This window comes from Pseudogracilibacillus sp. SO30301A, assembly GCF_037072025.1.
In the GTDB taxonomy this organism is placed as follows: Bacteria; Bacillota; Bacilli; order Bacillales; family Amphibacillaceae; genus Pseudogracilibacillus.
Genome location: NZ_JAXHDD010000010.1, coordinates 1 through 57671, shown reverse-complemented (window position 1 = coordinate 57671; position 57671 = coordinate 1). Strand labels below are relative to the sequence as shown.

General features: G+C 35.0%; 54 protein-coding genes, 4 pseudogenes and 1 riboswitch (1 of these 59 running past the window's edge). Of the genes and pseudogenes, 40 read left to right on the top strand and 18 right to left on the bottom strand.

The annotated features are described in order from the left end of the window. Nucleotides 1–798: the 3' portion of an alpha/beta fold hydrolase gene (locus SPD89_RS07435; protein WP_336261326.1), read on the top strand. The gene continues 174 nt to the left of window position 1, outside the view; only the last 798 of its 972 coding nucleotides appear in the window; its start codon lies off the left edge, out of view; it ends in the stop codon at nucleotides 796–798. A gap of 202 nt (nucleotides 799–1000) precedes the next feature. On the opposite strand, the gene SPD89_RS07430 is transcribed toward SPD89_RS07435, so the two are convergent. The 5 genes and pseudogenes from SPD89_RS07430 to SPD89_RS07410 form a co-directional block, all read right to left on the bottom strand. Continuing rightward, entirely contained in the window at nucleotides 1001–2569 is a 1569-nt protein-coding gene (locus tag SPD89_RS07430; RefSeq protein WP_336261325.1) for a Vga family ABC-F type ribosomal protection protein, read from the bottom strand. 735 nt (nucleotides 2570–3304) lie between these two features. Continuing rightward, nucleotides 3305–4336 carry a hypothetical protein gene (locus SPD89_RS07425; protein WP_336261324.1) on the bottom strand — a complete coding sequence of 344 codons (1032 nt, stop codon included), beginning with the start codon at nucleotides 4334–4336 and terminating at the stop codon, nucleotides 3305–3307. Then, on the bottom strand, nucleotides 4333–5223 hold the full coding sequence (locus tag SPD89_RS07420; protein ID WP_336261323.1) for a permease prefix domain 1-containing protein: 891 nt from the start codon (nucleotides 5221–5223) through the stop codon (nucleotides 4333–4335). Before SPD89_RS07420 ends, SPD89_RS07425 begins: the two co-directional genes overlap by 4 nt. Further along, entirely contained in the window at nucleotides 5220–5543 is a 324-nt protein-coding gene (locus SPD89_RS07415) for a PadR family transcriptional regulator (protein WP_336261322.1), read from the bottom strand. Before SPD89_RS07415 ends, SPD89_RS07420 begins: the two co-directional genes overlap by 4 nt. Before the next feature lie 173 nt (nucleotides 5544–5716). After that, nucleotides 5717–6211: pseudogene (locus SPD89_RS07410) on the bottom strand (chromate transporter); the annotation flags it as partial. Nucleotides 6212–6736: 525 nt separating this feature from the next. On the opposite strand from SPD89_RS07410, the gene SPD89_RS07405 reads away from it, so the two are divergent. The 3 genes and pseudogenes from SPD89_RS07405 to SPD89_RS07395 all read left to right on the top strand — a co-directional run bounded on the left by SPD89_RS07405 (nucleotide 6737) and on the right by SPD89_RS07395 (nucleotide 9466). After that, nucleotides 6737–7849 carry a serine hydrolase gene (locus tag SPD89_RS07405; protein ID WP_336261321.1) on the top strand — a complete coding sequence of 371 codons (1113 nt, stop codon included), beginning with the start codon at nucleotides 6737–6739 and terminating at the stop codon, nucleotides 7847–7849. 444 nt (nucleotides 7850–8293) lie between these two features. After that, nucleotides 8294–8782, top strand: a pseudogene (locus SPD89_RS07400) (catalase); the annotation flags it as partial. A 141-nt stretch (nucleotides 8783–8923) separates the two neighbouring features. Then, nucleotides 8924–9466 carry a D-glycero-alpha-D-manno-heptose-1,7-bisphosphate 7-phosphatase gene (locus SPD89_RS07395; RefSeq protein ID WP_336261320.1) on the top strand — a complete coding sequence of 181 codons (543 nt, stop codon included), beginning with the start codon at nucleotides 8924–8926 and terminating at the stop codon, nucleotides 9464–9466. Between the two features lie 85 nt (nucleotides 9467–9551). Here SPD89_RS07395 and SPD89_RS07390 read toward each other — a convergent pair whose 3' ends face one another. Further along, the gene (locus SPD89_RS07390; protein ID WP_336261319.1) at nucleotides 9552–10433 is read right to left on the bottom strand and encodes a LysR family transcriptional regulator; all 882 of its coding nucleotides are present in this window, start codon (nucleotides 10431–10433) and stop codon (nucleotides 9552–9554) included. Nucleotides 10434–10709: 276 nt separating this feature from the next. Here SPD89_RS07390 and hpaB point away from each other — a divergent pair, with 276 nt between their 5' ends. The 7 genes from hpaB to SPD89_RS07355 all read left to right on the top strand — a co-directional run bounded on the left by hpaB (nucleotide 10710) and on the right by SPD89_RS07355 (nucleotide 17065). After that, a complete protein-coding gene (hpaB, locus tag SPD89_RS07385; RefSeq protein WP_336261318.1) occupies nucleotides 10710–12173 on the top strand; it encodes a 4-hydroxyphenylacetate 3-monooxygenase, oxygenase component in 1464 nt (487 codons plus the stop codon). A 32-nt stretch (nucleotides 12174–12205) separates the two neighbouring features. Then, a complete protein-coding gene (hpaD, locus tag SPD89_RS07380; protein ID WP_336261317.1) occupies nucleotides 12206–13189 on the top strand; it encodes a 3,4-dihydroxyphenylacetate 2,3-dioxygenase in 984 nt (327 codons plus the stop codon). A gap of 28 nt (nucleotides 13190–13217) precedes the next feature. Continuing rightward, on the top strand, nucleotides 13218–14045 hold the full coding sequence (locus SPD89_RS07375; protein WP_336261316.1) for an FAD synthetase family protein: 828 nt from the start codon (nucleotides 13218–13220) through the stop codon (nucleotides 14043–14045). A 111-nt stretch (nucleotides 14046–14156) separates the two neighbouring features. After that, nucleotides 14157–14624: a flavin reductase family protein gene (locus SPD89_RS07370; RefSeq protein WP_336261315.1), complete on the top strand. Its 468-nt coding sequence runs from the start codon at nucleotides 14157–14159 to the stop codon at nucleotides 14622–14624. 499 nt (nucleotides 14625–15123) lie between these two features. After that, nucleotides 15124–15912, top strand: coding sequence for a fumarylacetoacetate hydrolase family protein (locus SPD89_RS07365; RefSeq protein WP_336261314.1), 789 nt, complete (start codon nucleotides 15124–15126; stop codon nucleotides 15910–15912). Then, nucleotides 15909–16655: a fumarylacetoacetate hydrolase family protein gene (locus SPD89_RS07360; RefSeq protein ID WP_336261313.1), complete on the top strand. Its 747-nt coding sequence runs from the start codon at nucleotides 15909–15911 to the stop codon at nucleotides 16653–16655. Before SPD89_RS07365 ends, SPD89_RS07360 begins: the two co-directional genes overlap by 4 nt. A gap of 29 nt (nucleotides 16656–16684) precedes the next feature. After that, nucleotides 16685–17065 (top strand): 5-carboxymethyl-2-hydroxymuconate Delta-isomerase, encoded by a 381-nt coding sequence (locus tag SPD89_RS07355; RefSeq protein ID WP_336261312.1) that lies wholly within the window; start codon nucleotides 16685–16687, stop codon nucleotides 17063–17065. A gap of 262 nt (nucleotides 17066–17327) precedes the next feature. Here the strand turns inward: SPD89_RS07355 and SPD89_RS07350 are convergent, their stop codons facing one another. Next, entirely contained in the window at nucleotides 17328–17963 is a 636-nt protein-coding gene (locus SPD89_RS07350; RefSeq protein ID WP_336261311.1) for a GntR family transcriptional regulator, read from the bottom strand. A 276-nt stretch (nucleotides 17964–18239) separates the two neighbouring features. On the opposite strand from SPD89_RS07350, the gene SPD89_RS07345 reads away from it, so the two are divergent. The 5 genes from SPD89_RS07345 to hpaE all read left to right on the top strand — a co-directional run bounded on the left by SPD89_RS07345 (nucleotide 18240) and on the right by hpaE (nucleotide 24008). Next, nucleotides 18240–19313, top strand: a complete 1074-nt coding sequence (locus tag SPD89_RS07345) for a TRAP transporter substrate-binding protein (RefSeq protein ID WP_336261310.1) — start codon at nucleotides 18240–18242, stop codon at nucleotides 19311–19313. Nucleotides 19314–19331: 18 nt separating this feature from the next. Beyond that, nucleotides 19332–19835: a TRAP transporter small permease gene (locus SPD89_RS07340; RefSeq protein ID WP_336261309.1), complete on the top strand. Its 504-nt coding sequence runs from the start codon at nucleotides 19332–19334 to the stop codon at nucleotides 19833–19835. After that, complete coding sequence (locus tag SPD89_RS07335; protein WP_336261308.1) at nucleotides 19832–21133, top strand: TRAP transporter large permease; 1302 nt, start codon at nucleotides 19832–19834, stop codon at nucleotides 21131–21133. The genes SPD89_RS07340 and SPD89_RS07335 overlap by 4 nt, the downstream gene beginning before the upstream one ends. A 417-nt stretch (nucleotides 21134–21550) precedes the next feature. After that, the gene (hpaI, locus tag SPD89_RS07330; protein WP_336261307.1) at nucleotides 21551–22471 is read left to right on the top strand and encodes a 2,4-dihydroxyhept-2-ene-1,7-dioic acid aldolase; all 921 of its coding nucleotides are present in this window, start codon (nucleotides 21551–21553) and stop codon (nucleotides 22469–22471) included. A 43-nt stretch (nucleotides 22472–22514) separates the two neighbouring features. Further along, nucleotides 22515–24008 (top strand): 5-carboxymethyl-2-hydroxymuconate semialdehyde dehydrogenase, encoded by a 1494-nt coding sequence (gene hpaE, locus SPD89_RS07325; RefSeq protein ID WP_336261306.1) that lies wholly within the window; start codon nucleotides 22515–22517, stop codon nucleotides 24006–24008. Nucleotides 24009–24245: 237 nt separating this feature from the next. Here the strand turns inward: hpaE and SPD89_RS07320 are convergent, their stop codons facing one another. After that, the gene (locus SPD89_RS07320; RefSeq protein WP_336261305.1) at nucleotides 24246–25643 is read right to left on the bottom strand and encodes an NAD-dependent succinate-semialdehyde dehydrogenase; all 1398 of its coding nucleotides are present in this window, start codon (nucleotides 25641–25643) and stop codon (nucleotides 24246–24248) included. A gap of 316 nt (nucleotides 25644–25959) precedes the next feature. Between SPD89_RS07320 and SPD89_RS07315 the strand changes: the two genes are divergently transcribed. The 3 genes from SPD89_RS07315 (at nucleotide 25960) to SPD89_RS07305 (ending at nucleotide 27393) form a co-directional block, all read left to right on the top strand. Further along, nucleotides 25960–26175 (top strand): hypothetical protein, encoded by a 216-nt coding sequence (locus SPD89_RS07315; RefSeq protein WP_336261304.1) that lies wholly within the window; start codon nucleotides 25960–25962, stop codon nucleotides 26173–26175. Further along, complete coding sequence (locus SPD89_RS07310) at nucleotides 26159–26389, top strand: hypothetical protein (protein ID WP_336261303.1); 231 nt, start codon at nucleotides 26159–26161, stop codon at nucleotides 26387–26389. Before SPD89_RS07315 ends, SPD89_RS07310 begins: the two co-directional genes overlap by 17 nt. Before the next feature lie 155 nt (nucleotides 26390–26544). Further along, on the top strand, nucleotides 26545–27393 hold the full coding sequence (locus tag SPD89_RS07305; RefSeq protein ID WP_336261302.1) for an MBL fold metallo-hydrolase: 849 nt from the start codon (nucleotides 26545–26547) through the stop codon (nucleotides 27391–27393). 114 nt (nucleotides 27394–27507) lie between these two features. Here SPD89_RS07305 and SPD89_RS07300 read toward each other — a convergent pair whose 3' ends face one another. Next, nucleotides 27508–28131, bottom strand: a complete 624-nt coding sequence (locus SPD89_RS07300; protein WP_336261301.1) for a DUF3298 and DUF4163 domain-containing protein — start codon at nucleotides 28129–28131, stop codon at nucleotides 27508–27510. Between the two features lie 125 nt (nucleotides 28132–28256). Between SPD89_RS07300 and SPD89_RS07295 the strand changes: the two genes are divergently transcribed. The 10 genes from SPD89_RS07295 (at nucleotide 28257) to SPD89_RS07250 (ending at nucleotide 36045) form a co-directional block, all read left to right on the top strand. Beyond that, a complete protein-coding gene (locus SPD89_RS07295) occupies nucleotides 28257–28616 on the top strand; it encodes a hypothetical protein (RefSeq protein ID WP_336261300.1) in 360 nt (119 codons plus the stop codon). A gap of 44 nt (nucleotides 28617–28660) precedes the next feature. After that, nucleotides 28661–29905, top strand: a complete 1245-nt coding sequence (locus SPD89_RS07290) for a GTPase family protein (protein WP_336261299.1) — start codon at nucleotides 28661–28663, stop codon at nucleotides 29903–29905. Nucleotides 29906–30151: 246 nt separating this feature from the next. Further along, nucleotides 30152–31255 (top strand): M24 family metallopeptidase, encoded by a 1104-nt coding sequence (locus SPD89_RS07285; protein ID WP_336261298.1) that lies wholly within the window; start codon nucleotides 30152–30154, stop codon nucleotides 31253–31255. Between the two features lie 16 nt (nucleotides 31256–31271). Next, complete coding sequence (gene csaA / locus SPD89_RS07280; RefSeq protein WP_336261297.1) at nucleotides 31272–31601, top strand: chaperone CsaA; 330 nt, start codon at nucleotides 31272–31274, stop codon at nucleotides 31599–31601. A gap of 84 nt (nucleotides 31602–31685) precedes the next feature. Next, complete coding sequence (locus SPD89_RS07275; RefSeq protein ID WP_336261296.1) at nucleotides 31686–31964, top strand: GNAT family N-acetyltransferase; 279 nt, start codon at nucleotides 31686–31688, stop codon at nucleotides 31962–31964. 356 nt (nucleotides 31965–32320) lie between these two features. Further along, nucleotides 32321–32968 carry a hypothetical protein gene (locus SPD89_RS07270; RefSeq protein WP_336261295.1) on the top strand — a complete coding sequence of 216 codons (648 nt, stop codon included), beginning with the start codon at nucleotides 32321–32323 and terminating at the stop codon, nucleotides 32966–32968. Next, entirely contained in the window at nucleotides 32968–33726 is a 759-nt protein-coding gene (locus SPD89_RS07265; protein ID WP_336261294.1) for a cytochrome c biogenesis CcdA family protein, read from the top strand. The genes SPD89_RS07270 and SPD89_RS07265 overlap by 1 nt, the downstream gene beginning before the upstream one ends. Before the next feature lie 15 nt (nucleotides 33727–33741). Then, entirely contained in the window at nucleotides 33742–34269 is a 528-nt protein-coding gene (locus SPD89_RS07260; protein ID WP_336261293.1) for a TlpA family protein disulfide reductase, read from the top strand. Between the two features lie 17 nt (nucleotides 34270–34286). Beyond that, complete coding sequence (locus SPD89_RS07255; protein WP_336261292.1) at nucleotides 34287–34970, top strand: response regulator transcription factor; 684 nt, start codon at nucleotides 34287–34289, stop codon at nucleotides 34968–34970. After that, on the top strand, nucleotides 34960–36045 hold the full coding sequence (locus SPD89_RS07250) for a sensor histidine kinase (RefSeq protein WP_336261291.1): 1086 nt from the start codon (nucleotides 34960–34962) through the stop codon (nucleotides 36043–36045). The genes SPD89_RS07255 and SPD89_RS07250 overlap by 11 nt, the downstream gene beginning before the upstream one ends. Before the next feature lie 123 nt (nucleotides 36046–36168). On the opposite strand, the pseudogene tnpA reads toward SPD89_RS07250, so the two are convergent. After that, nucleotides 36169–36392, bottom strand: a pseudogene (gene tnpA, locus SPD89_RS07245) (IS200/IS605 family transposase). A 437-nt stretch (nucleotides 36393–36829) separates the two neighbouring features. Continuing rightward, a riboswitch (FMN riboswitch) is annotated at nucleotides 36830–36973 on the top strand. A gap of 206 nt (nucleotides 36974–37179) precedes the next feature. On the opposite strand from tnpA, the gene ribD reads away from it, so the two are divergent. The 9 genes from ribD to cydC all read left to right on the top strand — a co-directional run bounded on the left by ribD (nucleotide 37180) and on the right by cydC (nucleotide 47201). Further along, on the top strand, nucleotides 37180–38283 hold the full coding sequence (ribD, locus tag SPD89_RS07240; RefSeq protein WP_336261290.1) for a bifunctional diaminohydroxyphosphoribosylaminopyrimidine deaminase/5-amino-6-(5-phosphoribosylamino)uracil reductase RibD: 1104 nt from the start codon (nucleotides 37180–37182) through the stop codon (nucleotides 38281–38283). Further along, complete coding sequence (gene ribE / locus SPD89_RS07235) at nucleotides 38264–38872, top strand: riboflavin synthase (RefSeq protein ID WP_336261289.1); 609 nt, start codon at nucleotides 38264–38266, stop codon at nucleotides 38870–38872. Before ribD ends, ribE begins: the two co-directional genes overlap by 20 nt. A gap of 4 nt (nucleotides 38873–38876) precedes the next feature. Beyond that, entirely contained in the window at nucleotides 38877–40073 is a 1197-nt protein-coding gene (locus tag SPD89_RS07230; protein WP_336261288.1) for a bifunctional 3,4-dihydroxy-2-butanone-4-phosphate synthase/GTP cyclohydrolase II, read from the top strand. Between the two features lie 12 nt (nucleotides 40074–40085). After that, on the top strand, nucleotides 40086–40553 hold the full coding sequence (gene ribH / locus SPD89_RS07225) for a 6,7-dimethyl-8-ribityllumazine synthase (protein ID WP_336261287.1): 468 nt from the start codon (nucleotides 40086–40088) through the stop codon (nucleotides 40551–40553). 292 nt (nucleotides 40554–40845) lie between these two features. After that, a complete protein-coding gene (locus SPD89_RS07220; protein WP_336261286.1) occupies nucleotides 40846–41067 on the top strand; it encodes a hypothetical protein in 222 nt (73 codons plus the stop codon). A gap of 291 nt (nucleotides 41068–41358) precedes the next feature. Then, complete coding sequence (locus tag SPD89_RS07215; protein WP_336261285.1) at nucleotides 41359–42759, top strand: cytochrome ubiquinol oxidase subunit I; 1401 nt, start codon at nucleotides 41359–41361, stop codon at nucleotides 42757–42759. Further along, nucleotides 42731–43762: a cytochrome d ubiquinol oxidase subunit II gene (gene cydB, locus SPD89_RS07210; RefSeq protein ID WP_336261373.1), complete on the top strand. Its 1032-nt coding sequence runs from the start codon at nucleotides 42731–42733 to the stop codon at nucleotides 43760–43762. The genes SPD89_RS07215 and cydB overlap by 29 nt, the downstream gene beginning before the upstream one ends. Continuing rightward, on the top strand, nucleotides 43762–45486 hold the full coding sequence (gene cydD / locus SPD89_RS07205; RefSeq protein ID WP_336261284.1) for a thiol reductant ABC exporter subunit CydD: 1725 nt from the start codon (nucleotides 43762–43764) through the stop codon (nucleotides 45484–45486). Before cydB ends, cydD begins: the two co-directional genes overlap by 1 nt. Beyond that, nucleotides 45486–47201 carry a thiol reductant ABC exporter subunit CydC gene (gene cydC / locus SPD89_RS07200; protein WP_336261283.1) on the top strand — a complete coding sequence of 572 codons (1716 nt, stop codon included), beginning with the start codon at nucleotides 45486–45488 and terminating at the stop codon, nucleotides 47199–47201. The genes cydD and cydC overlap by 1 nt, the downstream gene beginning before the upstream one ends. Nucleotides 47202–48187: 986 nt before the next feature. Here cydC and tatC read toward each other — a convergent pair. From tatC to SPD89_RS07180, 4 genes are all read right to left on the bottom strand, one after another. Continuing rightward, nucleotides 48188–49009 (bottom strand): twin-arginine translocase subunit TatC, encoded by an 822-nt coding sequence (tatC, locus tag SPD89_RS07195; RefSeq protein ID WP_336261282.1) that lies wholly within the window; start codon nucleotides 49007–49009, stop codon nucleotides 48188–48190. Nucleotides 49010–49020: 11 nt separating this feature from the next. Next, nucleotides 49021–49218 carry a twin-arginine translocase TatA/TatE family subunit gene (gene tatA, locus SPD89_RS07190; RefSeq protein ID WP_336261281.1) on the bottom strand — a complete coding sequence of 66 codons (198 nt, stop codon included), beginning with the start codon at nucleotides 49216–49218 and terminating at the stop codon, nucleotides 49021–49023. An 81-nt stretch (nucleotides 49219–49299) separates the two neighbouring features. Then, nucleotides 49300–51009 (bottom strand): GMC family oxidoreductase, encoded by a 1710-nt coding sequence (locus tag SPD89_RS07185; RefSeq protein ID WP_336261280.1) that lies wholly within the window; start codon nucleotides 51007–51009, stop codon nucleotides 49300–49302. A 7-nt stretch (nucleotides 51010–51016) separates the two neighbouring features. Beyond that, nucleotides 51017–51778, bottom strand: coding sequence for a gluconate 2-dehydrogenase subunit 3 family protein (locus tag SPD89_RS07180; protein ID WP_336261279.1), 762 nt, complete (start codon nucleotides 51776–51778; stop codon nucleotides 51017–51019). A gap of 478 nt (nucleotides 51779–52256) precedes the next feature. Between SPD89_RS07180 and SPD89_RS07175 the strand changes: the two genes are divergently transcribed. After that, nucleotides 52257–53324 carry a citrate/2-methylcitrate synthase gene (locus tag SPD89_RS07175; RefSeq protein WP_336261278.1) on the top strand — a complete coding sequence of 356 codons (1068 nt, stop codon included), beginning with the start codon at nucleotides 52257–52259 and terminating at the stop codon, nucleotides 53322–53324. Nucleotides 53325–53928: 604 nt separating this feature from the next. Here SPD89_RS07175 and SPD89_RS07170 read toward each other — a convergent pair. The 4 genes and pseudogenes from SPD89_RS07170 to SPD89_RS07155 form a co-directional block, all read right to left on the bottom strand. After that, nucleotides 53929–54101 (bottom strand): annotated as a pseudogene (locus SPD89_RS07170) (transposase); the annotation flags it as partial. 929 nt (nucleotides 54102–55030) lie between these two features. Further along, nucleotides 55031–55195 carry a hypothetical protein gene (locus SPD89_RS07165; RefSeq protein ID WP_336261277.1) on the bottom strand — a complete coding sequence of 55 codons (165 nt, stop codon included), beginning with the start codon at nucleotides 55193–55195 and terminating at the stop codon, nucleotides 55031–55033. 6 nt (nucleotides 55196–55201) lie between these two features. Further along, on the bottom strand, nucleotides 55202–56461 hold the full coding sequence (locus SPD89_RS07160) for a helix-turn-helix transcriptional regulator (RefSeq protein WP_336261276.1): 1260 nt from the start codon (nucleotides 56459–56461) through the stop codon (nucleotides 55202–55204). A 227-nt stretch (nucleotides 56462–56688) separates the two neighbouring features. Next, nucleotides 56689–57066: a VOC family protein gene (locus tag SPD89_RS07155; RefSeq protein WP_336261275.1), complete on the bottom strand. Its 378-nt coding sequence runs from the start codon at nucleotides 57064–57066 to the stop codon at nucleotides 56689–56691. 304 nt (nucleotides 57067–57370) lie between these two features. Between SPD89_RS07155 and SPD89_RS07150 the strand changes: the two genes are divergently transcribed. Then, on the top strand, nucleotides 57371–57601 hold the full coding sequence (locus SPD89_RS07150) for a hypothetical protein (RefSeq protein ID WP_336261274.1): 231 nt from the start codon (nucleotides 57371–57373) through the stop codon (nucleotides 57599–57601). Nucleotides 57602–57671: the final 70 nt, after the last annotated feature.

The window sequence follows — 57671 nt, the reverse complement described above, 5'->3', positions numbered from 1 at the left end:
AAAGGAAATGGAGAAAATACAGTTGTCTTATTAAGTGGTTTAGGCACCTCCGCACCTTTGTTAGACTTTGAACCTTTAATAAATGAGATGGCAAAGCATCATAAAGTAGTTGTTGTTGAGAATTTTGGATATGGATGGAGCGACCTCACAAATAAGGAACGAACAGTGGAAAATATAGTGGAAGAAATACGAATGGCTCTAAAAAAAGCTAACATAGAAGGTCCCTATATACTCATGCCTCATTCCATTTCTGGTATTTATGGCCTGTATTATGCTTATACATATCCAAAAGAGGTGAAGGCAGTTGTAGGAATTGATTTTACCTTACCACAAGCTTTGGAATATTTTAACGAGCCAGCTCCAACGATGCCTAAGTATCTGAAATATATCGCACCACTCGGGATTGTAAGATTGGCATTATATATAATGTCAGAAGACTTTCTTCCTTTGGCAGATGATGGAACTTATTCTAAAGAGAATTTACAAATGACAAAAGCCATTTCAGCTTGGAATAGTTTTAACAAGAATGTAGTTGAGGAAGCAAATCAAATTGAAAAAAATATTAAAAAAATAAATACGATGACATTTCCGCCAGAAATGCCTGTGTTAATTTTTACTACGGATGAAGATAATGTTAATGAAGAAGGTAAAAACAATGTAACTTTTTATCGAACACAATTAACGAAGCATCCTGCAAGTGAAATTGTTACATTAGAAGGACACCATTATCTCCACTGGACACGTTATAAAGAAATGAGTGAACGTATTAATGAATTCTCTGATAAGTTAATTGAGTAACTTGATTTCGTATGTTTACCAGTGGAATAGTTTCCGGAAATATAAATTAATTTAAATGTAAATGCGGATATATGAAGATAATCAAAGAATTAAGTATTAATTTATTGGAAACGAAAAAATTAGTGGAGAGATTTAACAACTAATTAAAAAGCTGAGCTGAATGGGACAACCAATTGTATGTTTGCCCCATTCAAGCAGCCTTTTATTTTTCTAATTCTTTTTTTCTAGCTACTAGTTCTGCAAATTCTTTTTCCAATTTGTCTGATGGTTCGATACTTAATTTACCTAACACCTCGGTTATTTTTGTTTGTAAAACTAGCAGCTCTTCATCCGCTGTATTTTGTTCATGATCCTTATATCTTCCTTTGTAAGCTTCATATGTCCCATTAAAAACATTCATTTTCTGATTCTCGATTGTAAAGATTCTATTAGCTATTCTTGTAATAAAGCGCCGATCATGAGAGACGAGAAGAATTGTTCCTTCATAATCTCTTAGAAGACCTTCCAATGCCTCCATTGCTTCAATATCAAGAAAATTTGTCGGTTCATCTAACAACAATGTGTTAATATCGCTAACAAATAGTTTTGCAAAAGCTACTTTGACCCGTTCGCCGCCACTTAATACAGCTACTTTTTTAAATACATCATCACGAAAGAAGCGAAGCCGAGCTAACACAGTTCGTATCAGTGTTTCATTTTGGTTAGAAGTTGAACTGACATTTTCTAAAATAGATTTATTCACATCGAGCACATCTAAATTTTGACTGAAATAACCAATTTTTAGGGCTGGGGAGACGGTGATTCCATCATCTCCATTAAGAATTTTTCGTAAGAAAGTTGTTTTTCCAGTGCCGTTGTTCCCAATAATAGCTATTTTGTCTCCGGCTCTTATATCAATATTTTCTGTTTTCCAAAGGAGACGATTTTCTACTTTCCCTGTAACCTCGTTAATACGTAAAATAATTCTGCCTCTAATTGTATCTTCATTCGGTAAATCCATTTTCACTGGAGGAAGCTCTTTTACTTTATCCACCTTCTCTAACTTTTCTAGTCGTGTCTCAATCGCTTTAGCGGCTTGCCGAAGTTTCTTTTGTTTGTTTGCAAAATACGGTTTTGCTCCCTTTATATTTGCTTCGGAAGCGCTAATGTTTTTCGGTTTTTTAGTTGCACGTTGGGCTTTTTGCTCTTTTAATTCTAATGCTTTTTCTAATTGCTTTTTCTTTTGCTCATATTGTTCATACGCCGCTTCATGTTGCTTTTGCTCAAGTTCTTTTTGTTCGACATAACTTGAATAATTTCCTTGATAAACCTTCAAATCTCCGGCATCCAACTCCCAAATTGTTGTACAAAGTGAATCTAAAAACGCTCTGTCGTGTGAGACGAGTACAAAGGCACCTTGCCATCTCTTTAAATGGTTTTCAAGCTTTTCTATATTTTTAGTATCTAAATTTGTAGTAGGTTCATCAGCGAATAAAATATCGGCCTTTGTTGCGATCGCTTTATTTATATACTCCTGTGTTATCTCGCCACCACTTTTTGTCGTATTGGTATTTTTAAGTTGTGGGAGGAGTTCACATGTAGCATTTGAAATAACCTTGCCTTTGGATGGATTTTTGACTTCAGCGAGCACTTCTAGTAATGTTGTTTTCCCACTACCATTACGCCCGACTAATCCAATTCGATCTTTTTCTTGAATCCGTAAATGATTAATATCAAATAAAAGCTGATCTCTAATGTTCACCATTAATTGGTTAGCTTCTAATATAATCATATACTCATCTCCTCTGTTTATAAATTAGGAGACAAAAAAGCCTCCATTCGTTTTCAGAATAGGAGGCATGAGTGAACAGCAAAAAGAGAGATTTCTCTCTTTTTGCTTGAACTTAAGATACCAATCCTATTCCGAAAACCTAAAGTTTGAAAGCACAATAAATTAAAACAGGAGCTGCCTGTTTTTAGCAGTTAAGAAAGTAAAAGATCCTTTCTTGACTCGAATAAGTGTAACTAAGACATTCGTCCAAAGGATTGGCGAATGCAATTTTTCTAATGTGCTTTCCTAGGCTGTTCAGGTAAATAGGATTAGTTGTTCATTCGATTGGGTCACCCTTTACGTTAATTGTTATTGTCATTATATGAGATATGCAAGTATTTGTCCATAGTGAATAAAAACAATTGGACAAATCAGATAAAACAATGATCGGTTAGAAGTAATTCTTTGTTAATTCATCATAATAAACTAACTCTCGTGTTTGGAAAAGCTTTGTTAACCTTAGACTGACTTTTTTTGTAGATCTTTTATGTGCGAAACAATCGATTTACCGACTAAGAGAATATTTTCTTTGGTTTCACGGAATGTTTTTGTCCTAATTTGTACTCCTCGCAATTGACCCAAAAGATGAGGAAAAAGATACTTGAAAATATTCATGAAATAGTAATGAATTGAAAGGGCAGAAGGGAAGCAAAAAATTCACCTTCTACTTTTCACTTACTTTTTAATAGGATCCAACTATTCATCAAGTGATAATTCCACTTCAGTCATGTTTTCTCCGTCTAGATCCATTCGGTACAAATGATAATCCGAATATTTTTGCGCAAATTGTTTATCGACAATAAAATAGATAAAGTCGTCATTAATAACAGGACGGGAAGTATACTCTTGTATATTTGTTAATTGTGTTTCTTCGTTTGTATTTGGATCGTATTCAAATAGTTCATATTCAAATGTTCCACCAGAGTTTGGGTTACTAACAGATTGATAAATTATTTTCTCCTCATCCGATAAAATGACAAAATCATAAATATCGATTTCTTTATTTGGAACGCTAACAACGGATACTGCTTCTGGATCGTCTAATGGTATTTTAAAAATCCGTGATTTCGTATCAAATATTTCTTCCGCTGACTCAGAAGCTTCATCATCAGGCATTTGAATATATACAGCGTCATCGGAAGAAGAAACTTGTAATGAATCCATGGAATACTTTTTAAGGTTCGTGTATTGGGTATGTTCTTCCTCTGAAATCAGATAACTAAATATATCAAAATCATGTGGATTCGCCCTTGCGATTGGTGAATAGTTTTCAAAAGTATCGGCTTTGATATAAAAAAGTTGATTTCCCTCCTTAGGATCAAATGCAAGTTCTGTAATTAAGCCTGTTTTTTGAAAAAGATTCGTCTCTTCAAGTGTTGCAACTTCTACAACATTAATCGTACTAAGTAGTTCAGCTTCTACATCTTTCTGACTTAAACTATAAGCGAGTGTAGAGCCATCCGGTGAAAAAGCAATATCATTTATAAATTTTTCTTCATGTATCGATACCGTCGATATGTCATTTTCCTCTTTTTTTATAACGATTTCTTGCTGTCCTTTGTCATACATTACATAAGCAATCGTCCCATTAGGAGCTATGTCATAAATTTCCGTTAATCCATTCATTTTTTCTTCCTCAGTTTTATTGAACATCAAGCCTACCACTACTAAACATACTGTAATAGTAGCGATTGCTGTAAAAATTAAAGTAATTTTCATTTTATTCAACTAAACAACACCCCAATCGGAAAAACACTCCAAATTAAAAACAAAAGAGCAATGATGAGTATCAGAAACGGAATTATTGCTAAACCAAAAGCGGCTTTATTTTTGTTCTTTTTGATAAACCGAAATTGAATAAAATAAGCCAAGAGCCACACAGTAATAGGAATGAAAATCCACAACAAAGATGGTGGTATGCTTTCAGCGAAAAGTAATATTGCCCATAAGAAAAATAATGTCAAAGCAGTAACTGCAATTCCAGCACTAATATTTAAAAAATGAAGCCATTTTACGTGTTTTGCAAACGTACTTGAATGGTAATGATAATCAATAATTGTTGTACGATAAATAAGGAAAATAGTAAATAATAATATAGATATAGCAATAAAGCTTAGAAAAATAGAGATAGTGTGACTAATACTATCAGCAAGTAATACTCCAAGTAAATAAACAAAGACATGACAAATTAAAGTTGTGTTAATCCATCTTTTCCGATCAATGGAAGGAAATACTTGAAGTGCAAACAGTAATAAAACTGAACTCGTAGTAATAGATGAAACGAGCCAAGTTATTTCAGCATCGCCTTCACTAATTAATTGAGCAAGATAAACGAAAATGGAATAGAAAATCGATAAAACAGAAAGCAATAGAAGAAAAAGTTTTCGTAGCGGAAACATCGATTCCTGCATCTCATTGCCAATCGTTGTTGAATCACCGAAGCTTTCCATTGCTAGTTGTTCTGCTTCCGTCTTTGTAAAGCCTTCTTCTATGAATTTATTACAAGTTAATTCTAGATGAATGAGTATTTCTTCATAAATATCTGCTTTTTCTTCATCCGTACCATCAATTTGGGAAACGATTTTTAATACAAATTTTTCAAAGGGGCTTTTCATATTAAACTCTCCGAACTCCGTTTAATTAAATCAGTAATCCATTCCCAATTGTCTCTTTTTTTCTGTAATTCAACTTTTCCATCTTTGGTAATATGATAATATTTTCGTTTGCCACTGTCTGTATCTTTCCAATAGGATGAGATCCAAGCTTTTCGTTCCATACGTTTTAAAGCTGCATATAATGTACCTTCACTCATTTCGTACGTGTCATCACTTAAATGTTTAATAATGCGAGTCATTTCATAACCATATAAATCCCTTTGCTCAATAAGAGATAATAATAAAATATCAATACTTCCTTTCATCATTTCTTTATCCACAAAAAAACGCCTCCTTTAACTATCACCATTATATTACGAGGTGCATCGTATTGCAAGGTAACTTTTTCTACCTATAAAAAATTTAATATAAAAAGCAGTTGATGAACAAAGGAAATGTCGCATCAAACTAAGTATAAATAATCGGATATTTTTCCTTATATTTGTTTCTATACATAAATATCCGATTATTGCTGCCATGAGAATAACGCCAATTTGTGTGAAGACTGTTTGCCACATCAACGTTATAACTAATGCAAATAATGCCAGTGCGCGTCTTTTTAAATCAGGTGTTAGATTTTTTGCCATTCCTAAAATTGCATGAGCTACTACAACAACAGCGACAATCTTTAATCCATGAATCCAACCTACGTTGGCAATACCAAATGTGTGAAGAAGAGAAGCGAACAGAATAAGTACTAAAACAGATGGTAAAGTAAAACCGATGAAAGAAAAAATTCCACCAAGAACTCCGGCACGCATGACACCAATCCCTATACCAACTTGACTACTGGCCGGGCAAGGTATAAATTGACATAAGGCAACTAAATCTGCATAACTTTTCTCATCCATCCATTTTCTTCGTCGAATATATACTTCATAAAAGTATCCTAAATGTGCAACAGGCCCACTGAATGATGTCATCCAAGTTTTGTTGAAACGAATAATATTTCAAAAAGTGCTGTTACTTTATTATTTTAAGCAATTAGTGGGTTCTCCCTCAGAAAATCTAGTTGTTCAATATTAACAAACTATCATCGAGGTGTTGCATTATCAAGCTCTTCTTTGTAAAATATATGTAAAACTTATGTATTTACACAAAAGAGTCCAGTTCTAAATTTGCCGTTCATACGTATAGTAGAAAATAACATCAGTTACAGCCATTTTAGCTTGTTCATTCATATCCTATATTAAAATTTTAAGGAGTGGAGTGAAATGGGTAACCGGGTAAAATTGTTACAAATTAGTATGTGGACAATCGTGATTCTTTCTATTTTATTGTTTGTGGTAATTATTATAATCGGCCATACCAATTCGTTTGACTTCTTTTTTAGTCAAATAGGGGAGAATTCTATCGTCTATGGCAAAAGGAACGTGATGAATATAACCTAGCTAAAAGAATCCTTTCTACTATGGAAAGGTTCTTTTTTTGTTATGTAGACTTATTGATAAGTATTGTTGAAAGGAGAACTAAAGTGGTCAAATATTTAGTAATAATTGGAATTGTTTTCGGTATTATTTTATTAATTAGTGTTGGTTTTGTCTTTTGGCTGAATTCATCTAGCCCGACATATGTATGGAAAAAATTAAACAAAAATAATATGAACTCTTCATTTGTTTTTAATGAGAATAGTAAGACAAGGCTGGCAATTAATTCTGATAAGCTAATGTCATTAGCTAGTACAGTAAAAATAGTAGTAGCGCTTGAATATGCTTATCAGGTAAAAGAAGATGTGATAGATCCTAATGAGCAAATTAAATTGTCTGAGCTTGAGGTGTTTTATGTTCCTAACTTAGATGGCGGTGCTCATAAGATTTGGTTAGACTATATGAAAGAGACTGATCAAATTAAGGATGAGAGTGTTTCATTAAGAGAAGTAGCTCGGGGAATGATGGCAGTTAGTTCCAATGCAAATACTGAATATTTGATGGGAAAGTTAGGGATCGAAAATATTGAAAAACGTATGTCGACACTTGGCATTGTAGCTCACACTCCGCTATATTACTTTACATCAGCCCTTTTTATACCATTTGAAATAAAGAAGAGTGAGTATCCAAATGAATCAATGAAAGATATAAAAGACGAGATTATTCATAAGATGCGAGTTATGGAGGATGAAGAATGGATTAAACTCGCAACTCATATTCATGATACTTTAGAAAAGGAAGCAGATTATAAGAGCAATGCCAATATTACAGAATGGTGGGATGCAGATTTTGACCGTTACTTTTCTGATGCATTTATTAAGTCTACCACTTCGGAATATGCAAAAATTATGGCAATGATCAACGATGAAAAGTTCCCGGCTGTCGCTCAAAAAGAATTAGAATATGTGCTTGGCATGACGATGGAAAATGAAGCGAACCAAGAATGGTTAAAACGTGCTGGAAAAAAAGGTGGCTCTACGCTTTACATTTTGACTGATGCTTTGTTTGCAGAAGATATAGTTGATAATAAATATGAACTAGTGATATTTTTCAACGACTTAAAATGGTATGAAGCGTTTAAATTAATGAAAAGCCTAAATGAATTTGAATTAAAACTTTTATCGGATAAATTATATCGTGATGAGCTTATTAATAAATAGTTTTCGGCTTGTCATGTTTTTACGAATATTTCCTAGGATACTTGATTTCTTTTTTAATTTATTAAAAAAGAATGTAAGTGTATTTTTTCCAATATTTCTCGTTTTAATATTGGACTAAAGTGCTCTTTATAATAATAAGTCTAGGAAACGAGATGGGTAAAGATGTAAGTTGTACATTGATAGTTGGATAAAGTATCATCATAATTTTAATAACGTCAGGGGAAAATATCATGAAAAAATGAATAGCATTCAAACTAATAATCCCTTTCACATTTATCATTGGAAGTGTGTCAAATTTTATGATCCGAACTAGTTCAAATTTAATGTTATGTAGTTCATAAATAAACCATCCTTTCTAAACTATCTCAATTTCTAGCTTATCATAACAGTAGAAGTAATGCATAATTGCTTTCTTTTTGGTTATAGTATACATGCAAAAATTAGATAACTTTGAAGAAGGTTACCGTGAAAAAAGAAAATGAAAATCATGAAACAAATATTGAACATGATGATACATTAACAACAAGACAGGGACATCCTGTTACGAATAATCAAAATATACGTACTGTCGGTTACCGAGGACCAGCGATGTTGGAGAATTATGACTTTTTGAAAAAAATCAGTTATTTTGACAGAGAAAAAATACCTGAACGAATTGCCCATGCTCGTGGTTCAGGAGCTCACGGTTATTTTGAAACATATGGAACAGTTGGAGATGAGCCTGTCTCCAAACATACTCGTGCAAAAGTTTTTCAAGAAAAAGGGGAAAAAACGCCTGTTTTTGTGCGTTTCTCAACTGTTGTTCATGGAAATCACTCACCTGAGACGGTGCGAGATCCTCGTGGATTTGATGTGAAGTTTTACACAGAGGATGGTAATTGGGACTTAGTTGGAAAAAATTTGAAAATTTTCTTCATTCGAGATGCAATGAAGGCGTTGAATAATTTTATTATACACCGAAATTTTGTTGAAATTGCTAAACTGTAAAAATGCTGGACTTAAGTCAACACCACTGAAATGATTTAAGCTGAACTTTCTGTGTGAGATCCACTATTATAAATATGGAGGTTAATTGTGGATAAAGCAATTTTTCTTGATCGGGATGGCGTGATAAATGAAGTACTTAGTTATCGTGTGAAATTTGTAAATAAACCGAAAGATTTCTATTTACTTGATGGTGCTGGTGAGGCAATTAAAAAGCTAAACAATTTAAATTACAAAGTTTTCGTTGTTACAAACCAAGGAGGTATTGGACTTGGGTTTATGAAAGAAACATCGTTAAAAAATATTCATAAGAAGATGAGACAAGACTTATCTGTCTATGGTGCTGAAATTGATGATATTGCGTATTGTCCTCATCAACCTAATGAAGGTTGTAAATGCCGAAAACCTAAGCCGAAAATGATTCTTAACTTGGCCCAAAAACATAAGATAGACTTAGCGAAAAGTTATATGGTTGGTGATAGGGCACCTGATATTGAAGCAGGAAAGGAAGCAGGAGTAAAGACTGTTTTAGTAGGCACTCGAAAGGAACAAGCAAATGCGGATTTACAGTTTAGGGATTTATTAGATTTTTCTAGTTGGCTTGAACAAAATCATGGAGATGTTTTCAATTAAAATCAAAAGAATCCTCCGCTTCACAAAAATAGCTGAAGGATGGATTCTTTTTTGATAAAAAGAATGTACAAGTTTATAAAAATTATTATTTCTGTTTAAACAATTCTATAAACCTTTCAGCACTTTTTGATATATATCTGTCTTTTAACCAGATGATTGCTGATTTAGAAACAATTGTTGTGTTTACTATTTTTAAAACGGATACATTTTTTGTATTCTGTTTTAACAAAGTGGATTGTGGAACAATTGTAGCCCCAAGTCCCTCATTTATAAGATCCAATAACATATCTACGTTTGGTGATTCACAAAGAATAGTTGGTTTTAATCCTTCCTCCATAAATTTATCCATAATAATTTCAAATTGCCCTACACCTCTGATTCGGTGTAGTAATAAAAGTGGTATTTTTGCAAGGTCTTTCATAGAGATACTAGTCCTAGTTGGATCATCAATCCAATTATTATGGACAACAGCCACGTACTCTTCAGATGGTAGTTCGAGAAAGTCAAAGCCATTCATGTCTATAGGTAGGCGTATAAATGCTAATTCAATCTCTCTTTCGATTAATTGTTTCGCTAAAAAATAAGAATCTCCTTCTATTAACTGAAACTTTACTTGTGGAAAACTATGCTGGTAAATGCTTATATTTTTAGGAATATGAGAAAAACAAGATTTATTGCACCCGATAGATAAAGTTCCTCGAACTCCTTTTCCTGTTTCTTTCACTTCAATAATTGTTTCTTCAATTTTATAAAATATTGTCTTTGCCTTTTCATATAAAACTTCACCTGCTTTAGTTAGTTCCATTTGTCTTCCATTTCTTTCAAATAAAAGGACTCCGAGATTTGCTTCCAATGCTTTTAATGCTTGACTTAGCGGTGGCTGGGCGATATGTAGCTTTTTGGCGGCTCTTGTAATTTGACCTTCATTTGCAATTTCATAAAAGTAACGAAGCTGTTTAATGTTCATTGGACGAATTCACCCCACTAGTATATGATTTTAATATAGAAAACAAACATTTTTAATATTTTACATATATCATAACATATATGATAATGAGATTAATACAAAAAATTACATGGAAAAGGTTTTAAGTTATGTTATTTAATTAAATCTATTCTAAATGGCAGAAAACTATACAAAGAGGTGATGTATAAAAACGGAAATGAAAGCGCTACTTTATATTTATTATACACCAAAAATCGAAAGGCGAAAATTTAACAAATTTAAGGAGGAATTTACCAAATGGGAGCTAAAACAGGTAAGAAATATAAAGAGAGATTACAGAAGGCTAAAAATAATGTATATGCGAATGGTGAGAAAGTAGAAGATGTAACAACACATCCAGCATTTAAAAATGTTATTGATTCGATGGCTAAATTATACGATCTGCAACACGAAAAGGCAGATAAAATGTTGTACACATCTCCAACTACTGGAGACAAGGTTGGTATGACATTCAAACACCCAACAACAATTGACGATTTAATCGCAAGAAGAGAGGCAATTCAAGAGTGGGCACTTTCACATAATGGAATGATGGGTCGTGCACCAGACTATCTTAACGCTGAAGTAATGGCAATGGGAATGAATAACGATTTATTTGCTGAAGCAGATCCACGTTTTGCGAAGAACGCTCGTGATTATTATGAGTATGCTCGTGAAAACGATATTAGTTTGACACATACATTAATTCATCCACAAGTTAACCGTGCAAAAGCCCAGCACGAACAGAAGGATGCAAATGTTGCTCTACATCTAGTAGAAGAACGTTCGGATGGTATTATTGTTGACGGTATTCGTTTACTTGCCACTCAAGGTGCAATCACAGATGAGACGCTTGTTTTTCCATCAACCGTTAAAAAAGCTGGAGAGTTAGATGATCCATACTCATTAGCATTTGTTGTACCGAACAACACGCCAGGAATTACTCATATAAGTCGTGAGCCGTGGGATTATAAGGATAATAAATGGGATTATCCATTGTCCTCTCGTTACGAAGAAGGAGATACGATTATTTCATTTGATAACGTTTTCGTACCTTGGGAAAAAGTGTTTGTTTGTGGTAATTCTTCTGTTTGTAACCGTACTTTTGCTGAAACAAATGCAGTAGTGCACATGTCACACCAAGTTGTTGCTAAGGCAATTGTAAAAACAGAGTTTATTTTAGGGGTAGCACTTAGTATTATGGACGCGATCGGAATTGACCAGTTCCAGCATGTAAAAGATAAAGGTCGCGATATTATGATTACATTAGAAACAATGCGTTCACATTTATATCGTGCAGAACATAATGCAACACTTGATAAATACGGAACAATGAATCCGGATTTTGCTGCACTTGATGCAGCTAGAAACTGGTTCCCACGTATTTATCCATCTTTGACTGAAATTATTCGGGTACTTGCAGCATCAGGGCTAACAGGAATTCCTACTGAAGCTGATTTTGCAAACGAAGACATTGGACCAATCATTGAACGGGGATTACAATCTAAAAACCTAAATGGATATGAGCGGGTGCAATTATTCCGTCTTGCCTGGGACTTAACTGCAAGTGCATTCGGTTCCAGACAAAATCATTACGAATATTACTTCTTTGGAGATCCAGTTCGTATGGGAATGACTTACTTTGATAATTTTGAAAAAGAACCGTATAAACAGCGTGTAGCGGACTTCTTAAAAGAAGCAACAAAACAACCAAGTAAATAATTTAATCCGATAAAAGTTAGGGGGATAACGAAATGAGTTTTGATATTACGAGAACTGGAAGAGCTGTGTTGCATGTAACCGATTTAGATGCTTCGAGAAAATTTTATGTTGACGCATTAGGATTTGTGGAAACGGAATCTGATGAAAACAGTATTTATTTACGAGGATATGAGGAGCAAGGACATCATAGTCTTTTGCTGAAAAAAGCAGATAAGCCAGCTGTTGAAGTTATTAGTTATAAAGTGTATGCGGATGCCGATTTGGATCAAATTGAACAAGTTGCAATTAAAAATAACCTTCCTTATAGATGGTTAGAAAAAGGCGAGCAACATGCCATTGGAAGAGCTTTACGTGTGCAAGACGTTTCAGGGCTTTCCTTAGAATTTTTTTCTGAAATGGATAAAGTGGAAAGTTTATTACAACGTTATGACTTACACAAAGGTGCAAGAGTGCAGCGTATAGATCATTTAAACTGTTTAGTGCCAGATGTTCAAAAAGCGTATGATTTTTATAATCAAGAATTTGGTTTTAGAAGTTCAGAATATACTGAAGATGATGAAGGAAGTTTGTGGGCAATTTGGACGCACCGGAAAGGGAATGTTCATGATCAGGCATTTATGAACGGAGATGGACCATTGCTTCATCATATCGGATATTGGTTACCAGATCCACTAGCATTAATTCATGCTTGTGATGTATTAGCTTCAATGGGGATGGCTGATAGTATCGAAAGAGGGCCAGGAAGACATGGATTGTCAAACGCATTTTTCTTATACTTGCGCGATCCAGATGGACATCGAATTGAATTTTATTTTGGTGACTATTTTACAGGTGATGGAGATTTTGAACCAAAACGCTGGAGCGTTAATGATAAGACACGTCAAACATTCTGGGGTCATGAAGCACCAGATAGCTGGTTCGATGAAGCGTCAACGTTCTTACACGTTATAACTGGTGAAGAAGTAAAACAAGAAAAAGCAAAATTAACACTTTACAAGCCCGACTTTACCATGTAATTGGCTATAGTTTGAAAGGAGAAGGGAAATGGAAGTCATTTATCTCACACATTTGAGTACATTAAAAAATTTGGAATCCCATGTGATGGCGATTGGATTTTTTGATGGTGTTCATTTAGGTCATCAAGAATTATTTAAACAGGCAAAGGAGCAAGCAAGAAAGCTAGGAATTAAAAGCTCTGCATTAACGTTTAACCCACATCCTGATGAGGTAATAAAAGGGGATACTAACAGAAAATATTTAACACCTTTACAAGAAAAAATAACTAAAATCTCACAATGTGGTATAGATAAATTATATATAATGAAGTTTGATAAAAAGTTCTCTTCCCTTCCTCCTATGGATTTTATCAATAAATACATTATTGGTATGAACGTAAAACATGTCGTAGTTGGTTTTGATTTTACCTTTGGTTTTAGGGCGCAAGGTAACACGAAAGTTTTGGAAAGAGAATCATTCAAAGGTGATTTTGGATTGACCGTTGTACCACAAAAGACATATATAGATACGAAAATTAGCTCAACTGAAACACGGAAGTTACTACGTGAAGGAAACGTTGAAATAATTCCCTATTATTTGGGAATGAATTATCAAGTAAAAGCCTTGATCAATGAGCCTTCCCAGCTGGATAACACTTTCTCGGTTAATATTTCTGACCGATACTTTTTACCAAAGCCTGGAACTTATGAAGTTAATATTATTTTTAAGAATGAAGTGTATGTTGGTGAATTTAACGTTTTAACTAATTTTAAAAATGAACTTATTATTTATGATCTAGAAACTTCGGACTTAAAAGAAGAACTAACGATTGAGTTTTTAAATAGATTAAGAGTAATGCGAGCAGTTTTAGTTTAGCAGATAAGAAAGTATAAATCCTTTCTTACTGCATAAGTGCAACTAAGGCTTTCGCCATAAAGGCTTGGCGATAAGCCAAGTTTTCTAAACAAAATTAGGGAGGGACGATAGATGGATGATCGAACGTTTAGAAATGCGATGGGCAGGTTTGCAACTGGTGTAACAGTTATTACTACGCAAACAAAAGATGAAGTACATGGAATGACAGCAAATGCATTTATGTCGGTATCACTCACTCCTAAATTAATTACTATCTCAGTCGATAATCGTGCAAATATGCTTGATAAAATAAAAGAATCCAAACAATTTGCTGTGAATATTCTTTCCGATAAACAACAGGATATATCGATGCATTTCGCAGGACAAACGAAAGAAGAAAGAGAAATTGATTTTGGATTTATCGAAGGAATTCCAGTAATTCAAGAATCATTAGTTTCTGTTGTATGCGACTTAGATACTTCTTACGTAGTAGGAGATCATACATTGTTTATTGGTAGAGTAATCGATATTAAAACAACGGAGGGAGATCCACTGACATTTTACGCAGGAAGATATGGAATAGATTCAGTTGTAAGTTAATTAGAATAAAGAAAAGAGACCAGTTTTTTTGCTGGTCTCTTTGTGACGAAGTATGTCTTAAAGCGCGTGTTCAAAAAGGATAAAAAGGACCAAGTCGGCTAAAAGCGCTGACAGCCTGGGACTGCACTTTCGTTCGTCTCACCGTAAAGATTTGTCGCAACGCCAACACTAGCACGTCCTATGCGTCGGAAGTTCAAGGCGGCGAAGTTCGAGCACAAGGAAAGCTTACCTGAATCCACATCGCACGAAGGAAAAGTGGTTTTCTTTTTACGAGGAGCGGACTTGTACAGGATGTACTGACTTCCGTGTTGCCCACAGGACGTGGGCGATTTTAGCAGAAGCTCCCCTATCGCAGTGTCATTTTTACCGGACTTTTTGAACATCTTCTTAAAGCTACTATTTCTATATAGGAAACCAGCATTGCCCGCATTTGTGGGGAGCCACCATCTATCATGAAAAAGGTTTGTTTTCATATAAAAATACGAGGAGTTGATCATTAATGCAGACAATAAAGTTGAAATTACGCGGAATAGAACAGTTACTTGAGGGACAAGTACAAGATCAGGGAACAGTAGAAATTCAAGGGATTGACTATCAGACAGATACATTACCATTTGATGTACCAGTGGATGGAACGTTATATGGTACACTTTTGAACTATCGAGGTGCATTTGAAAAACTAGAGCCGTCAATGAGAGAAGATCCGTATAAAAAACCACCAAAAGCACCGATTCTATACATAAAGCCAAAGAATACATTTATTAGTCATGGAAAGGCAATCCCTCTTCCTCAAGATGTAGAAGCTCTTGAAATGGGAGCAGCACTTGGTATCGTGATTGGAAAAACGGCAACAAAAATATCAGAACAAGACGCACTTGATTATGTCGCTGGTTATACAGTTGTTAATGATGTAAGTATTCCACATGAAAGTGTTCACCGTCCAGCAATAAAAGAGAAAACACGCGACGGCTTTTGTCCAATCGGTCCATGGATTACTGCACGTGAGTCAATCCAAAACCCGAATGATTTACATATTACCGTATCTGTGAATGGAGTAGTAAAACAAGAAAACAGTACAAAAAATGTCATTCGTTCCGTTGAAAAACTACTTGCCGATGTAACAGAATTTATGACATTAAATAAAGGAGACGTTTTACTAGTAGGTGTTCCGGAAAATGCGCCACAGGTAAAAGAAAATGACTTAGTAAAAATTGAAATTGAAGGTATTGGAGCAATTGAAAATAGAATTATCCCAGAAAAAGATGTCATAGGAGGAGATTTAGCATGAAGCGTGCACGAGTAAGTTTCGGCGGATTAATTCAAGATGCAACAGAAGTTGATGGGAAAGTAAGACTAAATGATGGGCGAATTGTTGAAGAAAAAGATGTTGTCTGGTTACCACCAGTAGAGCCACAGACTGTATTTACGCTAGGACTTAATTATGCAGATCATGCTGCTGAGCTGTCTTTTAAAGCACCAACGGAACCGTTAGTTTTCTTAAAAGGTCCTAACACATTTATCGGTCATCATGGGCATACGGTACGACCAAGTGATGTAATGTTTATGCATTATGAGTGTGAACTCGCCGTCGTGATTGGAAAAACAGGAAAAAATATCAAAAAAGAAAATGCTTATGACTATGTATCGGGATATACAATTGCAAATGACTATGCGATTCGTGACTATTTAGAAAATTATTATCGCCCTAATTTACGAGTGAAAAACCGGGATACATGTACACCAATTGGTCCATGGATTGTCGATAAAGAAGCTATTGAAGATCCAATGAATTTAACTTTACGTACGTATATTAACGGAGAAATTAAGCAAGAAGGAACAACTGCGGACATGGTGTTTGGTATCCCAAAACTTATTGAATATTTAAGTTCCTTTATGACATTAAACGAAAATGACCTCATTTTAACAGGAACTCCTAAAGGATCGGTTGATACAAAAGTTGGTGACGTGGTAATTACAGAAGTTGAAGGTATTGGCAGACTGGTAAATACAATTGTTGGTGAAGATTATTAATTGATTCAAAATAAAAAGGAGAAATGTGCATGCCACACTTAACTTTTGAGTATACGGATAATATAAAGGAAGTGTCAGATATTCCAACATTATTAAAAAAAGCAAATGATACGTTATTACAACATCAAGATGTTATTCCAATTGGTGGGCTTCGAACAAGAGCAATTGAATTAAAAGACTACTGTGTAGCAGATGGCAGTGAAGATGATGCTTTTGTCCACGTCATTTTAAAACTTGGTAGCGGACGAACCGATGGAGAGATTAAGAGAGTATGCGATGATCTTTTTAAAACAGTGAAAGATCATTTTGCGGAGATTTTTGAGAATCGCTACTTGGCATTGTCGTTGGAAGTTCATGAATTTACTAGGCCGACCTATAAACAAAACAATATCCATTTGCGGTATAAATAACACCCTAGATGATGCTGAAACATTAATCTTTTCTAACTACTAGCGTTTGTATAATATGCTCTTTATTTAACAAGTCCCGCGGGCGCCTGTAAATATGCAAAGAGCCCTGCGGCGTTCTCCCACACCATTGATCTCAGTGGAAAAGACGAAGAAGAGCTCACGCTGTTCATCCATATCCTTTAACTCACTGGTAGGGGGCTAAGAAGTGATAGGAATTAAAATAGCTGTCGAGGCTTTCTCGACAGCCATAAAAGATACCTTATTATGCATTTCGATGTTTAAATGCTTCTAATGTATTAAGCTTATGTTTTCTTGTAAATGTTTCAATTTCTTCAGCATCCACATTCTTTTCAATAAGCTCAATGATTTTATTGTGTTCATCAATTGAATGAGGAGTTCGTTTAGGGAAAAATCTAAACCCTGAATTTCGAACTACATCGAGACGTTCCCACATTTCTTTGATCTTAACAAGAAGTAATTCATTCGGACAAAAAGAGTAAATAAAGTAATGAAATTCTCTGTTAACATCAGCGATTTTGTCTAATTCATAACTTTTCAAGTATTCACTCATACGTAAATTAATTTCTTTTAATTTTTGAATTCCTGATGTATCTATATGGGGTGCACTTAATGCAGTTGCATAACCTTCTAGTAAAGCTAACACTTGTAAAGTTTCCATATATAGTGAATCGTTAATTCCTTTAACTATGGCTCCAATATTAGGTTCGTAATCAATTAATTGTTCTGACTCTAATTGATGAATGGCTTCACGAACAGGTATATGACTGGAATTAACCTCCTTCGCAATTTGATCGATTATTATTCGTTGTCCTGGCACATATGTTCCATCAAGAATTCTAGATCGGATAACTTGGTATGCATATTGTCTTTTGTTCAACTTTTTATTATTAATCATATATTAAATATATAAGAATTGATATATTATTGCAAATAACTTTCTGTGAATAGATAATGGGAAAATTATGACTAGTACAATTGGCATGTAAAAAAGTGCAAATTTTTTGTCAAAATTACTTGATAACATATATCTAATGATATATGATTGACATTAAGAAAAGTAAAAAAGGGGGACAATTGGAGGGATACTTTTAGGTTATTTTTCGAAAGCGCTTTAATATGAAAAATTACTACAAATCAACGAGGAGTGAAGTAAATGCGTACCAACTTAAAAGAAAAAATGAAAATTTCCCTTTCGTTGCTAGCTATTTTGGGGATTTTATTTTTAGCAGCATGTGGAGGAAGTGATGACACGGCAGATGCTAATAATGATAAAGAAAGTTCAAGTGGAGAAGAATATGAATTAGATTTTTCACATTTTTTCCCACCAACACATTTCATGGAAGAAGAGGTTCAACAATTTGCAGCAGAATTAGATGACGCGACGGATGGAAGAATTCAAATTACATCTTATCCAGGTGCATCACTAGCGGCTCCAGATGAACATTTTGATGCAGCTGCGACTGGGTCTATTGATTTTGGTTTAAGTGTACACGGTTACACACCAAATCAGTTCCCGATGACTTCTGTGATGGAATTGCCATTTATGTCAGAATCTTCAGTGGAAGGATCTAAAACATTATGGGAATTGTATAACGAATTTGAGGAGTTTAATGATGAGTATGCAGGTACTGTACCATTATGGCTTTATACAACCGATCCGGCTCAATTATATACAGTGGACAAGCCTGTTAAAAGTATTGATGATCTAAAAGGAATGAGAATCCGTTCCCCTTCACCAGAAACAAGTGAGTGGTTAGAAGCACTTGGAGCAACACCAGTTTCTATGCCAATGAATGAGAATTTTGAAGCATTGGAACGTGGGGTTGTTGACGGAACGATTGCACCATGGGAAGCAGTAAAAACATGGGGATTAGATGAAGTGATTAAATACGCAACAGTTGGAAACTTCTATTCTACTACGATGTTCGTTGTCATGAATGAAGATGTGTTTAATAGCTTTAGCCCTGAAGATCAGGAAACGATTCAAGAATTAACTGGAGATAAAATGATAGAAAAAACAGGTGAAGTATTCGATCAGTTCGGACAAGAAGCTATTGAGCAGGCAAAAGAAAAAGGCGTAGAAATCTATGAATTAAGTGATGATGAATTAGCGGAATGGAGTGAATATATTAATCCAACAATTGAAAATTGGATTGATAATGTTGAAGAAAAAGGATTACCTGGACAGGAATTGTATGATCGTGCAGTTGAACTAACCGGGAAGTAAACTAGGGGTGAAAGCACCATGGCTAAATGGATAGAGAAGTCAGAAAAAATTTTGGACAAAATAGTTGACATACAACAGTTTATTTCGAACCTGTTTCTAGTTTTCATTATGACAATTATTACGTTTGATGTACTTGGACGAAATTTATTGAACAAACCTTTAAAAGGAACTTACGAACTGACAGAACTCGGTGCAGCCTTACTTGTGTTTTTTGCTTTAGCAATAACACATCGTAAGGGAGAACATATAACAATTGATTTTATTGTTGATAAATTTTCAGCTAAGGCAAAAAATATGTTACTCGGAGTTGTAGAAATAGTAATAGCGGTAATTTTATTCATCATGTCTAAACATTTATTTGATAATGGACTTCGTATGATGGAAAGAAAATCAACGACAACTGATTTGGCTATTTCTGTTCACCCATTTCTTTTTATTATTACATTTACGCTTATAATATTTGCTCTTACAGCAATATTTAAAGCGATCCACTATTTTGGATTGGCGGTGAACAAGAAATGAGTCCAGAATTTATAGGTATAATAGGAATTGTCGCATTATTAGTATTATTCCTAATTCGAGTTCCAGTCAGCATTTCTTTAATCATTGTAGGAACATGTGGTGTCGCATTAATTAGGGGATGGGACTCAGCATTTGTTCAATTGGGAACAACACCATTTTCAACTGCAAGTTCTTATTCGTTAAGTGTTATTCCATTATTTATTTTAATGGGAATGTTCTTATCTTATAGCGGTTTTGGGCATGATTTATATCGAGCTGTAGACGCTTGGATTGGACATGTTAAAGGTGGTCTCGCTATTACAACAATAGGCACAAGTGCAATGTTCTCTGCTATTTCAGGATCTGTTAATGCGACAACTGCTACTATGGCAAGAATTGCTTTACCGGAGATGAAAAAATATCGTTATGACGATGAATTATCTACATCCTGTGTAGCTGCAGGTGGTACACTCGGTATTTTAATTCCGCCAAGTGTGATCCTTGTACTATACGGTATATTAACGATGGAGCCGATTGGAAAATTACTCATCGCTGGTCTTGTTCCCGGTTTATTACAGATGGCATTATTTATGATCGTTATTTATATAATGGTCTTAAGAAATCCGGCACTCGCACCAGTCACAGAAAAGAAACCATTCAAAGAAAAAGTGCTCTCTTTGAATAGTGTTTGGCCATTTGTATTTTTGTTCGCTCTAAGTGTTGGAGGTATATATTTTGGGTATTTTACTCCAACTGAGGCAGGTGGCGTTGGTGCATTTGGAGCATTTCTCTTAGCGATTATTACGAGAAGATTAAGTTGGACTGACTTTAAAGCTTCATTAAGCGAAACAACAAGATTAACAGCAATGATCTTTTTCATATTAATTGGTGCTGATATTTTTAGTAAATTTCTGGCACTTAGCCGAATACCAGTTGCAATCACAAAGTATGTTTCTGATCTAGCATTGCCTGCGATGGTAATTATGGTATTTATTTTAATCGTGTATTTTATCTTAGGGATGTTTTTAGAAGGAATTGCTATTTACGTACTTACACTCCCAGTTGTCTATCCATTAATTACAATGTTAGGATTTGACGGTATTTGGTTCGGAGTAGTGATGATTTTTGTAATGAATATGGGTCTTCTCACTCCACCACTTGGGTTAAGTGTCTATATTATAAGTGGTGTGGTAAAAGATATGCCGATTCAGCGTATTTTCAAAGGAGTTATTCCAATGCTACTCACGATCATTTTGTGTTTAGCATTGATAGTGATTTTTCCAGAAATCGTTACATTTTTACCCGACTTAATGAAATAATTGACATGGTTTATAGGAATAAACAGTTTACTTTTGTAGACTGTTTATTTTATGTAAGTGAGTCGACTTTATAAGTTAATTCGTCGATAAAACAGTTATCGCCGTTCTATTACGTCCTCAGTCGATAAATCATTTGCTCCGCCGATAAAAACCGCGCCCCGCCGATACTAGGAAGCTTTAGTCGAACGAAGCTTATACGGTCGCATGTGGAAAGCACCACCTAGAGTGTAAACGAATATCTAAACTAATGGCATCGGATTTTAAAGTTAAATATTGGATTATGAAATTATTTCAAGTCTGAAAAATAAAAAATAGATAAATATAGTTGAAATCATATATTATTTAGTATATTATTTATATAACAAATTGTTTAAGGAAGTTTTATAGAGAATATAAATAGAATAGGAGAAGATATGTATGAGTATTTATGATGAAGAAAAAAAGAAATTAAGAGGTTCTATCTGTCCGGTAATCACACCATTCAAAGAAGATGGATCTATCGATGAAGAAACATTTAAAAATTTAGTAGATTGGCAGATTGAAAGTGGAAGCCACGGTATTTCTGTTACAGGAACGAGTGGGGAACCAAGTTCTTTAACTGTCGCTGAACGAAAAAGAGTAATGGCTCTTGCAAAAGAAGCGATTGATGGTCGAGTATTTTTTGCACCTGGAACTGGATCAACGAACCATGATGAGACGATGGAGTTGACAAAGTATGCAGAGGAAATCGGTGTAGATGCAGCAATGGTTATTGTTCCTTACTACAATAAACCGAACCAAGAAGCGTTATATCAACATTTTAAAACAGTTGCTGATTCGGTTGAAATTCCAATTATCATCTACAATATTCCTGGTCGTACTGCTGTAAATATGGAAGTAGAAACAATGGCACGTCTTGTTAAAGATTGCCCGAATATCATTGGTGCTAAGGAATCGAATAAAGACTTCGAACATGTAAACAGAGTGTTATTAAATTGTGGCCGTGATTTTCTATTATATTCAGGAATTGAGTTGTTATGCTACCCAATGCTTGCAATCGGTGGAGCAGGTTTTATCAGTGCAACTGCAAACGTTGAACCGAAAAAAGTGGCTGAACTATATAATGCGTGGGATGCGGGGAATGTGGCTAAAGCACAAGATCTCCACTTTGAATTAATGCCTTTAAATGATGTTCTATTTAAAGATACGAATCCGACGGTTGCTAAAGCTGCACTTGGTATGATGGGGAAAATTACTCCAAAACTTCGTTTACCGCTCGGATTGCCATCTGAAGAGTTACAAGAGGAAGTACGTGAAACATTAGTAAATATGGATATTCTTGATAAACAATCAGTTTAATAAAATGCGAAATAACTTTAGAATAAAGGATAGGTGAGCAAAAATGGCTACTACTTTACAACATATTACACAACCTGATATATCGCTTTATATTAATGGCGAATTTGTTCAAAGTGAAGCAGGTGAAACATTCGAAAATTTCAACCCTTTTACTAATGAAAAAATTAATGTCGTTCAAGAAGGAAGAAAAGAAGACATTGACAAAGCAGTTGCAGCAGCAAGAGAAGCATTCGACAATGGTCCTTGGAGAACGATGAAATTAAAAGAGAGAATGGCTTATATTTATAAAATTGCAGATTTAATTGATGAAGAAGTGGAAAATATCGCTTACTTAGAATCATTAGATACAGGTTTACCTATCAAACAGACCCGTAATATGGTTAGTAGAGCTTCTGAGAATTTCCGCTTTTATGCAAGAATGGTAGAAAGCCGTCTTGTAGGCGATGCGTATCAAGTTGATGATCAGTTTATCAACTATACGATTAATGTTCCTGCAGGAGTTGCGGGACTAATTACACCTTGGAACGCTCCGTTTATGCTCGAAACGTGGAAAGTTGCTCCAGCACTAGCCACCGGAAATACTGTTGTTTTAAAACCGGCTGAGTTCTCTCCTTTATCTGCAAACTTGCTTGCACAAGTTATTGATAAAGCTGATCTTCCAAAGGGAGTATTTAACGTAGTTCACGGTTACGGTGAAACAGCAGGCGATGCTTTAGTAAAACATCCTGATGTACAACTTATCTCCTTTACTGGAGAGACAACGACAGGTTCCACAATTATTAAAAACGCAGCCGATACATTAAAGGAGACATCCATGGAGCTTGGTGGTAAATCGCCAATTATCGTATTTGATGATGCAAACTTTGACAGAGCATTAGATGCCTGCATATGGGGAATTTTCTCTTTTAATGGTGAAAGATGTACAGCAAACTCTCGTCTTTTCTTACAGGAAGGAATTAAAGACAGATTTATTGAAGCATTAAAAAAACGTGTTCAAAACGTTAAAATTGGAGATCCATTAGACAAAACAACGGAAGTAGGCCCACTCATTCATACAGAGCATTATAATAAGGTAGTAAGTTATTTACAGATTGCAAAAGATGAAGGTGCGGAAGTAATTACCCGGGAAATACCTGACGAGTTTAAACGTGGGAATTTTGTTGCACCAACGATGATTATTAATGTAGAAAACAGTATGCGTGTAGCACAGGAAGAAATCTTTGGGCCGGTATTAACCGTAATGACGTTCAAAGATGAAGCGGAAGCGATTAAGCTAGCGAATGATATTGATTATGGTCTTGCAGGATATGTATGGACAAATGATATGAAGCGCGGTCACCGTGTTGCACATCAAATTGAAGCTGGAATGCTTTGGGTAAATGCACAAAATGTTCGTGATTTACGTACACCATTTGGAGGATCAAAATCATCTGGTATTGGACGTGAAGGTGGACATTATGGATTTGATTTCTACACAGAGAAAAGAATCATCCATGTTGCAATTGGAGAAAACCCAATTCCACAGTTTGGAAAGTAATACAGCAATAAAGTCCTCTAGTCGTAGTTTGATTAGAGGACTTTATTTTTCAGGACAATTTCAGCGAATTTTCGAAGGGATTCAGCGGAACTACAAATATATCAGCGATAACGCGTTAAATTCATCGCAACTTAATATAATTCAGCGATATTACAATATATTCAGCGTTCGCAGATTTTTTGGATAGATTGAATGCAAAAAGAACCCCGAAAGCAAGTTTCGGGATTCTTTACCATATTAGTCAATCAAATTGCCGATTGATAAATATTTTGTTTCTAGATATGGTTCAATTCCTTCCGTACCACCTTCACGACCTAGTCCACTTTCTTTCATTCCACCAAATGGGATGTGGGCTGCTGAAGGTGCACCATCATTCCAGCCGATGATTCCATAATCAAGGTTATCAAATAAATAGTTTCCAATTCTGTAATCGTTTGTAAAGAAGTAAGCTGCAAGCCCATATGGAGTATTGTTGGCAATCTTTATTGCTTCATCAAGTTCACTAAACGTAGTGATTGGAGCAACAGGACCAAACGTTTCTTCGTGCATAATTTCCATTTTGTCTGTTACGTCTGTAAGAATCGTTGGATAAACGAAGAAGCATTTTTTATTCTCGTCAACATCATACTCTGCACCAGCCAATACCTGTGCACCTTTGGTTACGGCGTCTTCGATTTGATGAACTATTTTTTCATAACTGCCTTCGTTAATTACTGGACCGACATCGGTATTTTCGTCTAAGCCATTACCAACGACAAGTTGTTTTGTCTTTTCAGCAAGTTTAGTAGAAAATTCATCAACAATGGATTCGTGAACAATAATTCTATTGGCACAGACACAAGTTTGTCCAGCGTTACGGAATTTCGTTATAATCGTTTGTTCAACTGCTTTATCTATATCAGCGTCTTTTGCAACGATAACTGGTGCATGACCACCAAGTTCCATCGTAACACTTTTCACCGTGTCGGCACTTGCTTTAATTAGAGCCTTTCCAACGGGAGTAGAACCGGTAAATGTTAATTTTTTTACTAATGGACTATCTGTAAACACTTTCCCAACGATACGGCCTTTTCCATTTACACATTGTATCACGTCTGTAGGGATGCCTGCTTCATGTGCTAATTCAGTAAGTCGAATTGTTGTTAACGGTGTTTCTTCGGCAGGTTTTACAATAAAGGTACATCCTGCAGCAAGTGCAGGGGCTGCTTTACGTGTCATCATCGCTGCCGGAAAATTCCATGGTGTAATAGCTGCGACTAGTCCAATTGGATGTTTGCTTACTAGAAGGCGCTTTCCATCAACATGAGCGGGAACTGTACGACCGTATAGCCGTTTTGCTTCTTCAGCATACCAGTCAATATAGCTCGTTGCATAGTCAACTTCGCCAATCGATTCTGCAAGTGGTTTTCCGTTTTCTTTTGTCATAACCGTTGCAATTTCTAATTTATTTTTTTGAATTAATTGAGACCATTTTTCTAGTAGTCGACTACGTTCATGGGCATTTGTCTTTTTCCAAGATTGAAATGCTTCATGACCTGTTTGAAGCGCCTTATTAATCTCTTCTTCACTGTTTCGTGTAATTGTTGCTAAAGTTTCTCCAGTTGCAGGATTATTAACTGTAAATGTGTTAGACATGATTTATACCCCTTTATGTAAAATGATAAAAATTCCACTATTTAAATGTACTCTATTTTAGTATGTATTATAATAAACGGAAAGAAAAGTACCAGTTTTTAAGGAATTTAGGGACCAGACATCTATTGTTATTTGAAATTTGATTGTTTTGAACAACATTCTCCAATTTCCACTCCTTCTGAAAAAGGATTAGATTTGGAATATGCTATACAATGGAAAGGTTTCGGTAAGCCCCAAATTGAGTCGATTCCAAATAATAAATGAATCAGGGGATATCAAGCTCGAGTAACTAAATGAGAGCACCTTCATTAAAAAAATGTCTGAAAATAACAATATTATGACGGAAGATGTAGTAAAAAGAAATTATCTCCAAGCTTCCGATTATGAAGTTAATGATTTTTCTATTCGACTTGTCTTTCAAATAGATGATCACCATAAAGAAAACTTGGCTTCGGATCAAACATTAAATATTCAATATAAAACTTTCGGAATAAGAAAGGAGCAGCAGATAAAAGTTGAAAGAAGTTCCTAGAAATAGCAGCGTATTACATTATAAATATTTACCAGACTCAACAAATGATGAAGCAAATAGAGTTGCTCAAAAAGTTATTAATTCATTACAAGAAACATTAACAATCGAAAAAGAAATAAGTACATTATCGGTCTCTATTAGTGTTGGAATCGCTTTATCACAAGCAGACGACAGCCAGGATTCTTTATTTAAAATAGCTGATATCGCTATATGAATTAAAAGAAAAGGGAAAAAATCAATATCAACTATATGAAAGTGGATCAGTGCCTAATATTCCTTTTGTTAAACAAATATATACTCCGTTCATTTAGTCATAATTCTTCCAATTCGTGAAAGAATAATAACCAATTGATGAAGGGAGTTTTCCAGATGGACAAGAATATGAACTATGGTGAAGATTATAAATATATACCTGCCACTTCTATAGCAAGTGGAACAGGAATTGAAGTTCTGCCAGATTTATACCAATTTACAGTGCAGATCGTGAATATTGTGATGGTTGGTGATCCAAAAAAAGACGAGCATTTTGTCTTGATTGATGCAGGAATGCCGAAATCTGTAAGCATGATTCAAAGGGCGATTGAGGATCGATTTGGTGTGGATAGTCAACCGAAAGCAATCATTTTAACGCATGGACACTTTGACCATGTAGGTGCTTTAATTGAATTAGTTGAACGATGGAATGTACCCGTCTATGCCCATGAACTGGAAATTCCTTATTTAACGGGACAGAAACAGTATCCTGAACCTGATGCCACAGTAGAAGGAGGATTAGTTTCGAAAATGTCTCCGATATTTCCAAACGATCCAATTAATTTAGGAGATAATGTAAATGTTTTGCCCGCAGATGGTACTGTTCCTGAATTACCGGAATTTAAATGGATTCATACACCGGGACATTCACCAGGTCAAGTCGCACTTTTTAGAGAAAAAGACCGAGCATTAATAGCAGCAGACACATTTGTTACAGTGAAGCAAGAGTACTTATATCGAGTCATGACCCAAGAGAAGGAAATTAGTGGCCCTCCTAGATATTTGACAACAGATTGGAAAGCGGCAAAGGAATCGGTTGAAAAATTAGCCCAATTTCACCCTTCAGTAGCCGTTACAGGGCATGGATTGCCGATGACCGAGGAAGAGTTAACGAAGAACTTGGAGAAATTGGTTCAGAACTTCGATGATATAGCAAAACCGGATTATGGAAAACATTTGCACTAGTAAAGAAAGCTGCCCAGATTGTTGGGCAGCTCTTTAAATGGAACTGGTTAACTAGTAACAGTCACTTAGTCTGAAAGGGATTACGTAAAACTCTTTATGCGGATGATATATTTATTAACTGTTTGTTGCCATTCTTCCTAATGGACCATTTTCTCTAATAATGTTTTTAAGCTCATAAACCGAGATTGGGAACATTGGAAAACCGTACACGTAAGCTGTTAGTTCATATAGTTGAAAATAGAGAACAAGTGATTTGTCGGCAATATAGAAGTCTTGATTAGGGCTAATCTGAGTAAAAGGCTCTAACAAAGTAATATTTCGCTCATGAATTTGTTCTTTTACTTTAATCGATAAAACTTCAACATAATCACTACCGGCTATAAATAAATCTGCAAGCTGAAATACTTCCCCTGTCTCAACATCAATCGTTAGAGATTTCATAAGCGTTAAGCCGTGTGCAGCTTGATAGAAAATGGCATAATTTGAAAAATTAATGCTAAGAATATTTCTCTCGTTTGTTTTTATCTCATAAGTCCCAAGCATTTCAACAAACTCAGTAGTATTTTGTGTTCTGTATTGTTCCTCAATAAGCATATTTACAATAGTTAATATTTCCTGATTTATTTTCTGTTCTACTAATTGATTTTGCAATCCATAAACGAATGGATAATAAATTTTCTTTTCTTGTTGTTGAAAACGTTTTGTGCCTAGCAAAATAGGAAATGCAACAGTATTCATGTTATCAATCCTTCAATAAGTTTTTTGTATATTCTATTCAAAAATTGTGTGAATGTCCTTAAATAGGTTGGAAAAATGTTCAAATCAGATACAATATATGTAAAAGAGTAAATGAGGGATTTAATTTGAAGCTTAAAATAGTTTTAAGTTCATTAGGAATTGTGTTTTTATTAGCAGCCTGCACTCAATCTCAAGTCAATAATCAGGATAATGATTTAGATGAGTCAACTTTTGAAGCTCAAATACTCGAAGTTCATGAAAAATATTTAATGGTAACTCCAAATGATGGAGAAGCGGAACTCAGCTCTGCAGACCAGATTTCAGTATCTACTATAGAAGCGAGTTTAATGGACAAAGAGGGAAATACAATTTCTATGAATGACTTTGAAGAAGGAATGCAAGTTGAAATTATGTATGATGGAATGCTTGCTGAAAGTTATCCGGCACAAATATTAAACTGTTATGAAATCCGAATGGTAGAATAGATAGTTTAGATAGTAAAAAACTGGTTAAAAAGGATTGAACATCAATGAAGGATAATAAAAATAATATATATCAACAAATGGAAGAATTATTTCGATTTATATTAAATAATGTAGATCGCTCTAAAGTGTCATCTAAAAATAAAGCACAAATCAAGGAGGAGATTATTGGATTGCAGTCCTTCGTTGTAGGTGCAAGACCAGCTCGTATTGCAATCGTTGGAAGAAGAGGAGCCGGAAAATCGAGTTTAATCAATGCCATTTTTGGAGAGGAAAAAGCGGAAGTTGGTGACTATAAATCTCAAACGGGCAGTGGTAAATGGTATTTATTTGAAAATAAACTAGGCGGAATTGATATATTAGATACCCGGGGTCTAGGAGAATCTCATAGGCCTGAAGAAGCTTCTAGATCGGAAACCCCTATTGAAGAAGTAAAACAATCAATTAAAAATAAGTGTCCAGATGTTATTTTATTTTTGTGCAAAGGAAAAGAAGTAGGGTCTCGAATTGACGAAGATTTACATCAGCTCTTACAATTAAAACGTGATATTTATGAGATGCATACATATGAAGTTCCTATCGTTGGGATCGTTACTCAAGTAGATGAATTAGCACCTGTTTCAGACAGTGAACCTCCTTTTAAACATCCAAAAAAACAGGAAAATATTTCAGCCACGGTAGACTTACTCGGGGAAAAAATTAAAGAAATAATTGCAACACCAGTTATTGTTATCCCGATCAGCGCTTATGTGGAATATGAAAATGGAAAGATCATCTATGATCGTCGCTGGAATATTGATGTGTTACTCGATTATTTAATTACAGAACTTCCAAGAGAAGCACAAGTAATTTTAGCTAAAATATCAAAAGTAAAATCAGTTCAAAAAAAACTAGCTCGTAATATTGGTAAAAGTGTGATGACAGTTACCGGATTGGTCGGAGCAACACCTGTTCCAATTGCAGATATGCCTATTATTACCGGTCTTCAATTATCGATGATCGGAACAATTGCAATGATTAGTGGAAAAAAACTAAATCGAAAAACGATTATCCAATTTGTCGGCGCTATGGGGGTAAACGTTGGAGTAGGAGTCGCTTTGAGAGAAATTTCAAGACATTTGGTGAAAGTGTTTCCCGGTGCAGGCAGTATTATCTCTGCTTCCATTGCAAGCGCAGGAACATACGCGTTATGTGAAGCAGCAATTGCCTATTTCATTGACAGTAAATCGGAAGAAGAAGCGAAAAAAATCTTTGAAGAGCAATTGGAGAAAGAACGGGAGAAAAATAATTAGTAGCAATAATGGTTCATGGTGTAATAAATTATGAGAACGTTTTCTAAAACAGGACAGTACACTGATATGTGCCCGTCATGAATAGATTTCCGTATTAAAGGTCACATAAAGAATAGTTATGTACCCATCATGAATGAATTCCCGATTTAACGGGTAAATAACAGCGAATTGAAAAAATGTACCCAGTGTACATCTTGTAATTTAGATTTAGTAATCTAATAACAAAGAAAAAGAGGGGATGTTATTATGTATAAAACGAGACAGAAAAGATTAATAAATTATATCCGCAACGATTTAAAAGTGGATAGTGCACTAATTTTATCACCGATTAATATTTATTATTATACAGGTTTTCATTCAGATCCACATGAGCGATTTTTTGTTCTTTTTGTGAATGCAAAAACGGAAAAAACAATCTTATTTCTTCCGGCGCTTGATGAAGATGCGGCAAAGGAATTAGCAAAAGTGGATGAACTCATATCAGTTACAGATACCGAAAATGGTTACGAAAAATTTGTACAAACAATTGGACAATCTATTACATCCTTTGCTTTTGAAAAAAATTATGTGACTGTCGCTCAATATGAGCAGTTTGCTATACATTATCCAGATGCTCAATTTAAAAATCTTGAGTCGTTTATTAACTCGGAGCGATTGAAAAAGTCTCAAGAGGAAATTGAAAATGTCAAAAAGGCGGTTCACATTACCGAAAAAGGTTTAGTGAATACGTTAGAAAAAATCCAGGAAGGCATGACTGAATTACAAATTAAAGCAGAATTAGAATACCAATTAATGTTACTTGGACCTGATGGAATCGCATTCGAAACAATTGTGTTAAGTGGCGAAAATTCAGCCTTTCCCCATGGAGTTTCTGGAAACCGCAAGATTCAACGGGGAGATTTTTTACTTTTTGACTTTGGAGTAACGGTAAATGGCTATCATTCTGATCTAACAAGAACTTTTATCGTGGGTGAAGGGTCACAAGAGCAAATAGACATATATAATACAGTTTGTCGAGCGAATGAATTAGCAATTAAGTCGGTTAAAGCTGGGGAGCCTCTAAAAGTAATTGACCTAGCGGCGAGAAATTACATAACTCGAAAACATTATGGAGCGTATTTCACGCATCGAATTGGTCATGGACTCGGACTGGAAGTGCATGAATCACCATCCGTACATAAAGAAAATGAAGATAAGATTGAAGCCGGGCTCTTGTTTACAATAGAACCGGGAATTTATATACCAACAGTTGGAGGTGTACGTATTGAAGATAACATATACGTCAATGATGATGGAGAAGTGGAAGTATTAAGTTCATTTAGAAAAGCATTAACGTATATTTCAGTATAAATGTGGAGGTAATAAAATGATAGAGTTTAGTGATTTTCAAAAAGTAGATATGCGAATTGGCACAGTTATAAAAGCAGAAGATTTTCCAGAAGCGAGGAAGCCGGCAATCAAGCTTGAAATTGACTTTGGTGAGTTAGGAGTCAAACAATCTTCTGCACAATTAACGAAGCGATATGAACCCGAGCAATTAATTGGACGTCAAGTTGTGGCGGTAGTGAATTTTCCACCGATGCGGATTGCCGGATATAAATCGGAAGTATTGGTTCTAGGTGGAATGCCAAGCGAAGGAGATGTTATTTTATTATCTCCCGATGATACGGTCGAAAATGGAACTAAGATTGGTTAATGACTGATAATTAAGAATCTATAATCAAATTCTTTTTCAAGTGATAATCTTTTGTGGTACGATGAAAAAATAGGAGGGGATAGAATGGCAACAATAAAAAAAGGTGATCATAAATTTTACGTTGGTGAAAATGAGCAGAAACCACTGGCAGAGATTACATTTAAAACAAAAGATGATCATACAATTATAGCGGATCATACGTATGTATCGGATGAACTTCGTGGGCAAGGAATGGCAGGTAAGTTATTGGAAGTGCTTATAGACTATGCTCGGGAGGAAAATAAAAAAATTGTCCCTGTCTGTTCTTATGTCCAAAGTAAGATGGAAAAAACCCCCGAGTATCATGATTTTATTTCTGAATAATATAACTGAAGTTCCCTAGTGAATAATAGATTTGCTGGGGTATTTTTATGCTTTTTAAAGAACTTTCCCTCTATACATCTAGTTTTTATCCAGAATTCCCGGATTGCGGAATGAGAAACTTCGAAACCCCACGTAAATACCGGAAAGTTTCATCGTCACAAATTTCTATAATGTAACGATGGATTATGAACAAATTTAAGTCAAGACCTTGATATTACAGCATTTTCAAATTGACCTCGTTATAAATTCCGGGAACCTAGGTTTTATATGACAATATTGTGTCATGAGTTCATTTTCATCAAATTTTCATATTAGTACTTTATAATGTAGGAAGAGCTTAATTTGGAGGAACAGGAATGCCATCAACTACAATGATGATGTCGATAGGGATATTAGTTATTAGCTTTATATTAGGCATCCTATTTTATCTTTTAATAACAAATGAAGATAAGGAAAGGAAAAAGAAGCATGCAGAAAATATATTATCGCTATTAATTAATTTTATCCTTTATATTTGGATCGGAAAAGTAGTCATACATATGAACTTATTCGTGCAAGATCCTTTAGCGGTTTTAGCATATCCAAGTGATTCTAGAGCTTTTTATATTGCATCTGTATTAATCATGGTCAATATTTATTATCTAACAACAAAAAAAGGACTAGATGCTCGCCACTTGTTTAACACGTTTGTACCAGTATTCATTGCGACATCCTTTATATTTGAATTTACTCAGCTTGTCATTTATAAACATGACAATTTATTGCCGATATTATTTCTTTGGATGCTCCTATTAATAGGCTATGTTTTCGTGTATGGTAAATGGGCGAACACTCTAGTGAATGTTATTTTTGCTACAGCTTCATTGATCATTTTATTTATATTGACCTTGCTAAAAGATACGGTGACTTTTTTTGGCTACATGATTTCTCCATTTTATTTTATAAGTTTATTGATTCTAGTTTTTATTATCATTGTGTATAGTAATAGAAGGAAGGTGTCTTAATGGGCGGTATTGAAACAGATACACTTTTAATAGTCGGTATGTTGTTAGCCCTAGGAGCAGGTGCATTGTCTTTTTTATCTCCTTGTGTATTGCCGATATTTCCGGCATACTTGTCATATATTACTGGAATTAGTGTAAAAGAATTACAAGGAGCTCAAGATAGGAGAATGCGAAGTGCTTTATTAACCCATTCTCTATTTTTTTTAGCCGGTGTTTCGCTCGTTTTTATTAGTTTAGGTGTAGGAGCTTCCTTTTTGGGGCAATGGATTCAACATTTGTTATCAGGTGATTCAGGTCTATTCATCCAACGAATAGCTGGAATATTTATTATTGTGATGGGGCTGTTTGTAGCCGGTTGGATCAATATCAATTTTTTAATGAAAGAAAAACGAATGCAATACAAAAAAACAAATGTCAGTTATCTTGGTACATTTTTCGTAGGTACAGGATTTGCAGCGGGTTGGACCCCATGTATTGGACCAATTTTTGGATCAATCTTGCTACTAGCGGCTAGCAATCCTGGACAAGGCATTTTTTATACAATCTTGTATGTGATTGGATTTGCACTTCCTTTTTTATTGTTAAGTTTTTTTCTTGGTCGAACAAAATGGATTGTTCAAAAGAGCCAAGGTATTATGAGAGTTGGCGGAGTCATTATGATTGTAATGGGAATTGTGTTATTTACTGGTCTGATGCCACGTATTACAGAGTTTTTGCTTGATTTAGTAGATGGAACTTGGTTTTCAAGACTTGGTTAAATTGGAGGAATACAAATGAAAAAATGGATTATAATCGTGGTGGTAGTAGGTTTATTAGGGTGGGCAGTTTATGATTTTGCAATAAATAAAGAGACAACACAAGAACTGGATCCAGATGTGGGACTTGAAAAAGGCAATCTTGCCCCAGATTTTGAGTTAGAAACAATTGACGGGGAAACAGTTAAATTGTCTGATTTTCGTGGGGAAAAAGTAATGTTGAATTTTTGGGCAACTTGGTGTCCTCCATGTCGTGCTGAAATGCCAGATATGCAAAAGTTTCATGAAGAACATGACGAAGGGGTTATTTTAGCTGTTAATTTAACTGAAACAGAAAATAGCCCAAGAAATGTGGTCAAATTTCTTGAAGAATATGGAATTTCTTTTACAGTTTTGGAGGACAAAAATACAACAGTAGGTAATATTTATAGAGCTCAATCCTTGCCAACTTCTTATTTAATTAATTCAGAAGGAAAAATTCATAATATTGCTGTTGGTCCACTTAATTATGAACTGATGGTTCAAGAATTTGAAAAAATGGATTAATCCATGAGGTGTTTATAATGAAAGAACCAATTTTGGTCGTTGAAGATGATGTCATGATCCGCAATTTAATCACAATTTACTTGAATAAAAATGGTTATGACGTTTTAGAAGCGGAGGATGGTGAACGTGCAAAAGAACTCTTTTTGAAGCATCATCCTTGTTTAATTGTTTTAGATTTAATGTTACCCAAAATTAGCGGTGAAGTGTTTTGTAAATGGGTACGAAAAGACATGAATAATAATGATGTATCAATTATTATGTTATCTGCAAAATCACAAATTGGTGATAAAATAAATGGACTTCAGATTGGAGCAGATAATTATATTACCAAGCCGTTTAATCCTGATGAACTTGTCGCACATGTAGAGGCAATGCTGAGGCGTACAGGGATGATGTGTCAAAAAATAACGTACGACGGATTATGTATTATGCCACGTAAGCGGGAAGTACTCCTTTACGATAAATCGATTCATTTAACGAAACATGAATTTGAATTATTATATTTGTTAATGTCCCATCCAAATACAGTTTTTACAAGAGAACGATTAGTAAATGAACTGTATGCTTATGATGAACAAGATATTTTAGATCGTACGATTGATGCCCATATTAAAAAGTTGCGAGAAAAAATTGAGGCAGTGCCTTCTAAACCGAGACGAATACGAACGATAAGAGGAATGGGGTATAAGTTTGTCAATTAGTAAAATTTTACAAGCTATTATTCCAAAAGGATTTTTATGGCGGCTAACAAGTGTAAATATCATTGTTGTAGCTGGGACAATTGTACTTTCTGGATTAGCAATTTACCATACTGCTTGTTTTTTAGTTGACGGAATTGGTAACTTTTCAGTAACTCGGCAACAGCAATTCAATACAACTTTATTTCAGTATGTATTTCTTTTTGCGATCATTGCTGTGTTTACTAGTAGCATTATCCACTTTTATTTGACAAAAAAACTAATTGATCCTGTAAATAATTTAATTGAATCTACAAAGATTTTAAATCAAGGCTCTTATCCAGAACGGCTCCCCGTTTCCTCTAAAGACGAAATCGGTCAGTTAACTAAGCAATATAATGAACTAATCCAACAACTTCAAGAAAATGAACAATATCGAAAAAAATTAGTTGCTGATATTTCTCATGAACTTAGAACGCCAATCGCTAATTTAACAGGTTATCTTCATGCCCTTAAATCTGGTGATATTGAAGCAAACCCGCAATTATTTGAATCTTTACATGGGCAAGCAGTACAATTATCAATTCTTATGGAACAAATGGATTCTCTTACGGTGTGGAATGGGGTAGGAAACGAAAAAATCATGCTAAAAAAAGAGGTGCAAATAAAATCTGTTATTGAGGAAAGTGTTCAAATGTTCACCTGGAAATTAGCAGAAAAAGATCTTAACGTAACGATAAATGTAGAAGAAGCGGTAGTATTCATTCATAAGGAAGGAATACGACAAGTATTAAATAATTTAATCGATAATGCGATACGGTACTATAAAGGTAATGGACCGATTATTATTCGGGGGATAAAACGTGATAATTATTATCAGTTTATTGTAGAAAATCCTGGTGATCAAATTGAAAAAGAACAACAAGATCAATTGTTCAACCGCTTTTATCGTGTGGAGAAATCTCGTAATCGAGAAACGGGTGGTACCGGTTTAGGGCTGGCTATTGCGAAAGAAATAATTGAAAACCATGGCGGACGGATAGAAGTTCGTTCAGAATGTGGGAATAACACTTTTTCATTTACTATTCCAATTAAATAATAAGTGAAGGGCATTCCCCTTCAAATTGCAACTGCAATTAGTGGAGGGTTAACCTTCACGGTCTTGATTTTTGATGTATTCCTTAATTACGGATATAGGTGCTCCGCCGGAAGTTAAAATTAATTAACTCCAACTCCAAGAATAAGGTTTCCAATAATAAGCCTTAAGGAATTTTTCGAACTCCTTTCGAATGTATCTAGAGGTTATAGTTTTAAAACTATTAACTATATTAGCTAGATTAATTTGTGGTGGTGCATTAATAATATATGGTGATGATCCTCCTCACTGTTAATTTCTAAAATCTCACATTTCCATTTTGAAGCGATTTCTTCGAGTCGCTTTTTTATTTGGTTATGCTTCAGATGGCGCTGTCATTGGCAGAAAGCTTATGAACCAACCAATAGAAAAAGACCAACTGAAAGCTCTAACGAACAGATTGAGGAAACTCTTCCGAAAAGTAAAGGGACCCCTGGAAGTTGGATTAATTCAGATTCGACTACAAGCTCATCTGCAACAACCACATTTAAAGTAGGAGATCATGTTAAAATTAATTTAAGGGCAAAAAAATATGCAACCGGAGAAACAATCCCTACTTAGGTGAAAATAGATCTTTTACGATACAAAAAGTAGCTTCAGATCAGGTGTTATTAAAGAAAATTACTCTTGGGTAAAAAAGGTAGATATTATTAAATAAAGGTTCGAAATAGCAAACGGTTATGTTAAATCATTTGCTATTTCTTTTTTTGTATATTAAAGTTAATATTACAACTGCATACAAGTGATAACAAGTCTTCGGGGGTCGGGTGAAATTCCCAATCGACGGTGATTAAGGTTCATTCCTTACAGCCCGTGACCTGTGCTATATAGCATGGCTGATCTGGTGAAACTCCAGAGCCGACAGTTAAAGTCTGGATGGGAGAAGAATTGTTAAACGAGTGAATAAGACAGTAAAACGTGCTCTCTTTTTGTCTATTTATTTATCTTTTTGTTTTGGATAAATAAGTAAATAACAGTAGAGGTATGTTTATTTGGATACAGTTTTTTGTATACTTATTTGCTTATTTAATAATTTTGTAATGAAGCCTCTGAAGCAATTCAGGGGCTTTTTAGCATTTTTAAAAGGAGGGGATTAGGTTGTTGGAAGAAGAGTATATGCGTTTTGCAATACAATTAGCAAGTCAAATAAAAGGTCAAACAACCCCGAACCCGCCTGTTGGTGCAGTTGTTGTAAATGGTAATAGAATTGTTGGATTAGGTGCACATCTTTCATATGGAGAGGCTCATGCTGAAGTAATTGCGTTAGAAATGGCAGGAGAAAAGGCGGAAGGAGCTACCGTTTACGTTACGCTAGAGCCTTGCAGCCATTTTGGGAAAACACCGCCCTGTGCAGATTATGTAATAAAAAGAAAAGTACAGCGTGTTGTAATTGCTTGCGAAGATCCGAATGAAAAAGTAGCTGGTAAAGGAATAGAAAAATTAAAAGCAGCCGGGATAGATGTAAAAGTAGGTTGCTTGGAAGAAGAAGCAAAATCTTTGTATGACAAGTTTTTTCACTATATAACTACGAAACTTCCATATATTACAGTAAAGTCAGCGGTAAGCATAGATGGCAAAACAGCAACATCCACATTAGAAAGTAAATGGATTACCAATGAAGCTGCTCGTATAGATGCACATACTTATAGACATCAACATGATGCGATTTTAGTAGGAGTACATACAATAATGGAGGATAATCCAAGGTTAACTACTCGTATAAAAAGTGGAAGAAATCCAATTCGAATTATTTTGGATACACATTTACGAACTCCGATTGATGCGAATGTTGTGATAGATCAACACGCAGAGACTTGGATATTTGTCGGCAACCATGTATCTAGAGAACAAATCAATGAATTTACGAAATTAGGTATAACAATATTTCAAATGGAAAGTGACAATATTTCAATTGAAAAAGTACTTCAAAAATTAGGGGCTGAAAAAGTTACTTCACTTCTTGTTGAAGGTGGTGCAACGGTAAATAGTTCATTTTTAAAATCTAAGCATATTAACCAATTGATTATGTATATTTCACCGATTATTATTGGAGGAAATATGGCACCGGGAGCCTTTGGTGGTCAGGGGTTTAAAAGATTAGCAGATACCCTTAAATTACAAATAAAAGAGTTAAAGCAAATTGAAGGGCAAATTAAAATTGTGGCGCTTAAGGAGGAAAATGATGTTTACAGGAATCGTTGAAGAGATAGGATATATTGCGGAAATAACGGACGTATCAAAAGAAGCGGTTCAACTAACGATCGATGCAAGTCTCGTGCTAGAAGATGTAAAAGTTGGTGATAGTATTTCAGTTAACGGTATTTGTTTAACAGTAACAAATTTTAATAGAGAATATTTTCAAGTGGATGTCATGCCGGAAACAATTAATGCGACATCGTTAGCGAGTCTTGAAGTTGGCTCCGGTGTTAATCTGGAGCGTTCGCTCAGACCAACTGATCGAATGGGAGGGCATTTCGTCACCGGTCATGTTGATGGTGTCGGGAAAATTGAAAGAAAACAGTTACATCAAAATGCAGTTTACTATGATATTAGCATACCAGAATCAATTAAAAATTATTTTATTGTAAAAGGTTCGGTTGCAGTAGATGGAGTGAGCTTAACCATTTTTGGTGTGGACGTTGCGAAAAATCTAATTACGATATCCCTCATTCCACATACGGCGGACGTTACGATCCTCGGTGAAAAAGCGGTTGGTGATATTGTGAATATTGAATGTGATGTTCTTGGAAAACATGTACATGAATATTTAAAAAACACGATAAGGGTGTGAAAGGATGTTTCATAAGATAGAAGAGGCTATAGAAGATTTAAAGGCGGGAAAACTCGTTATCGTAGTTGATGATGAAAATCGTGAAAATGAAGGGGATTTCGTTGGACTGGCGGACAAGGTAACTCCAGAGATGATTAATTTTATGATTACACATGGGAAAGGTTTAGTTTGTACTGCGGTTACGAAGGAAAAGGCAGAATTACTCGACTTGTCTTTAATGGTCGATAAAAATACGGATCCGTATGGGACGGCATTTACGGTAAGTATTGATCATGAAACCACATCGACTGGTATAAGTGCATATGAAAGAGCAATAACGATTAGAGCATTGACGGAAAAGAATGTAACAAGAAGTCAATTTAAGCGTCCTGGACATGTTTTTCCTTTAATAGCGAAAGAAAACGGCGTACTAGAACGTCCTGGTCATACGGAAGCGTCTGTTGATTTAGCGAAAATAAGTGGTGCTTCCCCAGTTGCTGTGATTTGTGAAATTATTAAAGAAGACGGTAAGATGGCCCGTGTGCCGGATCTAATTAAAATAGCGAATAAATGTCAATTGAAACTAATTACGATTAAAGAATTGATAGCATACCGGAAAAGAAATGAAAACTTTATAGTAAGAGAAGTAGAAACAAATTTACCGACTGATTATGGAAATTTTAAACTGATTGGTTATTCTAATAAACTGGATAATAAAGAGCATATTGCACTTGTAAAAGGAGAGATTTCTAGTAAAAGTTCAGTACTAGTTCGCATCCATTCAGAATGTTTAACTGGTGATGTCTTTCATTCAAAACGGTGCGATTGTGGTTCACAATTAGATAAAGCGCTCAAAATGATTTCAGAACGAGGGAGTGGTGTAGTTATCTATATGCGGCAGGAAGGTAGAGGGATCGGATTATTAAATAAGTTACGAGCTTATCGATTACAGGAAAATGGGCTAGATACTGTAGAAGCAAATGAGACATTAGGTTTTCCAGCAGATTTAAGAGAGTATGAAGTTAGTGCTCAAATATTAAAAGATTTACAGGTTTCAAGTATAGAGTTGCTTACGAATAACCCTAGAAAAATTGCAGCATTGGAAAATAACAATATAACAATCGAAAAGCGAGTCCCAATGGAACCAAATTTATTTAAGGATAATGAAAACTATTTATATACGAAACAGGAAAAGATGGGACATATGTTAACGTTAAAATGAAGGGGAATAGAGATGGGAAAAGTATATCAGGGTAAATGGATAGGAACTGAGTTAAAAATTGGAATTGTTGTCGGACGTTTTAATGATTTAGTTACAAAAAACTTATTAGATGGTGCTATAGGGGCATTAAAAGGGTATGGAGTCAAAGAAGAAAATATCGATGTTGCCTGGGTGCCAGGTGCTTTTGAAATTCCGCTTATTGCACAAGAAATGGCTGCACGAACGTATGATGGAGTAATTGCTTTAGGTGCAGTGATTCGAGGAGCTACACCACACTTTGATTATGTTTGTAATGAAGCGGCTAAAGGTATTTCTCAAGCGAGCTTACAAAGTGGCAAACCAGTCATTTTCGGTGTAATAACAACAGATACGATTGAACAAGCAATTGAGCGAGCGGGAACGACAGGTGGAAATAAAGGAACTGAAGCAGCAGCAGCCGCAGTAGAGATGGCGAATTTGATACAAGATTTAAAAAATTAATGATTTTTTGATTTGGGGATGTAAGTGATGGTTGATGTTGGAGGTCGCTCATAAGTTGTTCTAAGTAACTACTAATGATGCAGCTGCGCTTAAGAAGATGCCTAGTGGTCTAGAAATATGCTTAGTCGCTCGCAAAGGGGTGCCTAGTGGCCTGAAATCATGCTTAGTCGCTCGTAAAGATATCTAGTGGTAGGAAAATATGCTGAATGTAACATCATAATTGATAAACGGATATTTTGTTTCATTCCTTTAATTTTTTCCTAGTGTACGCTACTATTATGTTAGAGTATGCATGAAGGAGAGGATCCAGATTAAAGTAGACTTAAAGTTTTATTTATATCAAATTCTGGGTGTATTCATTATATGGATAGGGATGACGATTTTTCTCGATGATTTGTTTGGAGCTGGTCGAATTATTTATTATGTTGTTACATCATGGCTCTTATTCCTAATTGTATTAACGATTAAAAAGTTTATAAATGACCGAAAAGAGAAAAAAAATAATGTAGAATAAGTTTTTATTGTAAAAAATCCGCACAACTAATGGGATTGGACTAGTTTGATATATACATGTCCGTTAATCCATAGGAATTGTGCGGATTTTTCTAATTACAGACTTTCGGAAATCTTCTGTTAATATTGTCCAATAATGAAAGCGCTACTCTTAATTGTCAATATTCATACATAGAACCGTGCGAAAATTGTAACCAATACCCGACAATGTATGTGAAATATAGCGTATACTGAAACTACAGTCATAATGGATAGGATTATATATATGAAACAAGGGGAGATGAAATAAATCATGGATCCGTTAATTATAGCCCGCCTTCAGTTTGCATCTACCACAATATTTCACTACTTTTTTGTACCGGTATCAATTGGATTAGCGTTCACTATTGCGATCATGCAGACCTTATACGTCATTAAAGGAAATGAAGTTTATAAAAAAATGACAAAATTTTGGGCGGTTTTGTTTTTAATCAATTTCGCTGTTGGTGTAGTAACAGGGATTTTACAAGAGTTCCAGTTTGGGATGAACTGGTCCACATATTCACGATTTGTCGGGGATGTATTTGGCCCGTCTTTAGCAATTGAGGGATTGCTTGCATTCTTTATGGAGTCAACATTTATCGGTATTTGGGTGTTTGGTTGGAATCGATTATCAAAAAAATTACATTTAGTATCGATTTGGCTTGTGTCATTTGGAACAATTCTTTCCGCGTTTTGGATTTTGTCGGCAAATTCCTTTATGCAAAATCCTGTCGGGTACGAATTTGTGGATGGTCGTGCACAGATGAATGATTTTATTGCAATTTTAACGAACCCACATTTATGGGCTCAGTTTCCGCATGTGTTTTTTACATCATTAGCAACAGGGGCATTTGTTGTTGCAGGGATTAGTGCTTGGAAAATGTTACGTAAACACGACTTAGATATGTTTAGAAGATCATTTAGAATTTCAATTACTATTGGTGCTATTGCCTCATTTATCATTCTATTTACCGGACATTGGCAAGCACAGTATTTAGTTCAATCCCAGCCAATGAAAATGGCAGCAGCAGAGGCACAATGGGAAACGAGTGAAGATCCTGCACCGTTTACTGTTTATGCAAAAATTAACACGGAAGTGAAAGAAAATGATGTTGAAATACAAATTCCATTTTTATTAAGTTTCCTTTCATATAACCAGTTTAGCGGATCATTAGAAGGGATAAATCAATTACAGGATATGTATGTCGAAAAATATGGCCCGGGAAATTATATCCCACCCGTAAAGGCACTCTTTTGGGTATTCCGCTTAATGACTGGAGCTGGTGGTGTCATGTTACTACTCGGTTTCTACGGTATGTATGCCACCCGTAGAGGGATGATGCCTAAAAATAATATATATTTAAAAATGATGCCTTTTGCGATCATTTTACCATTTTTAGCGAACACAAGTGGATGGATTATGACAGAAATGGGCAGACAGCCATGGGTTGTATTTGGACTGATGAAAACGGAAGATGCGGTTTCCCCATCTGTAACTGCAAATGAAATGTTATTTTCGCTTATTGCATTCAATTTACTCTATGCAATTATGGGGACTGTGGCAGTATATTTATACGTTCGACATATTAAGAAGAAAGATTATGAAGAGTTGGATGCTCCTGTAACAAAAGATCCTTTTGATGATGAAGGAGGTGCGGAAGTTGTCTCTTAATGAATTTTGGTTTATATTAATTACTATTTTATTTATCGGTTTTTTCGTACTAGAAGGATTTGATTTTGGGGTTGGTATTGTTTCTCGCTTTTTAGGAAAAAATGATAAAGAAAAGCGTGTGTATATTAATACGATTGGTCCGTTTTGGGATGCGAATGAAGTATGGTTAATTACGGCTGGGGGAGCAATGTTTGCTGCATATCCACACTGGTATGCAACGATGTTTAGTGGATTTTATATACCTTTAGTTTTCATGCTCCTTGCCCTCATTATCCGTGGTGTATCTTTTGAATTCCGCGGAAAAGTAGAAAACCTGAGATGGAAAAACACGTGGGACTGGGCAATGTTTATCGGTAGCTTGTTACCACCGATTTTATGGGGAGTAGTTTTAGCTAACTTTATGACAGGTATGCCGATTAATCAAGAAAAAGAAATGATCGGTGGGTTCTTGCAATTTTTACACCCGTTTGCTTTACTTGGAGGTCTCATGTTCCTCATGCTTACAATCATGCATGGCCTACAATTTATTACGATCCGAACAACTGGTAAATTACAAGAGCGGGCACGGGAGCTTGGTAAAAAAGTTGCTCCTGTAACGATTATTCTTTTCTTAGCATTTATCGTTGTCGGTTATATTATTTCAGATGTGTTTACGTACCATGGTCAAACGTTTATGGTGATTCCGATTTTAGCTTGGGTATCTCTACTGTTTGCTAACTTGTATAATACACAAAAAATGGACATGAACGCCTTTGCATTAACAAGCATTACAATCATATTACTAATTGGAAGTATTTTTCTAGGAATGTTCCCACGGGTTATGATTAGTTCAATTTCCGATGCTTATAGTCTTACAGTGTATAATGCTGCATCCGGTTCTTATACCCTTAAAATAATGACGTATTTCTCAATATTATTACTTCCATTTGTTTTAGGGTATCAAGCATGGAGTTATTATATTTTTAGAAAAAGAATAAAGAAAAATGATGAGTTGGAATACTAATGAAACAAAAACGAAAAAAAGGATTACCTACCTATCCAGGTTCGGGACTAGTCCATAGTATATTGACATTATTAATTTTAGGAGAAGCCGTTGCTGTTATTGCCCAAGCGTATTATTTAGCTCGGGCAATTACCTTTTTATTTCAAGGAATACCAATCGAAAAGGTACTCACTGATATTGGCTTCTTTTTTATTGCTTTTGTTATTCGCTACATTATTACTCATATAGAAATAGCTGTAGCAGACCGTTTTGCTGCAACATCGGCAAAAACGCTTCGGAACGAATTAATGCATGTTTATTTTGATCGGAATATATCTTTTGTTCAAAAAATTGGAACAGGTCATTTAGTCACATTAGCTATGGAAGGCGTAGACGATGTAAAAAAATATGTGGAAATCATAGGGATTCGCATGATTAAAACAGTGATTATTCCAGTGTTAATTGTTATGTATGTATTTTTTTACGATCCCATTTCTTCGATTATTTTAGTCGTATCGGTTCCTATTGTTGTTATTTTTATGATTTTGCTTGGCGTGGCGGCTGAAAAAATGGCAGATAAACAATATGAGACGTATACAAGATTGTCAAACCATTTTATCGATTCGTTAAAAGGACTAGAAACGTTAACTTACCTGGGTAAAAGTCGAGATCATGCTAAAAAGGTTTATCGTGTAAGTTCTGAATACAGAAAAGCTACGATGAAGACGCTTCGTGTTGCTTTTTTATCTTCTTTTGCACTAGACTTTTTTACAAGTTTATCCATAGCTTTTGTTGCTGTAGGACTCGGCCTTCGTTTAATTGAAGGTCAAATATTACTACTTCCAGCACTAACAATTTTAATTTTAGCACCAGAATACTTTTCACCTATTAAGCAAGTTGGTAAAGATTATCATGCAACTTTAGATGGACAAATCGCTATTGCAGAGATAGACAAACTAATCGCAACGCAAAAAGGTGAGGTAGTTATAGAAAAAAACAAACCAATTTTATGGAATGAAGAGAGCAAAATTGATTTTAATGAAGTAACAGTGGAAATTGATAGGAAAAAGGTATTGAAATCTATTTCGTTTCAAGCTAATCGTGGCTGGGTTGGAATTGTTGGAGAAAGTGGAGCAGGAAAATCAACCCTCATTAATTTGTTAGCAGGAAGAATTGAATCGGCTTACGGTACAATAAAAATCAATAATGAAATTGTTGCATCGTTAAATTATGCTGCGTGGTTTGAAAACATCGCCTATATTCCACAACATCCATATATTTTCCCGTTGTCCTTGGCAGATAATATTCGTTTTTATCAACCGAATACTTCAGATTCAAAAGTAAAAGACATTATTGAGAAAATCGGACTACAAGATTTAGTAATAGAACTGCCGAATGGAATGTATGAAAAAATTGGCGAAGGTGGTCGAGTACTTAGTGGTGGACAGGAACAACGTATCGCTATTGCCCGAGCTTTATTAAGCGAAAAGCCCATTATTTTATTGGATGAACCAACTGCACATTTAGACATAGAGACAGAGTATGAGATAAAACAGCTCATGCTTGAACTTTTTAATGACAAATTAGTTTTCTTAGCCACCCACCGCCTTCACTGGATGAAAGAGATGGATCAAATTATCATGCTTCAAGATGGACTTCAAGTAGAATGTAGCTCACATGAAGATTTACTTGAAAAGCATGGTGAATATGCACAATTTGTTAACTGGAAAGGGGAGGGAAGCTGATGAATGAATGGATTATTCCTTATATTAAGAAAAATAAAGGTCGCATGGCACTTACTGTTTTCTTTGCGATTTTAGGGGTAACCTCAGGAGCAATGTTGTTATTCGTCTCAGGTTATTTAATTTCAAAGTCTTCCCTTCGACCAGAAAATATTATGCTCGTTTATGTACCGATCGTTTCAGTACGTGCGTTTAGTATAGGGCAAGCGGTATTTCCGTATCTTGATAAGTTAGTTAGTCATGATATTGTTTTACGAATTTTAGCAGACTATCGAAAAAGACTTTACAATTTGCTGGAGCCTCAAGCACTTTTTTTACAAAGTCGTTATCAAACCGGCGACATTTTAAGTGTACTGTCTGATGATATTGAAAAACTGCAAGATTTTTATATTCGAACATTACTTCCGAGTTTTGTTGGAGTGGTTATATATGGTATTTTTGCAATCGTTTTAGGTCTTTTTGATTGGCTGTTTATGTTAATGATGATTGGATTACTTGGTGTCATCGTGTTTTTAATACCATTTATTTCTTACATGATGATGAAGAAAAATCATATTTTAATTAAGGATAAAAGAGGAAAATTATATCAGCATTTTACCGATGCAATGTTTGGCCAACTCGATTGGCTTGTCAGTGGACGTGTTGATGAAGTAGTTAGCCAAGTTGTTAATGAAAATAGTAGGCTAATCTCCAAAGAAAATAAGGTTAATACTTGGCATCATATCCGCGATGCCTTTTTACGATTTATCGCTGGATTAGCAATTATTGCAACGATGATTTGGGCGAATTTTCAAGCAGGAGAGGGAACGATATCTGCAACAGTTATTGCCGCCTTTGTCTTAATGATGTTTTCGATTACGGATGCCTTACTCCCATTGAGTGATGCAGTAGAAGAAATCCCAACATATGTCGATTCAATAAGAAGGATCGAAAAATTACAACAATCAAAAAATGCAGAAATGAAGCTTACAGAAGCTAGAAATGCTACGTTCAATAAGCCAACGATTCGAATTGAAAATATTAGCTATCAATATGAAACAGTAAGTAAGAATTTAATTGACAATCTATCACTAACGATTGAACCTGGAAAAAAGGTTGCTATCTTAGGGAAAAGTGGAACAGGGAAATCAACATTGTTAAAAATGTTAGCTGGTTTAATCAAACCAACTGAAGGAAAAATTTATATAGATGATATGGAGATGAACTCCGGTTATTTGGCAAATGCTGTATCAGTTTTAAATCAAAAACCTCATTTGTTTCATACAACGATTGCAAATAATATTCGGATTGGAAAGGCTAATGCGACAGAAGAAGAAATTAAAAATGTTTTAAAACAAGCACAAGTATTGGAAATGGTCGATCAATTACCGAATGGGATATATACACAGATGGATGAAATGGGGAAACGGTTTTCAGGTGGGGAAAGGCAACGAGTTGCATTTGCCCGCGTATTAATTCAAAATACACCAATTATTTTAATGGATGAACCAACGACAGGACTTGATCCACGGACTGAAAGAGATTTGCTAACTACTTTTTTAGAAGCAGCCAAAGAAAAGACAATTATTTGGGTAACACATCATTTAGCTGGTGCAGAATTAATGGATAAAATTGTTTTTTTAAATGAAGGAAAAATAAAACTAGATGGTTCTCATCATCATTTAATGGAAACGAGTGAATACTACCGTACACTGTATCAGATGGATGAAGCGTTGTAATCGACAAGGAATGTATATTTATATTGGATTCATATTAGAAAGGAATACGGCATAGGGACATAGCTAAACTAAGCACTTTCAAAGACGAGCAATTATATTTTAGAATATAAAGAACGTTACTATTTCAAGTGGCAGCATTGTAATATGGAGTTGAAGGATACTGTGACGTAACGATTTATCACCATTGGGGAAAAGTGACTCTACCTCCGCTCCGGAGTGTGAGTCGATTAACAACATGCAGAGTCCGGATCTAAGATGTCGAGTCTTTTCCCAACATGTCGATCTGTAAGATGGGTAGTTTCGATGTTAATCGTGCCCGTTTTGGGTGAGGGTCATGGAAAATGGTCATGTTTCGATATTAATCGTGCCCGTTTTGGGTGAGGGTCATGGAAAATGGTCATGTTTCGATATTAATCGTGCCCGTTTTGGGTGAGAGTCATGGAAAATGGTCATGTTTCGATATTAATCGTGCCCGTTTTGGGTAAGGGTCATGGAAAACGGTCATGTTTTGATGTTAATCGTGCCCGTTTTGGGTGAGAGTCATGGAAAATGGTCATGTTTTGATGTTAATCGTGCCCGTTTTGGGTGAGAGTCATGGAAAACGGTCATGTTTTGATGTTAATCGTGCCCATTTTGGGTGAGAGTCATGGAAAACGGTCATGTTTTGATGTTAATCGTGCCCGTTTTGGGTGAGAGTCATGGAAAACGGTCATGTTTTGATGTTAATCGTGCCCGTTTTGGGTGAGGGTCATGGAAAATGGTCATGTTTCGATATTAATCGTGCCCGTTTTGGGTGAGAGTCATGGAAAACGGTCATGTTTCGATATTAATCGTGCCCGTTTTGAGTGGGGGTCATGGAAAACGGCGAGTCTTTTTCTATGATGTCGAGTCGATCCGTATCGATTTATTAATAAGCAGAGCCTAACGTCACAGTTTATGAAAGTAGTAATAGTTTTAAAAAATCTACTCAATTTCTAAAGTTAAACCTAATCAGTTGTTACGACTTTAGGCTGTTCAGCACCTTGTCTTTTTTCCATTTTATTTACAATATAAATACTGATTTCGTACAATAGCGCCATCGGGATTAATACCATCAGCTGGCTAATAAAATCCGGTGGAGTGATTAGTGCTGATAGAATAGCAATAACTAGATAGGACCATTTTCGAATATTTTTCATCGTTTCTGTTGTTAGTACCCCAATTGAAGCAAGGAACATAGCGATTGCTGGAAGTTCAAATAGGAATCCGATCGGGATAGTTGTCATAATTAAAAAATGTACATATTCCTGTGCAGAGATAATGACTTCAAAGTTCATAGAGCCAAAGTTCATTAAAAACCGATAGCTCAATGGATTGATGACAAAGTATCCGAAAGCAACGCCAATTATAAATAATAAGAACATAATGGGTGAATAAAGACCAAGATACCGAACTTCATTTGTTTTTAGCCCGGGCTTGACGAATTGCCACATGAAGTGGATTAGAAATGGCAAAGAAAGTCCAAGGGCCAAGGTAACAGAAATAGATGTGTAAAATTTTACAATTTGAAACGGTCCAAATACAACTAATTCATTTCCTTTTGTTACGAGTGGAAACCATTTATTCATTGTTAAGAATACAATGATTAAGAAAAGTAAAAAGATAAAAATACTTTTGATCAATTGATTTCGAAGTTCTGAAAGGTGGTCGATGAGCTTGTCATCGTTCTGAACATGTAGCTCATCTTCCACTGCTTCCCTCTTTATTTCTATAGGCTTTTTATCAAGGGGACTTAAGATTTTCCTTTTAGTTCTCTGAATAGGTTCCATCATAACACCTTCTACGTTATGTCCGTATTTTTATTTTCTTCGGCTCCTGGTTCATCATCTTCCATGATTTCTTTAGTTGATCTTTTGAACTCTGCCAATGTTTTTCCTACAGCACCACCGATTTCTGGAAGTTTTTTTGGTCCAAAAATAATTAGCACGATGACAAGAATAATAATTAAACCAGGTATCCCAATTTGAGCTAATCCCATATGATTGACCTCCTTTCTAAGGTAAATATAAAATTTTATATACGTGCAGCTACATCTAAGAGGAGGTAAGAAATTGCTTTATTAAACTAAACTTCCACCATTTTTACTGTATTTGATGATTCCTTCCGCGCACCGATATGCCAAAGCTCCAACTGTGCCGGTTGGGTTATATCCACTGTTATGCGGGAAGTTACCAGCACCGACAACAAAGAGGTTGTCTGCATTCCAATGCTGCAAGTAGTTGTTCACCACACTTGTTTCTGGATCGACCCCCATAATCGTTCCACCTGTATTATGTGTAGATTGATATGGAACAATGTCATAGTCTGCTAAAACATTGGCTTCAACAATTTCCTTTGCTCCCATTTCATTCATTATCTCAGCTGTTTTTTCTGAAATAAATTTATGCAGAGCTCTATCCTGATCGGTGAAATTATACGTCAATTGCAATAAAGGCAAGCCATACGCATCTTTGTATGTCGAATCCAATGATAAAAAGTTTTCCTTATGAGGTAGTGAAGCGCCTTGACCGCCTACATAGAGAGAACGGGTAAAATTATGAATTGACGCTTTTTTAAATTCAGCTCCCCATAAAGGAACATCATCAGGGATAGGGTTACTATTAATAGGTCTATTTCCAGGTTGTGTTATCCATATACCTCCACCATGTAAAAAATCAAGCTCGCTATGATCAAAATTATCCCCATTAAAATCATCCATATACATTCCAAGGGAACCTGCCCCCATAAAAGTATTCATTTGATTTTCAAAAAATCCAGTTGTTCCGGTATTAATTTGGTAACAATAATTTTTTCCTAACGTACCTCTGCCAGTATCAGGATCATATTGCTCTCCAATATCAGAAATCATTAATAGTTTGGCGTTGTTTAAAATATAACTTGTTAGAACAACTACCTCGGCAGGCTGAATAAATTCCTCTTTTGTTACAGTGTCAATATATCGGACACCTGTGACTTTATCGTCTTCTTTTAATATTTCCACGACATTAGAATGCACCCGCAATTCATAGTTGCCAGTTTTTTTGGCAGTAGGTATGACTGTAATTTCAGCTGCAGATTTAGCTCCATACTCACAACCGAATCGTTCACAAAATCCACAATATTGACAAGCAAAAATTGTTTCACCATCAGGATTTTCATATGCCTCCGATAAATTAGCGGAAGGTAACATATAAGGTGTATATCCTTTAGCTTGTGCTGCTTTTTCAAATTTTTGAAGTATCGGAGTTTTTTTCATCGGTGGTGTCGGATAATCATCTGATCTTTTACCGGCAAGCGGATTGGTCTCTCCTGAAATACCTGCTACTTTTTCAAACTTATCAAAATATGGCTCTAATTCATCGTATGTTATACCCCAATCTTGAAGTTGAAAGTCTGGTTTAATTTTATCTGCGCCATATTTTTCTTCAGTTATTGTTTTTATTTCAAAATCGTACGGAAGAAACCTGAAAGTCCATCCATTCCAATGGGTACCCGCCCCACCAAGTCCTTCTCCCAATAAAAATGACCCCATTTGCCTCATCGGCAATGCTTTTTGTTTACGTGTGTTTCGAAATGTGACAGTTTCTTTTGATAAATCTTGCATTAATTCATAACGGATGGCATAGCGGTATTCGTCATGGATTCTTTGATAATCCTGGGTTCCTCTTTCTTCGCCACGTTCTAGTCCTACTACGTTTAGGCCTGCTTTAGCACATTCAGCTGCAATGATACCTCCTGTCCATCCAACTCCAACTGTTACTACATCTACTTTATCGAATGTTTTTGCCATGTATGGATCACTCCTCTATTTTCTGGTCCATGCTTGCTAATGATTGCGGCTCAATTTTCTTAAATTCTTCGCTATCTATATCCTTGATATAAGCCATTTGGTGACCAGGATAATCTTTCATTCTCCAACCATCCATATTGTTATTTCCACTATATATTGGGTCTGCATATGCCCCCTCCAAAGTTGCAGAACGAAGCAATTGGAAAAAGAAATCTGATGTTAGCCCATCCATTTCGACTTCACCTTTTTGAAAATCTGTTAAAATTTCATCCATTTGCTCATCGTCCAGTTTGGCAAAGCCAGTATCGAAACGACTTTGCGCTTCTTCTTCCATCTTTCTGATTCCATGTAAAAACACTTCTTGTCGTATGAGCGGTGTTTGATAGCCTTGCGTAGGCTCACCCACATCAAATGGTCCCTGCATATATTCTCTAGCATTGACCCCATAGCTTCCCGCAAGTTGGTTATCAATGAAATAAGGAACGCCTAAACCAATCGCACCTGGACCAAGCTCATCTTCTGGGAAAATACGCTCTGTCGCCTGTGACAATATATCAAAGTCACGATTACTTTTAAAAAATTTCCTTCCTTTCGGACTTGCTGCTTTATACTCTTTCACTGTTTCATTAGGCTGGGGGATATTGGCATCTTTTCGGACGTTATAGCCAATCGCTCCTCCTATGAGTCCGCCACCAACCAAAGTTCCTACAGCAATACCCGATGTTTTTAAGAAATCGCGACGGGATAAACCTTTATCATTTTTAGTCATGCTAAAAATCTCTCCTTAAATGTATTCCATTTGCTAGGATATAACTTAGCCTTAAATGTATTATTTCCCAAAATAGGATTATTTAACAATTATGGATAATGGAATTTTTTGTTAGTTAAAATTGCAATTTGATACTTAATTATTGTATATCCTGTATCCAGGTATTCTCAAAAAAATTTCATCTACTTATCTTTCAAGTATGAAAGGATTCTTACAATAATTTCATTCATTTAATCTAATATTTTGCCATTTTTTGAGTAACTTTTATTATCAAGGAAAAGCATTTACATCAGTATTCGTTCTTGTTACTATTAAATTAAATACATCACTCGACTGAGCAATCAAAGTAAAATTAATCTATGTAAAATAATTTGAAAATTCTAACTACTATAAGCCAAGAGGCCTTTGAAATTTATATCCCCAAAAAGAATATACGATCAGACATGAGTAATATTTTTATGAGAAGGAGGATTACAACATGAATAAAGCAGATAGTTGTTTAAAGCGCCCCGGGAATTCAGGTAATCATATTAGTTTGGTCGATGGTGAAAAAGATCGGTTATTTTATCGAGGCTTGGACGTAAAAGAGTTAGCAATTTATCATACATTTGAAGAAGTTTGTTATTTACTTTGGAATGAAGAACTCCCAACTAAATATGAGTTGGAAGAATTTAATAAGTATATGTACTCAAAAAGAAGATTGCCTAGATATATTATAAATATTTTAAAACATCTTCCTAACGATATGGATTTTATGAGTATATTAAGAACAAGTATTTCAGCTTTAGGTTCGCAAAGTTATACGTGGAAACCTACGATTGAACAAGCAATTGAAATTACTGCTATAACTCCGACGATCATTGCATATATTTATCGTAAAAATAATAATCTGGATTTTATTGAACCATCTTTTGAGAAAGGACATGTTGAAAATTATTTATATATGTTAACAGGTGAGGATCCCAAAGAAGCCCATGTTAAAGCATTAAATGCGTACTTAATTTTGACGATGGAGCAGGGAATAAATGCCTCGACTTTTGCCGCTAGAGTGATTACATCGACAGAATCTGAGATGGTCTCCGCTGTAACAGGGGCTATTGGAGCAATGAAAGGTTCATTGCATGGAGGCACTCCAGCAAAAGTAAAAGAAATGCTTGATATGATTGGTACGAAAAATAATGCAGAACGTTGGCTAAGATGCCGGTTTGAGTGCGGTCTAAAAATTGTCGGCTTCGGTCATCGAATTTACAAAGTGCAAGATCCGCGAGCACGCATATTGAAAGATGTTATTAAATCACTTGTCGGACAAGACGATTTATTAGCCTTGGCATATCATGTTGAACAAACGGTAATTAGTTTATTTGAAGAATATAAACCTGGTAAAAAACTATATGCTAATGTTGAGTTTTATGCAGCTGCCGTATTAAAAGCAGTTGAAATGCCAGAAATATTATTTACACCGACTTATACGGTAAGTAGAATGGTTGGATGGACGACCAATATATTAGAACAGTCTAGAAGTAGTCAACTTTTCAAAACATTATAAAAGTTACTTTCAAAATAATAATGGTGGAGCGTTGGTCTCCACTTTTATTAGCAGATAGGGAACTTTCCTACTGCTCACTGGCTAAAAGTGCGACGTCCCATCTCTACGCCAGTACTAGCACGTCCTGTGCGTCGTAAGTGCAACTAAGGCTTGGCGATAAGGCAAGTTTTCTAATAAATATATGAAAACAGCACGTTCTTTTATATTGAGAACGTGCTGTTATCTGTATAAGCATTTGGTTTAAAGTAAGTCCATCGCTTAATTTTATTAACGTCCGACTTTTTTAATACTTTTCCCAAATTTTAATTAAAAACATTTTCACCTAACTTCATTTTAGTATAATCATATAAAAATCCCTTTTTTCTTTTTTTGATGGTATTAATATTTTTAACAAGAATCATCATAATTAATAAATTTATCAACTTTACACCCACAAAAAGAAATAGAACCAAAGTAACTACTTCGAAATGACTCATAGCTGATCACCAACCTTTCGCTTTACAAAAAGTCTTAAAATTTCAGGTGCTTTCGCACTATTTCTCCATTTCTTACAAGCCTGATAAGCCCCTTGGTTAAGAAATTCCGTTACTAACCAAGCCATCCCGCCAGTTTCGTAATCCAATGTACCAATTAATTTGACACCATGATGCTTGCCATATGTTGGTATCTTTTTTGTTGCCCTTTTGGAAACCAGGTCTTAGCAATGGCTTGATAATCTCTAATCATGGATTCATCCTGGAACAAAATTCGATCAATCTCGCCATCTTTCATTTTTTTTTGCAGTTTCAAATTCTTTTTTGAATGCTAACACCGTCCAAGTTGATATCCATTTCATTATAGATGGCGGAAACGTCAAAGTGTTCCAACATTTCATAGATGGGATAAGCATCGAAAGCCGAGTCTAAGATGCTTTCCCCAATTTTCCATTCAGGGTACCAATGCAGGAGTTCACGATAGGTGCTAACAAGCAGGACAGAATCATGTTTACTTGCCCAGCCTTGGATAAATGGGTAAATCATATGGACTTTCGGCAGTACTAACCATAAAACCTAAGTTCCCGGAATTTATAACGAGTTCAATTTGAAAATGCTGTAATATCAAGGTCTCGTCGTAAATTTGTTCATGAATCCATCGTTATACTTTAAACATTTGTAACGATGGAACTTTCCAGTATTTACGCGGGGTTTCGAAATTTCTCGTTACACAATCCGGGAATCCAGGATAAAAAGGTTCCGTCCATAATAATATTTTTCACGGGAGCTGTCCCAACCCCAGTTTGCATCAGGATCAGAAAACTTCCGCAAAGCACTCGCATTTCCAGTTTCCTTGTTTACGGCAATCACAAAGGAATTTTCTATATGGTCGCTCACCAGTTTCTACAGGTGTACCATCGGTCAAGATGCTTAATGACTGCGTGTTTCCTAAAATCCTTTCTGAGGAAGAGTGGTCTACAAACATGGATTTAAATAGCTGTTCCAGTGTATTATAGGCTTTTGGTGAGTAACGATTTTTTCTTTGTTTACGTGTACGGCGAACTAGTTTTTCAACAATTCCAGGGTTTTTAGGAGCCATTTTTTGATTCTTTTTTCCTTTCTTTTTGGGCTTTTTCTTCTAATACAAAAGCCCTAGTCAAAAGACTAGAGCCGATACGGAAATTAATTTCCGAGAGACTATTATATAATACAGGGGGTAATTTAAATTGCGTTTTAATTGATATCTGCGTTGTCGCCGTTATTAATGCTAATAATACCATTGTTAGGGTTTACAGAATTAATATCTGCATTGTCTCCGTTGTGCATGTCGATTAAGCCAGATTGTAGTGCAGAGAAAGCTAATCCTAAAAATAATGCTAAAGTCATTAATTTCCTCAATGTTTTTCACCACCTTTCTGAAAAAACATTTAGCTCCATCCTGTAATAGGTTGCAGCATTTTTATATTTGTTAGTTTTGAAATAAAAATCTCCTAATTCTTTTGCTATTCCTTTAGCATTTTTAAACAACTTATTATTTATAAAATAATTTAGAGCTTCTGTTTTTTTCTTAATAAATTCAGCTTCATTACCTTCATATAAATCAATACTTCCTTTTAATGAAGATAATTGGTGATAATCTCTTTCTGTTTTCAAATATTGCGATGAAGTTCTTGCTAATTTTTTTGCATCGCTATATTGATTAAGTACAATATGGCATTTAATAATTTCGACTAGCGTAGCTAAAATACTTTCAGATTTGATTATTATTTTTAATTCATAAGATTTCATAAATTGTTTTAAAGCATCCGGAAGGTTATTCATTCCTTTATAAACGAGACCCTGATTATGAAAGATTCGTGCTTTGTGACTGCTGAATTTTAATATATTAGAGTAGTTCATCGCTTTTTCTAGTTCTTGTAATGATTCTTTAAACATAAAAGTATCACAGAATATTGTACCTAATAAATTATGTGCGATAGCTAATTTTTCCAGATCCCCGTTATTTATATAAAGTTTGATAGCCTCATCGGCATGTTTTTTTGCTTTAAAATAGTCGGATAATTGATAACTTATTAACGCTAAATTGTATTGTATAGCTGCATAAATTTTATTGAAATGAACATATTCTGTTAACTTATTGAAAGAACGATAACTCGTTTCTAAATGATTATTTCGATAAGCCGATATGCCTTTATAGTAGTAGTAAGCCTGCTTCAGTATCTGAGGGTATTCTGTTAAACTATCATTCTCTGATATAAAATAAGTTAACGTATTTTCTTCTATTTCTTTTGCTTTATCTAACTTATTTACTTTGTAGTAGTAACTGCATGTTAAGTAGAAATAAGTCCACTCTTGATAAATACAATTAATTGGTTCAAGAATTGGTTCTAAAATCTTCGGTGTGTTTGTAACATCCGTAAGAATTGTAACAAATAATTTAGATAATTGTTTGTCTAGATTTTTATCTGGTGTCAAACTACCCGATAAATAACGTTCACTTACCTTGAGTCTTTTAGCTAAAAATCGGATCGTTTCTTCTGATGCTGAATATCTGCCGGATTCTAAGTTACTTAAATGACTAACTGATACAATACCTTTCGCTAGTTTTTCTTGTGAAAGATTATTTTTTAATCTTAAGTAACGAAGTTTTTTTCCTAAGTGCATCTCTATCTCCACCTAAATTGTATAATTTAATAACATAATAACCAAATTTATAATGGTTTTTTTAATATTTTACCCAGAGTTTTGACTATCCTCAAAATAAATCGTATTTTCTGTATTTTTTTCAATTTAAAATTAGGAACTTTTGTAGAATTGAGTTTTTAAAATTTTTTATGAGAGTGGAAAGCCCATTTGACTGTCTATAATGAGATAAAATAATGTTTTGTATATTATTTTGAAGTGATACGCAAAAAGTATCCATCTGGATCGGCTATTTTAAAACCTCGCATTGCCCATGGGTATGTTTCAATATCAACTTCAGGTATGATGTGATTCTTCTGACAGCGTTCATATACATCCTCTAATTTATCAACAACAATGATTAACTCAAATCCATTCCCTTTTTGCTCTGTTTTCGCTTTTGTAAGAAAATAATGCTTGTCTTCTAAAGTGGTTTTTGCAGTTAACAATAGAGAAAAACAATCGTAATTAAAGCGTCCACAACGGTCATTTCGTCCATAGAGTTCTAGTCCAATGATATTCTCATAAAAATCAAGCGACTTTTCTATATCATCCACATATAATTCGACTCTAAAAAGAATGCTCATTTTTCTCGTCCTTTCCCAAAAAGATACAAGTTGTTTTTTATAGAATAGGTTACTTTTTCATAATTATCAATTGTTTATGGATAATTATACTAGTTTTTATTGGTTTGTTTTATGGTACCCATTAGCTATGTATATTAAAATTACTCCTAACCCCCATATATTCAAAATTATATATTATTGTCTGTCTGTATCTCTTTTTATTATTTCCCACATTGCTCGTAATTTTTTCAAGTCTCCTTCTTCGGATAGTGGTGTCTTATCACAACTTAACTGTTTATAATAAAATTTAAGAGAGGTGGTAGAATTGGCGGAAATTTTAAAAGTAAATAATTTCAGGAATGAAAAAAGATACCAAGAACGAGAAAAGGAAATTGAAGAAAGGGAAAATAAAATTAGTGAAGGTTATAAAAGTGATATTAGACAATATAAAAATTATTGCTTGCTTACTTTCCAGCCAGAAGGAATTGTATCCTTTTTAGATTATTTATATATTTCTATTAGGGATGAAAGAGTTAAAAACCTGAATTATTCATAGCTTCATGCCATATCCTTCATTAGTGCCGTTATAACGGCTTTCTTACTCATTAACGCTAATCACCTGAAAA

What these genes read in the sequence shown, in the direction of transcription:
- SPD89_RS07370 (WP_336261315.1), top strand. Translation starts at nt 14,157, where the DNA reads ATGGATGATCGAACGTTTAGAAATGCGATGGGCAGGTTTGCAACTGGT.
- SPD89_RS07260 (WP_336261293.1), top strand. Translation starts at nt 33,742, where the DNA reads ATGAAAAAATGGATTATAATCGTGGTGGTAGTAGGTTTATTAGGGTGG.
- SPD89_RS07175 (WP_336261278.1), top strand. Translation starts at nt 52,257, where the DNA reads ATGAATAAAGCAGATAGTTGTTTAAAGCGCCCCGGGAATTCAGGTAAT.
- SPD89_RS07215 (WP_336261285.1), top strand. Translation starts at nt 41,359, where the DNA reads ATGGATCCGTTAATTATAGCCCGCCTTCAGTTTGCATCTACCACAATA.
- SPD89_RS07430 (WP_336261325.1), bottom strand. Translation starts at nt 2,569, where the DNA reads ATGATTATATTAGAAGCTAACCAATTAATGGTGAACATTAGAGATCAG.
- SPD89_RS07275 (WP_336261296.1), top strand. Translation starts at nt 31,686, where the DNA reads ATGGCAACAATAAAAAAAGGTGATCATAAATTTTACGTTGGTGAAAAT.
- cydD (WP_336261284.1), top strand. Translation starts at nt 43,762, where the DNA reads ATGAAACAAAAACGAAAAAAAGGATTACCTACCTATCCAGGTTCGGGA.
- SPD89_RS07285 (WP_336261298.1), top strand. Translation starts at nt 30,152, where the DNA reads ATGTATAAAACGAGACAGAAAAGATTAATAAATTATATCCGCAACGAT.
- SPD89_RS07270 (WP_336261295.1), top strand. Translation starts at nt 32,321, where the DNA reads ATGCCATCAACTACAATGATGATGTCGATAGGGATATTAGTTATTAGC.
- cydC (WP_336261283.1), top strand. Translation starts at nt 45,486, where the DNA reads ATGAATGAATGGATTATTCCTTATATTAAGAAAAATAAAGGTCGCATG.
- SPD89_RS07420 (WP_336261323.1), bottom strand. Translation starts at nt 5,223, where the DNA reads ATGAAAAGCCCCTTTGAAAAATTTGTATTAAAAATCGTTTCCCAAATT.
- SPD89_RS07375 (WP_336261316.1), top strand. Translation starts at nt 13,218, where the DNA reads ATGGAAGTCATTTATCTCACACATTTGAGTACATTAAAAAATTTGGAA.
- SPD89_RS07320 (WP_336261305.1), bottom strand. Translation starts at nt 25,643, where the DNA reads ATGTCTAACACATTTACAGTTAATAATCCTGCAACTGGAGAAACTTTA.
- ribH (WP_336261287.1), top strand. Translation starts at nt 40,086, where the DNA reads ATGGGAAAAGTATATCAGGGTAAATGGATAGGAACTGAGTTAAAAATT.
- csaA (WP_336261297.1), top strand. Translation starts at nt 31,272, where the DNA reads ATGATAGAGTTTAGTGATTTTCAAAAAGTAGATATGCGAATTGGCACA.
- SPD89_RS07300 (WP_336261301.1), bottom strand. Translation starts at nt 28,131, where the DNA reads ATGAATACTGTTGCATTTCCTATTTTGCTAGGCACAAAACGTTTTCAA.
- SPD89_RS07335 (WP_336261308.1), top strand. Translation starts at nt 19,832, where the DNA reads ATGAGTCCAGAATTTATAGGTATAATAGGAATTGTCGCATTATTAGTA.
- SPD89_RS07315 (WP_336261304.1), top strand. Translation starts at nt 25,960, where the DNA reads ATGTCTGAAAATAACAATATTATGACGGAAGATGTAGTAAAAAGAAAT.
- hpaD (WP_336261317.1), top strand. Translation starts at nt 12,206, where the DNA reads ATGAGTTTTGATATTACGAGAACTGGAAGAGCTGTGTTGCATGTAACC.
- SPD89_RS07365 (WP_336261314.1), top strand. Translation starts at nt 15,124, where the DNA reads ATGCAGACAATAAAGTTGAAATTACGCGGAATAGAACAGTTACTTGAG.
- tatA (WP_336261281.1), bottom strand. Translation starts at nt 49,218, where the DNA reads ATGGGATTAGCTCAAATTGGGATACCTGGTTTAATTATTATTCTTGTC.
- SPD89_RS07230 (WP_336261288.1), top strand. Translation starts at nt 38,877, where the DNA reads ATGTTTCATAAGATAGAAGAGGCTATAGAAGATTTAAAGGCGGGAAAA.
- SPD89_RS07185 (WP_336261280.1), bottom strand. Translation starts at nt 51,009, where the DNA reads ATGGCAAAAACATTCGATAAAGTAGATGTAGTAACAGTTGGAGTTGGA.
- SPD89_RS07290 (WP_336261299.1), top strand. Translation starts at nt 28,661, where the DNA reads ATGAAGGATAATAAAAATAATATATATCAACAAATGGAAGAATTATTT.
- hpaI (WP_336261307.1), top strand. Translation starts at nt 21,551, where the DNA reads ATGAGTATTTATGATGAAGAAAAAAAGAAATTAAGAGGTTCTATCTGT.
- hpaB (WP_336261318.1), top strand. Translation starts at nt 10,710, where the DNA reads ATGGGAGCTAAAACAGGTAAGAAATATAAAGAGAGATTACAGAAGGCT.
- SPD89_RS07220 (WP_336261286.1), top strand. Translation starts at nt 40,846, where the DNA reads ATGAAGGAGAGGATCCAGATTAAAGTAGACTTAAAGTTTTATTTATAT.
- cydB (WP_336261373.1), top strand. Translation starts at nt 42,731, where the DNA reads ATGAAGGAGGTGCGGAAGTTGTCTCTTAATGAATTTTGGTTTATATTA.
- SPD89_RS07345 (WP_336261310.1), top strand. Translation starts at nt 18,240, where the DNA reads ATGCGTACCAACTTAAAAGAAAAAATGAAAATTTCCCTTTCGTTGCTA.
- SPD89_RS07160 (WP_336261276.1), bottom strand. Translation starts at nt 56,461, where the DNA reads ATGCACTTAGGAAAAAAACTTCGTTACTTAAGATTAAAAAATAATCTT.
- SPD89_RS07340 (WP_336261309.1), top strand. Translation starts at nt 19,332, where the DNA reads ATGGCTAAATGGATAGAGAAGTCAGAAAAAATTTTGGACAAAATAGTT.
- hpaE (WP_336261306.1), top strand. Translation starts at nt 22,515, where the DNA reads ATGGCTACTACTTTACAACATATTACACAACCTGATATATCGCTTTAT.
- SPD89_RS07355 (WP_336261312.1), top strand. Translation starts at nt 16,685, where the DNA reads ATGCCACACTTAACTTTTGAGTATACGGATAATATAAAGGAAGTGTCA.
- SPD89_RS07265 (WP_336261294.1), top strand. Translation starts at nt 32,968, where the DNA reads ATGGGCGGTATTGAAACAGATACACTTTTAATAGTCGGTATGTTGTTA.
- SPD89_RS07255 (WP_336261292.1), top strand. Translation starts at nt 34,287, where the DNA reads ATGAAAGAACCAATTTTGGTCGTTGAAGATGATGTCATGATCCGCAAT.
- tatC (WP_336261282.1), bottom strand. Translation starts at nt 49,009, where the DNA reads ATGGAACCTATTCAGAGAACTAAAAGGAAAATCTTAAGTCCCCTTGAT.
- SPD89_RS07390 (WP_336261319.1), bottom strand. Translation starts at nt 10,433, where the DNA reads ATGAACATTAAACAGCTTCGTTACTTTTATGAAATTGCAAATGAAGGT.
- SPD89_RS07155 (WP_336261275.1), bottom strand. Translation starts at nt 57,066, where the DNA reads ATGAGCATTCTTTTTAGAGTCGAATTATATGTGGATGATATAGAAAAG.
- SPD89_RS07305 (WP_336261302.1), top strand. Translation starts at nt 26,545, where the DNA reads ATGGACAAGAATATGAACTATGGTGAAGATTATAAATATATACCTGCC.
- SPD89_RS07180 (WP_336261279.1), bottom strand. Translation starts at nt 51,778, where the DNA reads ATGACTAAAAATGATAAAGGTTTATCCCGTCGCGATTTCTTAAAAACA.
- ribE (WP_336261289.1), top strand. Translation starts at nt 38,264, where the DNA reads ATGTTTACAGGAATCGTTGAAGAGATAGGATATATTGCGGAAATAACG.
- SPD89_RS07360 (WP_336261313.1), top strand. Translation starts at nt 15,909, where the DNA reads ATGAAGCGTGCACGAGTAAGTTTCGGCGGATTAATTCAAGATGCAACA.